This window comes from Acinetobacter stercoris (assembly GCF_900323515.1).
Lineage (GTDB): Bacteria > Pseudomonadota > Gammaproteobacteria > Pseudomonadales > Moraxellaceae > Acinetobacter > Acinetobacter stercoris.
This window is the reverse complement of the sequence record NZ_OOGT01000003.1, coordinates 1-49,798: the sequence shown is the minus strand read 5'-3', so window position 1 is coordinate 49,798 and position 49,798 is coordinate 1. Positions and strand designations below refer to the sequence as shown.

Genomic DNA, 49,798 nt, shown 5'->3' with positions numbered 1-49,798 from the left:
ATTTTATATAAGGTGCTATTTTAAAATAGCACCTTATACTTTATTTGCTTGTTTAATATATATTAAACAAAATATAAGCGATTTTTAGGGAAGACTGCTTTAAAGATTGAACCTTCACCTTCTTTAGATTCGACTTCCAGATATGCTCCATGTTGCATCAATACATGTTTTACGATAGCAAGCCCTAAACCAGTTCCTCCCGTTTGGCGGCTACGGGCACTGTCAACCCGATAAAAACGTTCAGTTAAGCGTGGTAAGTGCTTAGGGTCTATGCCTATGCCTGTGTCTTGGACGGTAAAATAACCATGTTCACCATCATCATGCCAGCCTATGGTGATCGTGCCACCTTTAGGGGTATATTTGATAGCATTGGTTATCAGGTTACTAAATGCACTTGCAAGCTCCATATCTGATCCGATGAGATCACAATGGCTATCAATATCCAGATTGAGGGTATGCCCATAGTCCACGTTATAGGCTTGAGCATCATCAAATAACTGGTTCATCAGACTAGGCATTTCAATGATCTGATTTTTGGCAATCTGTTTATTATTTTCCAAACGGGATAGAAGTAATAAATCATTAACCAAGGCATTCATGCGTTTGGTTTGTGCTTGCATTTGATCAAAAGCACGCTTCCACCTTGGATTAAGATCTTCCTGATCAGTGAATGTTTCAATATAACCGCTCAAGACAGTAAGAGGTGTGCGTAGTTCATGTGAAATGTTGTCTACAAAATCCTTACGCATCTGTTCCAGGTTATGCATGCGAGTCACATCATAAGCGACCAATAAGCGACTTTCACTACCAAATCGGGTCAGTTTGATTTGTACATAATGTTCTTCATAAATCGAGGATTTAATTTTAATTCCATCTGGCGATTTATCGATATTATTAAAATACTCAATAAAACTGGGTTGCCGGATAATGGTTAAAATATTACGCCCACGATCAAGAGGCTGAATACCTAAAAGTTTTTCAGCAGCAGGATTCCACCATTCGATCTGATGTAACTCATCTGTCAATACTACTGCTTCAGCCAAAGCCACGAGAGATGATTGGGCACGATCAATTAAACCTACCATTTCGGCCTGTACGATTCGTTCCTGACGTTGGGCACGGTAAACATTGAAAAGCAGAGCTCCCCAGATACCGTCAAGATTTGGTGGGGCATCATAAGGGCGATTTGAAATCCAGTCATTGACGAGATACAGTGATCTCAACTGTAAGGCAAAGAAAGTAGCAACTGCAAGTAAAATACATCCCCAGAAATACCCAATCCCCAAACCGATAAATCCACCAATGACTAATAGAAATGCCAAGAGGCGTAAATCTTGTTTAGCAAATGTCCACAAACTGCTGTAACGAAATTTCTTATGTTCACGTGCCAGATCAGGGACAGGGTAGGGTTCGTACATAAAATATTGTTTACCTGAGTAAAAGTTAACCTAAAGCGACATCTGCACGTGTAGAAAAGCGGTAGCCAGTACCACGAACGGTTTGCACATAACGATCTGCACCATATGGTTCCAAAACTTTTCGTAAACGGCGAATATGAACATCGATCGTTCTATCTTCAATATAAACATTTCCCCCCCAAACCTGATCCAAGAGTTGGGCACGCGTATAAGCACGCTCAGGGTGAGTCATGAAGAATGCAAGTAAACGATATTCAGTTGGTCCCATGTCTAATATGCTTTGACCAAAGCTAACACGCTGGCTAACTGGATCAAGTACCAATCCATTTGCATCAATGGTCTTTTCACCACTTAAGGCATTGGCACGGCGTAGAACGGCCTTGATACGTGAAACCAACTCTCGAGTAGAGAATGGTTTGGTCATGTAATCATCGGCACCTGCATCCAGACCTTGAACTTTGTGATCTTCTTCTCCACGTGCCGTGAGCATAATCACTGGAATTTCTGCAAGATTTTCATCACGTTTTAAGCGGCGACATAGATCAACACCACTTACGCCACCTGGCATCATCCAGTCCAAAAGAATAAGCGCCGGACGCTGATCCACGATCATTTGATGGGCTTGTTTTGCATCTTCGGCTTGTAAACATTGAAAGCCTGCCATATCCAAAGAGGTATGGATCATCTCACGAATTGGAAGTTCGTCATCGACGATTAATATATAGTCATCTTTCACAACGCAATATCCTAGTAATGAACGGTGAACCGTTTTTTATTTATGACAGGCTTATTACAAAGACTAATTATGACAGTATCATTGCAAAAAAGCCCATATAGGTCATGTTTGCAATAAAATGTGACAATTCTTTGTCATGTATTTTCTGTAAATATTTCAAAAATCAATATTAAGTTAAGTTAATTCAAGATATTGAATATATTTTTTGTGCATAAAAGAATTTTTTGACAATTTCATGACGATCAGACTTTTTTTGAAAAATTTTCTACTAAAGATAAAAAAACTGTTTCACAAGCGGTCAGAATATCATCCATAGAGTGTTTAAACCCGCCTGTTACCCAACGGATGGCAATTTGAGTGACATAACCATTTAAACCGGTTGCAACCAAAGATATTTCTTTTTCAGTACGATCTAAATGCGGTAACATTAACATGACAAAGGCATGAATCATACGATCAAAACGCCCCATAGTTTCGTGAATAGTTGCGTGATTATGCAACTCTTGAACCAGCATGGCATCAATGTAAATAATCCGTGCCATACGCGGATCATTCTGTAACATACTAAAAAGAGCTGTTAAGCCTTCATGAATCATGATCCTGGGATCGGGGGAGGCTTTCATAACCGCCTGCATTACATTTTGTTGTAAGGATTCAATGAGCTGTAGAAAGATAGTTTGAAAGAGTTCTTCACTCTTTTTAAAAGATTCATAAAAATATCGTTCAGTCAGTTTGGCTTCATTACAGATATCTTTGACTGTGACTGAAAAAAAACCGTGCGTTCCATATGCCTCTATACCTGCCTCAATCAGTTTTTCTCGACGAAGCTCCTTTCTCTCAGTTAAGGACATACCTTTGAACTGACGTTCTTTATTACTTTTTTTGGCTTTTTCAGCTTTTTCCGCAGATTCAGGTGTCATCATCAATATACATCAAAAATTTTAAGTTTATTTCAATGGTCAGTATCTTATTCGATCTCTCAATATATTCAAACGCATAAATCTATACATCTCCTGAAACGTAATGATATGGGTTGACCCTTTAGGATAATAAAACATCTTTTTGTTATATTGACAATAATAATTGTCAAATTTATAGTGATATTCGTGAGTTGCACATCAAGGTTATGTGTGCATAGAATTCAAACAAGGAAACACGATGAAAAATTTTAAAAATAAAGTTGCTGCGATTACTGGTGCAGGCTCAGGTATGGGTCAACAACTTGCTTATTTACTTGCAAAGCAAGGTTGTCATCTTTCTTTAAGTGATGTAAACGAAAAAGGTTTGGCTGAAACTGTTGAATTGGTCAAGCCTTATAATGTTCGGGTGACGTCTAAAAAAGTCAATGTTGCTAACCGTGACGAGATGAAAGTCTGGGCAGAGGAAACTGTTCAAAATCATGGTTCTGTAAATATGATTTTTAACAACGCTGGTGTTGCGCTGGGTGCCACAGTAGAGGGTGAAACGTACGAAGAGTTAGAATGGATTGTTGGAATTAACTTCTGGGGCGTAGTGTATGGAACAAAAGAGTTTTTACCGTACATAAAGAAAACTGGTGATGGGCATATCATCAATATTTCCAGTCTGTTTGGGTTAACTGCTCAACCGACACAATCGGCTTATAATGCAACCAAATTTGCTGTACGTGGTTTTACTGAGTCACTGCGTCAGGAACTTGATCTGGAAAATAGTGGTGTGAGTGCACTTTGTGTACATCCAGGCGGGATTCGTACCAACATTGCCAATAACGCACGTATGAATGATAGTTTACGTTCTCTGGGAATGAATCCGGATAAATCAGCTAGAGCATTTAATAAGCTTTTACGCAAACCTGCTGTGGAAGCATCTCAGGAAATTTTAGATGCGGTATTGAAAAACAAGCGTCGTTTATTGATCGGTAACGATGCAAAAACAATTGACATCATGCAACGTGTTTTACCAACGGGCTATCAAAGAGTCGTGGCTTTTGCGACCAGGTTAAGCAAGCGTCTGGAACCAAAAAACTAGATAAGATATAGATATAAAAAAGACCGCTCAATTCTGAGCGGTCTTTTTTTAAGGAGATTAGGATGCAGCAATAGCCTGTTTAGCCAATACATATTGGTTTTCTGGGCGCTTTAAACCCAAGTTTTCACGCAGGGTAGTACCTTCATATTCAGTGCGGAAAATTCCGCGACGTTGTAGTTCAGGTATAATAAATTCGACAAAGTCATTTAAACCTGCTGGGGTGGTGGGTGGTAAGATGTTAAACCCATCAGCAGCTTCATTTTCAAACCATAGTTGCAGTTGATCGACAACTTGTTCAGGTGTACCGATTAATGTCCAGTGACCGCGTGCACAAGCAATATATTCGTAGAGCTGACGGATCGTAAACTGATGTTTATGTGCGATTTCAATCATCATTTGCTGGCGACTGGAAAAGTTTATTTCAGTATCTTTGAGCTTAGGAAATGCTGCATCTAGATCATACTGGGATAAATTAATTCCACCTGACAAACCAGTCAGTAAACTCAAGCCAACTTCAGGGTGGATTAGGTCATTTAAGAGTTGGTATTTCTCTTTGGCTTCTTGTTCCGTTTTTGCCACAAATACTGAAACACCAGGCATGATTTTAAGATCGTCGGTATGTCGACCATATTTTTTTAATCGGGTTTTAAGGTCACGATAGAAAGACTGGGCATCTTCTAAACTCTGTTGCGCAGTAAAAATAACTTCAGCATATTGGGCTGCAAGTTCTCTGCCATCTTCAGATTGTCCTGCTTGCACAATAACAGGATAGCCCTGTGGTGGGCGAGAAACATTTAGGGCGCCTTGTATATGAAAATATTTTCCATGATGAAGTGGCTCGTGTATTTTTTCAGCATCAAAAAATTGTCCCGATATCTTATCGTATTTGAAGGCATCATCTTCCCATGAATCCCAGAGCTTTTTGGTGACCTCAATAAACTCACCTGCACGTTCATAACGTGTTTTTGCATCAGGATGTTTTTCAACATTAAAATTGCGTGCAGTATCTGCTGCAGAAGTTGTAACGACATTCCACCCCGCACGTCCTTTACTAATATGGTCTAAAGACGCAAACTTGCGTGCAAGTAAATATGGATCTTCGTATGTTGTTGATGCTGTTGCGATAAAACCGATATTTTTAGTGACTACGGAAAGTGCAGAAAATAGTGTGACAGGCTCAAAGCATACAGATTTGTCTGTAAGACCTGATGCTTTTTGAGCTTTTGATGTATTTTGTCCCCAATTTACCCAATTAGAAGAAAGACTATCCGCTAGAAAGTAAGCATCAAATAGCCCACGTTCTGCTGTTTTGACCAGTTCGATTGCATAATCGATATTGAGATGATCCTGAGGACGAGACTCTGGATGTCTCCATCCTGCAACATGCTGTGAAGTGGTTGGAATGAATGCCCCAAGTTTAAGTTGACGTTTAGTCATAATCATTGCCTTACTTGTTTGTTTTGCAATGGTTATAACAAGGAATGCAGAGGCTGAGAAATACGATTAAATTAAATCCATATAAAAATTATGGATTAAGTGTTTGCATTGAGATGAAGTATTTGATTTATTTGAATTTAAATCAATGCCTGGATCTTTTTCTTTTTCCATATGAACTGGAAATATAATCCCTGTAAAATACACAATGAGAAAAATGCAAGTGCATAACCATACCAGATACCTTGTAACCCCCAGATCTTGCTGAAACAATATGCAGCAGGAATTTCAATCAACAGAATTGAACCGATATTAATCATCATTGGAACATTTACTGTCCCGCTTGCCCGCATGATCGAGGCAAAAATGGCACTTGCACCAAAAAACAAGATTGACCAGAGTACGATAAATAATAACTGTTGTCCGAGTACCATGACATCTGCATCGGTAATAAACAGCGCCATTAAATACTTGGAAAATAAATAACCTAGACTGATCAGAATCCCTGTAATAATAATATTCATACCTAAAGCGGTTTTTGTCACTTTAGAAAGCAGTTCTGATTTTCCTGCACCAATGGCTTGGGCTGCAAATATTGAGGCTGCAATAGCAATAGATAAGGCAGGAAACTGAATGTAATTGAGTACCTGATTGACAGCACCATAAGCAGCAGTGGCATGTGCGCCATATTGATTGACCAAGCCAATGATCACCAGTCCAGCGATAGAGGTCGTAACCATCTGGATGGCTGTAGGAATGCTGAGACGTAGAATAATTTTAGTTAATGCCGAGTCATGTCGAATATGGCTAAGCAAATGACGATCAGGCTTTAAGGGATGATTTCGTTTGTTTAAGAAAACGTATAAAAAAATGAGAACAGCAGTATAACCCACGATTGTTGCGATAGCAGGTGCGATGATGCCCAGTTTAGGAAAACCGAAGTATCCACCGATCAACACAGGCGTGATAATAACGCCAATAATACTGGTCATTCCCAAGGCAATAAGTGGTGTCACACTGTCACCGACGCCACGTAAAATGGAGGTGTAAATGATATAGACAAACAGCAGTGGACTTCCAGCCAGCATCCATCGCACATAGGGCAATGATAGGTGCATCACTTTGGGATCTATACCTAAAAGCAGTAAAAGATCTCTGGAAAATATCACGCCCATCAGGGCGATAATACATCCGCCTATCAGAGTTAAAAATAAGGTTGAACCAACAACACTGCGGACTTTTTCAATATTTTTAGCCCCCCAGGCTTGTCCGACGAGTACGGTCGCTCCTGAAGATAAGCCAATGATGAAGGCTAATAAAAAAAACATGATAGGAAAAAATACAGAAATTGCTGCAATGGCATCAACTCCCATCATTTGCCCAACGAATACTGTATTAATGGTTCCTGAAAGGTTTTGCAAAATATTCGTGGCAATCAACGGCAAAAGAAAAATTAGAAAAGTTTTCCAGAAGTGCGGTTGATGGAGGAGTTGTTGCCGAGATGTCATATTATTTTAATGTAAGCCTGGAAAGTGTTATTTAAGATATTCACAATAGCATAGAAGATGATAAAAATACTTCGACTTTTCGGTAACTTCGGCATAGATTTATGGATGAATCATGTAGATCAGCATTGCCTTAAAATCTCGCACGCCTGAATCAGTGTGGTTTCTTTTTTCGCAAAGCAAAAACGCACCAGACGCTGTTTTTCTGGAGGTTGTTTATAAAATGCTGAAATAGGAATCGCAACGATTTTATGTTGTTCTGCAAGGTACTTACACATTTCTACATCATTAAGTTCTGGCTTGATCTGGCTATAATCCAGATTTTGAAAAAAAGTTCCTTTAGATGGCGTAAATGAGAAGCGGGAATCAGTTAAGCCATTTAAAAACAGATCCCGTTTATTTTGATAGAACTGGCTTAAATCTGTAATGTGTTCTGGATGTTGCTGCATGTAGTTTGCCAGGGCTATTTGGACAGGGGTAACACCACAGAAATTGGCAAACTGGTAAATCTGTCTAAATAGTTTCATCAGTTGTGCAGGGGCAACACAATAACCTGTTTTCCAGCCTGTAACATGAAAAGTTTTCCCAAAAGAACCAATCACATAACTTCTATCTCTGAGTTCCGGGAAGCTTAGTGCCGATATGTGTTTTTCCTCATCGTAGATCAGATGTTCATAGACCTCATCTGAAACAACAATAATATTTTTATCTTGTATTAACTGAATGAGTTGCTGCCAGTCTGTACGTGACCAGATCTTTCCAGAGGGATTATGTGGAGTGTTTACAATCACCAAGCGTGTTTTGGCGTTAATGGCATCTTTGACTTGGTTCCAGTCTACTGAGAAATCAGGTGATTGCAGTGGGATATGTACAGGTTTACCGCCGACAAGTTGCACGCTTGGCGCATAGCTGTCGTAACTTGGATCAAAGATGATGACTTCATCATCAGCATGTACGATTGCCTGAATAGCACAAAAAATAGCAATTGTTCCGCCAGGTGTGATGGTTATTTCATTGAGAGTATCGAGTGTTAGACCATCTCGGTTCAAGAAAACCTGAGCGAGTTGTTGTCGCAAAGCAAGTACACCATCACCTGGTGAGTATTGGTTATTTCCACCGAGTGTCGCTTTGCAAAGCGCTTCTAATAAAGCAGGAGGTGCCGGGAAATCAGGGAAACCTTGTGAAAGATTAAGTGCATTTAAGCGTTGAGCCAGAGCAGTCATGACACTGAAAATGGTTACACCCTGAGCTGGAAGTTTGGACTGGATTTCAATCATGGTTGAACCTGAAATATGACACTTTGATGATCTATAGAATGAAATCGATTATTGCACGGATCACGCCTAGGCTGAGCCCAATAAATGCCCCAACTACAACGCCGTTAACGCGGATCATATGCAAGTCACCACCAACTTCATTTTCGATTTTGCCAATCATTTCACGTGAATCCCATTCGTGAATACGCTCACTGATAAAAGTAATCACTTTTTCACTATATTGATCGCTTAGATTGATCGCAATTCCACTCATTTTTTCATTCAATAAGTTACGTACCGCCTCATTCTGGATAATACTTTGACCAACTTGTTGAATTGCGATGCGTAAATTATTAGCAATACCTGAATCAGCTTTGAGCAAGTCTTTTTTGATGGCATTACATAAGATAACAACAGCTCCTGTAATAAAATTTAGAACCTGATGACTATCTAACAATGCATTTTTTGTGTCATTAAGGCGTTGGCTGGCAATACTTTCACTGTCAGCAAGTTGTAGCATCAGTTGATTGGCAGCATCTTCGATTTTCTGACGCCAAGGGTGCTCAGGATCTGCCAGCATGGATTCAACTTTTTCCAGTAATGAATCAATTGTCCGCTGTTGTACATCTATGCCGATCCAGCTTGCACCTTTCGCCAGTTTCCAGACCCCGAGTTCTTTAAACATTTTTCGGGTCAGTTCCTGCGTTTCCTCAGGGTGATTCACCATCCAGTCATGGGCAACATCCAGACCACGTTGCAATACATCTTGATGGAAATCATTTTCCAGAACAGCTCGGATCATTTCACTGGCTAGAGTGTTAATACGGGTATTTTTAACCCATTCAACCGAGTTACTTTGTATAAAACGCCCAATTTGTTCCTGTCCGACAAAGTCAAAAATTTTGGGAACAGACTGTTGAATGACTTCAACTATTTGTATGTTGTTTTTAGGATTTGCCAACCATTGCCCAACAGCCAGACTGACATCGGTATTTTTTAAACTTTTTGCAACGATTTGAGGGGATAAGAAATTTTCCTGTACAAATCTGCCCATGGACTCTGCAATACGGGCTTTGTTGCGTGGAATGATTTCCGTATGATCTTTTAAAAATTTAGGGATGGGGATTTTCCCAAAAGGATTACGAAACAGTACGGTAATGGCATACCAGTCTGCAAGACCGCCAACGACACCAGCTTCAGCACCTAACATCAGAATCTGGATAAACCATGCATATTCGGGAAGCAGTTTTGCAACGAGCATTAAGGCAAACCATGCAACAACAGCGATCACCAAAGCTATTGTTGCAAAACGCTTACTACGATTTAAATTAGGTGATGTGACTGGTTCTACATTATCCATTCATGATCCCAAGTTTATTTTTTTGCAGGCGGCTGTGTAGACGGTGCAGTAACAGGTTGTGGTAAAAGCACTTGCCCTGTCGGCCCCACACCATATTTTGGACCTAAAGATTGTAAAATGAGCGTGGCATCAAAAGCCTCATTTGGCGCAGATTTTTTATCTTTATAGCACTCAATTGTGTAGGAAACCTGCACAGGATCAATATTGACAATTTCAGGCATATCATAGAATGGATCATTCCAGAATGGTCCGCCAAAACGCCTATAACCGTATGGTCCATAAGGATAAAATGTTGGAGTAGGGTAAACTATGGCCTGTCTAGGTGGTTGCTGGCTACGGTTACTTGGATCATCCTTAACTTGAAAATAGCGGAAGCCATTAAAAACTGTGGTTTGTGCGGCTTTAAGCAAGGTGATCTCTTCAGCCATTCCAAAACTCATATTCGGATTACCCTGAAAACTCACTCTAAAACTTTGGGCATTTAATGGGTAAGTGGCAAATTGTCCCAGCTGATCGAACGTTCTCGGTTTTGAGGGAGAAGTTGCACATCCAGAGAATATCAATACGGTGGCTAGTGTTAGCCCTAAAACTGATTTTTTCATCATTTCCCCCTTTGATGGTTAAATACCATACATTTATTTATGATCTCATCATAGCTTAAAAACTGCTATTCGGCTGTTTTAGAAATTCAATTTCTTCTGGGCTGGATTGTCTTCCTAAAATATGATTACGATGCGGATAGCGACCAAATCGATCAATAATCACTTTGTGCTTTTTTTCAAAATCGAGGTTGACGGGGTTTCCAAGCTTCTCAAACAGTTGTAAGGCAACTTCATGAATCAGTCCAGATTCACTATGCATGAATGGCATATATAAAAATGAACGCTGCTCTGGGCGAAGCTTGGTATCTAATCCAAGCTGAATTGTTTCTTGAGCAAGGGACAAAGCCAATGGATCTTGTGCAAATGATGCAGCTTGATCACGGTATAAATTTCTTGAAAATTGATCTAGAACAATAATCTCGGCCAAACGACCTTCGCCAGTTTCTCGCCAGTTATAAAGTTCACACTGTTTTGCCTGTTCTAGTGTCTGAGCAAATTGATCGCGAATTTTTTGATCAAAGTCATCACTTTTTGCAAACCACAAGGGTTGTGTTGCAGCGCTGAACCAAAAATCTAGGACAGTTTGATAATTCATAATAATTACAGTTTATTAGCTGATATTCTTTATGAAATCACAAATTTTGAGTGTCATGTAGAGTAACTTTGTGATAAAAATTTGCCGAAAGTTCATTATTGTTCTTTTAAAAACAAAATCGGGAATGGTTATCGTGCCAATAAATCACGGTATACTGGCGTAGACAATGATGTTGTTATGCACTTTAAGAATAAGCGAGTACGTGAATGAGTCAACCTGAATCGACCTCTCAATCTATTTTACCGAATTGGGTGGATTCTGCATTATTTAAGGGAATGTTACGTGGTATCGAACGTGAAAGTCTCCGAATGCAAAGCAATGGTTTTTTATCTCAGGCTTCTCATCCTCGTGCTTTAGGCTCTGCATTGACCCACCCGCATATCACAACCGACTATTCTGAAGCATTAATGGAGTTTATTACTCCTCCAAAAGAAACGATACCAGAGGCTTTGCAGTATCTGGCCGATATCCATGCCGTAGTTCATCGGCATCTGGAAAATGGTGAAAAACTCTGGCCATTATCCATGCCATGTATGCTCGATGATCAAGAAGAAAATATTCGTCTGGCACAATACGGAACATCAAATGTCGGTCGCTTCAAGACTTTGTATCGACGTGGTCTGGGGGTACGTTATGGTCGTCGTATGCAGACCATTTCCGGAGTGCATTATAATGTTTCGTTCCCCGATCAGGTGTTTGAAGCTCTACAGCAACATGAAACTGATGAAAAATTAAAAGCGTTAAGCCTTCAGGATTATCGTAGCCATCGTTATTTTGGTCTGATTCGAAATTTTATTCGCCTTACACCTTTGGTAATGTTTCTGGTTGGTGCTAGCCCTACGGTCTGCAAATGTTTCATGACAGGACGCGAGCATCATTTACTGCCTTTACTCAAAGGAACACTTTTTTTGCCTTATGCAACTGCTTTACGTATGGGACGGTTTGGTTATCAAAACTCAGCCCAGAAGCAGCTAGGAATTCACTATAACAACCTTTGCGGCTATCTGGATGGTTTACAAAAAGCGGTTCATACACCTTATGCACAGTTTAGTCATTTAGGTCTAAATGATGAAAATGGTGAGCCTATCCAGATCAATGACCATGTTTTACAAATTGAAAATGAATACTATAGTCTGGTTCGACCAAAACAGGTTCCAAAAGATGGAGAAACACCATCTGAAGCATTAGCCAATCGTGGGGTAGGCTATGTAGAGCTGAGAGCTGTTGATGTCAATCCTTATAGCCCTATCGGGATCAATGAGGATACTGCCGCTTTTCTCGAAGTTTTAGCTTTGTATTGTTTGTTGAAAGACAGTCCGGACTTACTTGATGATGAACAGGATATAGTTGAACGCAATCAGGCTGAAGTCGTCAACCGTGGTCGTGCACCTAATGCTGGTATTGTTGAGGAAGGTACAAAATATCCGATTGAAGAATGGGCACAGATTTATATCACAGCCATGCAACCTTTGGCTGCTTTACTTGACCAGACTTACTCAACTGATATTTATAGTAAAGCAATTCAGACTATGTCAGGTCGTATTGATGAAGTCGATGAGACGCTGTCAGCACATGTTGTAGCTGATACTTTAAAATACAGTGGAACTTGGAGTTTTGGTAGCTTTATGGCACATCAACATGCAACAAGTTACGAACAACATATTTTAAGTCCAGAAACTTTAGCGTATTTTGATCAATTAGCGGATACTTCATTAAAAGAGCAACAGGAACTTGAAAATGATACACAAATCAGTTTTGAGGACTATCTGGCTCGATTCAGATGATTAAATTTTAATAATATTTAGAGGCCTAACCATGCAGCGGGTCAGCTTTCGTTTAGTAAGTGGTTTTTTATTTTTGGCAAGTGTCATCGGGATGGCTTTTGCCCTGTTTTTAGAAAAAACAGCCAATTTAGATCCTTGTCCATTATGTATTTTTCAACGTGTGGGGTTGATGGGGTTAGGGCTATTTTCCTTAATAGCTTTTTTACACAATCCGAAAGCAGGTGGAGTTAAACGTTTCTACGCACTGCTTTCAACCCTCACAATAGGTTGGTCTGCTGGGGTTGCTGCACGTCAGGTATGGTTGCAACACCTACCAAAAGACCAAGTACCTAGTTGTGGACCTGGTCTGGATTATTTAGTCAGCGCATTACCTTTACAGACTGTATTCAAAGAAGTTCTTTCTGGCTCTGGTGAATGTGCTGTCGTGGACTGGACATTTTTAGGGCAGTCATTAGCCGTTTGGTCTTTGGTCTTTTTTAGTTTTCTTTTGATCATTTGCTTATGGCAATTGTTCCGTAAATATCCAGTACTCAAATAATCAATAGCCGAAGCTTCAAAATAAAAAAACCAGCAATGTTTAATGCTGGTTTTTTTTTGATTTAGGTTTCAGCAATGCCTTGCATACTTTCAAGTTTAATCAAGTATTTACGAATCTGTTCCTCTGCCAAATCTTCATGACGCGGATAAAACCATTTCACTATCTGATCTGCGACACTCAAGTGATACTGAATTTCAAAATGATTAAGACCATAAAAGATGGCTTTATGTGAATCAGGAACTTTGAGTTGAAATCGGGGATTTGGATGTTCACCTAAAGCACTTTTGATGCTAACCAGATAATCACCGATGACTTTCAGGGTACGATTTTTCTTGTTTTCAAATTCAAGTGTTCCTGCTACGAAGAATGTATTGATGTGGGATGGAAGAGGAGCAGGTTTGCGATTATCGTCCACCTGACCTATACGTGCATCATTATGTTCCCAGTCATCATCACGAACGCTACCATATCGCAAATCCAGGATGCCATTGCTTCGGATATTGACGATGTGGCTAATAATATTAAAAATCGGGAAACGCCCTACCTGATCCTGAAGTGCAAAACCAAAACGTTCAAGTACAGCACCATGATGTGGTGAACCCAGACAGACTAAATTTTCCACCATGTGAAACCATTGCTGCATATTCTGCTTACCATAAAATAAGGCACTTCGGGCAACAAGACCTCCCATACTATGTCCAATCAGATCAATACTTGTTATACGAGGATTGCGTTTGATCAGATTATCTAGGATATTTGACAGGCTTCGACCATTGGCAGAAATCCTCCGCCCAGTGTTGTAGTGAAGATACAACATGGTGTTGTTATCCCGTTGCGCCAATAATTTCTCGGGGATACCTGGGTTTTTGCTGTTTGACCAGTCAAGATGGGTCATACATAGACCATGTACAAAGATCACTATACGTCCAGCCAGATCTCCCTGTTGCAATTCGCCATAATGATCATAAAGTACAGGAGACAAAGCCAATGGATTTTGGTGGGCAAGCAAATAATCCCCCAATACACCGTTTAGTGCGCTAACCAGAAAGGTCATGCCTGGTGTCAGGGGTTTGTCATGCAGGTTTGGAAAACGCTCAATGATTTTACGAAAAGTGGGTGCAAGAAAATAATAACCATAGTTTTGCAAAGAGCTATATGCAAACTGGTATAGTTTTTCAATACTTGGAATTTTTTGATAATAACGACTCTTTTGTCGATTAACCCCAAAAATACTGAGTAAGATTTCCCTTTGAATCGCTTGAATAAGGTCATGAACCACGCCCCCCAGACGTGTACTCACCAATTGCGCAAGACCTTCTAAAACATCAGCTTGGCTTGGTGGAGAACGATCCCATTTACAATATGTTTCGTGTAGGGGTGTTAAACTTGGCATTATTTTTATCCTAAAATCAGCTCGAAGATGATTCGGCTCTTTCCTTTTGAACCTGATCAATGTATAAATTGCACTGAAATCATCTTATGTCATTCATCTCGAATATTTTTTAAGATACGATGATTTGACATAAGTTGTAGTTTTTTTGTCGGACAATTTTTGTTCTCGTACAAATTAAAACAATTTCGTGAAATTGATCACAGTAAAAATTAAAACAGTTGACATAAATTTGCAATCTATTCTAAATGAATATTATCTATCTTCACGGCTTCCAAAGCAGCGCTTTTTCGATAAAAGGTCAGCAACTTAAAGCGTATTGTCAGGCACATACGCAACATCAGGTACATTTGCCTGACTTGAATATGCCACCTTTGGAAGTTTTGAGGATGTTGTCAGTGCTTATTGAAGCGATGTCTGATGTTGCTTTGGTTGGGAGTAGCTTAGGGGGCTTTTATGCGACACAGCTGGTCGCAAAATATAAGATACCAGCTGTTTTAATTAACCCGGCTATGCAACCATGGTCATTGTTTCGTAATTTGTTTGGTTCTGAACTACTGCCACTGAAAGTGACAGATACATGGGTTTTAGATGATTCACAACTTGATCAATTGGAGCACCTTGCTGTTCCTTTTGTGCAAGATGCAGATAAAATTTTGCTTTTATTGCAACAAGGCGATGAAGTTTTGGATTATCGTGTAGCGCAAGGGTATTATAGTGCAGCACCACATGCCTCAGTCATGATTACAGACATGCAAGGTAACCATGCGATGGATGATTTTGCTGATAAAATACCTCTATTGTTAGAATTTTTATCGTATTCAATATCGAACTCCATAAAATAAAAGGAAATCGTACAACGTGTCTCAATATACGGCTCAATCACTTGAAGTTTTATCTGGTTTAGATCCTGTCCGCCGCCGTCCAGGAATGTATACAGATACCACTCGTCCAAACCATTTGGCTCAGGAAGTAATTGATAATGCTGTCGATGAGGCTTTGGCCGGGTTTGCCAGCAAGATCGTAGTCACGGTGTACAAGGATGGTTCTTTATCTGTTGAAGATAATGGGCGCGGGATGCCTGTTGATATTCATCCAGAATATGGGCAATGCGGTATTGAGATTATTTTAACTAAACTGCATGCAGGTGGTAAATTTAGTACAGATAATTACCAGTTTTCAGGTGGTTTGCATGGTGTAGGGATTTCGGTTGTTAATGCCCTGTCAACACGGGTGGATGTTGAGGTTCAACGTCAAGGCAATCTTTATAAAATGACCTTTGAACATGGTGAACCGACGGGTCCACTGGAAGTTTTACAAGGTAAAGCGCCTAAGCGAGCGACAGGAACGACTGTTCATTTTTGGCCTGAAGAAAAATATTTTGATAGCCCTAAATTTGCCATCAAGGCACTTAAACATAATTTAAAAGCCAAAGCTGTTTTGGCTGCTGGTTTACATATTACCTTTATTGATCAAATCAACAATGAAACTGTGGAATGGCAGTTTGAAAATGGTCTGGTTGATTATCTGATGGATGAGCTGGAAGATCGGGAGATCTTGCCTGAGCCTGCATTTGTCGCAACTGGTGAAGCTGAGCGTGCCAGTGCAGAATTTGCAATTTGCTGGAATGTGGAAGGGGGCGAGCAAATTCAGGAGAGTTATGTCAACCTGATTCCAACTGCTCAGGGAGGTACTCATGTCAATGGTTTACGTTCGGGTGTGACAGATGCAATTCGCGAGTTTTGTGAACTCCGTAATTTGTTACCGCGTAATTTAAAATTATCTGCTGAAGATGTCTGGGATGGTGTGAACTATATCCTTTCATTAAAATTTCAGGAACCACAATTTTCAGGGCAAACTAAAGAACGACTGTCTAGCCGTGAGGCTTCAGGTATCGTGTTGAATATTGCGAAAGACGCTTTTGCATTATGGTTAAACCAAAACTCTGAAATTGCAATGCAGCTTGCAGAAATGGCAATTTCTAAAGCAGGGCGACGTTTAAAAGCTGCGAAAAAAGTTGAACGGAAAAAGATTGTTGCTGGACCTGCATTACCAGGGAAACTGGCAGATTGTGTAGGACATACGCTTGAAGAATCTGAACTCTTTATTGTCGAAGGGGATTCCGCTGGTGGTTCAGCTAAACAGGCACGAGATAAAAACTTTCAGGCAATTATGCCGATTCGTGGAAAAATTTTAAATACATGGGAGGTTTCTTCAGATGAAGTTCTCGCCTCCCAAGAGGTTCATGATATTGCGATTGCTATAGGTGTAGATCCTGGTAGTGATGATCTCTCGGAGCTTCGTTACGGCAAAATTTGTATTCTAGCCGATGCGGATTCAGATGGATTGCATATTGCGACACTGCTTTGTGCCTTGTTTGTTAAACATTTTCCAGCAATGGTGGAAGAAGGCCATTTGTTTGTTGCAATGCCTCCATTATTCCGTATTGATGATGGTAAAGATGTACACTACGCGCTTGATGAAGATGAGTTAGAAGCTATCTTGAAGAAAGCCAAGACAAAAAATCCACAAATTACCCGATTTAAGGGGCTGGGTGAAATGAATGCCAGTCAGCTTCGGGAAACAACTATGGATCCAAATACACGTCGTTTAGTGCAGTTAGATCTGGATGATATCCAGTTTACTGCTGGGCTACTCGATAAATTACTTGCAAAAAAACGTTCTAGTGATCGTAAACATTGGTTAGAACAAAAGGGTAATCTAGCTGATTTGACAGCTTAATGTATAATCTAAAGTGATGTTTCGACATCACTTTTATTTTTAAATGATAAAACAGGTTTGGAGACTCAACTTCATTATATTTTAATAAATTTAGTGAAGTATCTTGTGAATCATTCATTTGACGAAGCCTAAGACAGACTCCGTCATGAATACAAAAATTTAGAATTTATATCCTAAAGTAAGTGTATACACCATTGGGTTGACATCACCATTTCCGACTGTAATACCATTGATTTTCAGATCAGAGTTGACATCGATATAGCGGGCTTCTGCTCCCAAGCTAAAATGCTTATTGATTTGATAATCCATACCGGCTGTTGCAGCGAAACCGAAAGAATTGGTAATGTCTAATTTATCTCCACTAAATAATTTTTCATTTAAGTAAATTGTATAATTTACCCCTGCACCAATATAAGGATTCCATTTCCCATCGGGATTGAAGTTATATTGCACACTCAATGTTGGTGGCAAATAGCGAGTATGACCAATTTTTGTGCCATTCCCGTAAATATCATGTTTGGGTGCAGTCCCTGCCAGCAAATCAATTGCAACATGGGGGGAGACAAAATACAGGGTTGAAATGGTCATGGCGTACCCATCAGAAATACTGGTCGAGGTGCCATCATATAAATTGCCTGGATGATCTTTCGGCTGAATAAAACTGGCCCCTAAACGTGTTTTGATTTTGCTTAAATCAAGCCCTGCATGTGATATTGGAATCAGGCTAAAACTAGCCAGTAAAAATACAATTTTTTTCATTATTTTCTCCATAATGATGATGAAAAAACAACAAACTCTTCCTTTTTGCTGTATGGAGAAATAATCAAATATTGTGCCAGTAATAAATATTTTTTATTATCAATATGTTAGTGTTTTTAAAGGTTTGAGAATGTTAATAAAATTAAGCAATTGCTTAAATAAAAAATAATATCAATTCATGATTTGCTGAAATCTAATCAAATCATTTATAAAATTGCAGCGTTTAATTTCTGCTTAGAAACGTCATAAAATATTTTACAAATCATTATAATCAGCACACAATTTTTAGTGTCCACTAGCGCTTATGGGGATTAAGATACAATCATAATAAGTAATTAGAGTAGAACAATGGATACAATTTTACTGAGTATAGAACCAAATGACTTAGAGACGATTTTAATTGATGCGGAAACGATCCAGGAGATCTACCGAGATCGTGATTTAAAAAATAAATTAAATTTAAAAGAATCTGCGAGTATTTTACATTTTTGCTTACTGGCAAAGAGTCAGGTGGTGAAGCTCCATTAAGTTTCACAATTTTTGGGGAATACCCTTTTGTCCATATTCAGACAGTTGTTGAGTCTGCGAAATATAACTCGGCTGTTATTGTCGCTGAGATTGCTGAGGCATTACATTTGTTGAGTACCGAAGAAATTAAAAGACGTTTTGAGCAGGAGGAGTTCAAACGTTCTCAGCTTTATCATCACTTAAATTCAAACAATTTGATCACCTTAGAACTTTTACTTGAAAATTTCATTAGATTAAAGTTTTTCTATGGTCATGCACATGAAAACAATCAGGCTGTGATTAGTTTGCAAGTTTCTGAATTTGGTGAATAACTTTTTATTAACTTTCTAAGTTGGGTTTGTTTTCCGAAAAACTGAGTTGCATCAAGACCAAATCTCGCCATTTTCCGAACTTTTGACCAACTTCAGGCATGTAACCTGTCTGTTTGAATCCAAATTTTTCATGTAGCCGGATAGATGCGATATTGTCATGATCAATTGCAGCGACCATGACATGGATATTGTTTTGTCTGGCGTGATTAATCAGGGTTTGTATGAGCTTTTTCCCTAAACCCTGCCTGCTAAAATCTGGATGGACAAATACGGAATGTTCAACTGTTTGAGCAAAACCAGCGATAGAACGGAAAGAAGAATAGTCTGCATAACCGGCAATTGATTGAGTTTCTATTTCAACAGCGACAAAAAGTGGAAAGCGTGCTTTTAATAGCTCTTCATACCATCTTGTATATCTTTCAAGAGAAAGAGCTTCATTGTTCCAGGTTGCTGTTCCATTTGAAATTTCGGCATTATAAATATCGAGAATTTGTTTTAAATCATCTTTTATTGCCAGGCGAATCTGAAAACTCATGAATTTTGCCAAAATAGAAACAGGTACAATTATCTTAACTGTTTTATTTTATTGAGCAATAAAAAAGCAGAACCTGGGCTCTGCTTTTTTATTAAAAATATTGCATTAGAAATGGTATTTGACTAAAGCACTGACATTGTTTTCGTCTTTGCCTTTGATGCCAAACTTATTGTTCCAAACCGAGTGTTCAATACCAAGATATAAGCGAGTATCAGGTGAAATATGTTTACCAACATTCCATTTCCACTGGGTTGTCCAGTTGAATTCGCTTGCATGATCTTTTTCAGCAGTAGACCAGTCAATGAAACCATCAACCAGAAACTCTTCTGAAGCAAGATTAAATGGAATACCATAAGTGAAGGTCATTTGATAATCATCGTGAGTTTTCTCGTTGTTAGCACGATAAAAGTTGACACTTGCATATTTGAAATAAGGAATATCAAGGTCAAATGCTATGCCATACAAGAAGTTATCGAAGTTATCAAAATCATCATTGTTTGCTTCCCATGTAGTGGAAATCAAAACATCTTTGATTGGACCTGCACTCAGTTTGGTTTTTGTCACTTCACCTAAACTCAAACGAGGAGATAATTCGAAATATGTCGATTTATGATCATCACCACCACGCATACGATCCATAAAGAAGAATACGTCAGCATATTTAACTTTTGCAGCATACTCTACAGTTAATGTTGTTTGTTGTTCATCCACCACTTCATAGTTTTCACCATAAAGTCCAGTCAAGCTGAAGTCCTGCCAAACTGGTTTTGCCTGAGTCAATGTCGTTACTGATGCAAGTGCAATGGATGTAATAAGGTAAGAAAGTTTCATTAAAAGTATGTTCCCCCAAAAGAGCGAGTAAAGGATACAGACTATTAAGCAAAAATAAAGCCAAAATTGATGAAAGATTCAGTTATTTTTAATTTTATCAATGCAGTTTTTGCAAAAAAAGGTTTGTGAAAAGTTAAAGTAATAGTAATAAGGAATTTAAGGTAAATAAAAGTGAAAACAATAGAAAGAAAAATAGAATAAATTGATTCGAAATTTTTGACCCTCAAAATATTAATATAAAAAATAAAATAAAACAATAATTTTTGTTTTATATCTGATAAAACGTAAAATCTTGTGATTTTATCTATTCTTTTCATAAAAATTTAAAAAATATACTTGCATATTTTCATTCTTGGCCTGATATTGAAGTCATAGGGACTTAAAAATATTTTATAGTCCTTAGTGATTGAGGAGGGTTTTCCCAAAATCAAATGAGCTAAAACTTTCAGCTGTTTATGACAGCCTACATTTGAAAGTGCCGACAAAATCAGGTTTTGCACTAGAAATTTTTTATAAGAATGAGGGTTTAATTTTATGAACATTGAAATCCGTACAGATAAAAACATTCAAAATAGTGATCGTTTAATTAGTTATGTACGTGCAGAACTAGCTCAAGAATTCCAACGGTATAGTGAACGTATAACACAATTTTCAGTGCATTTGAGTGATGAAAATAGTAAAGCGAAAGGTGGTGATGACGATATTCGCTGTATGGTTGAAGTAAAAGCTGCAGGTTTAAGTCCTGTAGTGGTTACACATAATGCTAAAAACATTGATACAGCATTACATGGTGCTATTGATCGGGTGAAACGTAGTTTAGAGCATGCTTTCGAGAAAAAAGAGAATCCACGTGGTGGGAAACTCGAACTTGCAGATGCTGATGAAGCATAAAGAAAAGCCCTTCGGGGCTTTTTTCTATAATGGCAAAAATAAAATAATAAAGATTATTCACGAAATTTAAGAAAAATTGATCAATCTTAGGCATAATATCAATTCTAAGAATTGAGAGTGATCGCATGCTAACTGCCAAGCAACAAAGCTTTATTCAGGCAATAGAAGAGTTAAACCTTAGTCAGGTTCAACATCTATTGGCAGAAGGACTCGACCCGAATTTCATTGAGCCAGAAAAAGGGCCAGCGGTATCAGTATGGTCTGACGGTTTGTTTAAATGGTGGGAGGACGTATGTGAAGCATATGAGGCTCAGCAACCATTAAGTGAACAGCAAAAACAACAAAGTTTAAAAGTCCACCTTGATATTTTGGAAGCATTGATTCAGGCTAAAGCCAATTTACATTTATGGGACGCAGAAGAGTGCTATGGTCCATTATGGGATGCTGCTAGTTCTGCTTGTGTTCCCGCGGTATCACGGTTATTGGATGAAAAAGTTGATCCAAATACCAAGGATGAAGAAGGGCAAACGATTTTATCTTCGATCAGTGAGTTATTTTTTGATTGTGATTTTGATGAAATTGATTGGTCACAGGCTTTATCAGAAGAGAAAGAAACTCTAGAGTTGCTCCGTAGCCACGGTGCGAAAATGTCAAAAGAATTGGTTTAACTTTGAGTAATCATATGAAAATACTACAAAAACTAGCATTGGTAGGTGCCTCTGTCATCAGCATGGGAAGTATGGCTGCCGATTTCTCATTTGATCGCCCAGGAGAGGGTTTTGGTACAAGTATTACCCCAGTAGGTCAGCTTGCATGGGAGCAGGCGCTTCCGAGTGCAACCTACAAAGAAGAAACGGTTGATGGCGCTAAGAAAAAAACAGTTACACTTGGCGGAGATATGCTTTTTCGTACAGGTTTAACAAAATCATTAGAGTTGCAACTGGGATGGGATGGTCCAATGTGGTCTCAGACCAAGTATAAAGGTCGTTCTCACGATGATGACGGTTTAGGTGATGTCAGTATTGGTTTAAAACATGCGATTGATTTGAAAGATGACAAGCTTTCAATGGCTGTTTTAGCACGTGCCAAGATTGCGACTGGTAATGATGGCTTTTCTGAACATGATGATATTTATACTTTAGGTTCATCTCTAAATTATAAATATAATGATTTGCTAAATACGGGTATGACCATGTATTACTCAATGCAAAATAGCAATGTTTCAGTAACAGCTATCCCTAATATTAGTTATAAAGTTGCTGGAAATTTATCTGGCTTTTCTGAGTTTGTATATCATAAAGAAGAAAGTCAGCGTAATGAATATGGTGTAAACACTGGTTTAATCTATGCTTTAAATAATCGCATTCAGCTGGATGGCAGTGTTGGTGTAGATTTTCAAAGCGAAGATAAAAATTATAGAGCAGGTCTAGGCGTTTCATTCTTGTTCTAGATAGCAAATGCTACGGTAGATCTAAAAGAGTGGTTATCGCCACTCTTTTTATTTTAAAGGAAAGAAAAATGTTAGAACTATTTATTGGAAATAAAAACTATTCAACATGGTCAATGCGTCCTTGGCTAGTTTTAAAGGCTTTTGACATACCTTTTCAAGAACATTTTATTGCATTTGATGATTTTCATCTGGATCGACCATTTAAACAAAGTATTTTAAAAATTAACCCTACGGGAAAGGTACCAGCTGTGGTTAACGGGGATCTGGTCGTGTGGGATTCCTTAGCGATTTGTGAGTATCTGGCTGAACTCTATCCAGATAAAACGTTATGGCCAAGTGATTTACAATTACGAGCTCAGGCAAGAAGTATCTCAGCAGAAATGCACAGTGGTTTCCAAATGCTTCGTCAATTATGTCCGATGAATATTGAGGCCGATTTGTCAACGGTTGGGATTAAACTGTGGGATGAACATCAAGGTTTACGTGATGATGTTGCCCGTATTGAGCAGATTTGGGCTAAGAGGCCATCAGGAGAAAGTTTTCTGTTTGGTGATTTTTCAATTGCAGATGCATTTTATATTCCTGTAGTCATGCGTTTTATCAGTTTTCAGCTCCCTGTCTCTGCTTCTGGTCAAGCATATATGGAGACTGTCCTAAAACTTGAGTCTGTACAGCAGTGGATAGAGCAGGCAAAACAGGAACATCAGTTTGTGCCAGTGGATGAACCATACCGTAAAGCGCCATAAAAACAAGCTATTGAGTATCTTTTTTATGAATTTTATAAGTGAGATAAGTTCAACAGCAGCTAGAGATTAGTATTAAAAATAGAACAGACTGTTTTAAAGTCAGGGATTATTCAACGTTAAACTTTGGATTAATCTATCCACATCGAAACATTAATTAGTTGATAGAACAACCATGAAGCTTTTACACATTGACTCTAGTATCCTTGGCGAAAATTCAGTTTCACGTAAATTAAGTGCTGCAATTGTAGAGCAACTTAAAAAGAAACACTCAAATTTAGAAGTTGATTATCTGGATTTGGGTACAAAAGATATCCCGCATTTAACTGGAGCAATTCTTTTAGGTCAGGATGTTGAACAATCGCGCCTTGGTGAAGAACTGGTAGATCAATATCTTGCTGCTGATATCGTTGTAATCGGCGCTGGTATGTATAACTTCAGCATTCCATCTAACTTAAAAGCATGGGTTGACCGTATTGCAGTTGCAGGTAAAACCTTTAAGTATACGGCTGAAGGTGCTGTTGGTTTAGCAACAAATATCCAAAAAGCTTACATTGCAAGTAGCCGTGGTGGCATTTATGGCGATAGCTCACCTGCAGACTTTCAGGAAGCTTTCTTAAAACAGATCTTTAACTTTACAGGTGTGACAAATATTGAAGTTTTCCATGCAGAAGGCGTAAATATTTCACCTGAGTTGAAAGAAAAAGCACTTCAGGAAACGCTAGAAAAAATTAGCCATATCTAAAAATATGCATTTTGAATAACAGTTCCCTCTGTTGGTCAGCTTTATCATCCAGTAAAGCTGACTTTTTTTATTTTTAACTAGATTTTCATCGTGACAATATTTCTTGTAAATCGCTTGAATAGTATAAAGCGTTATCACGAGGAAAAATTATTGACCTTAATTTTTATCCAGTTCATGTGCAAAATCGGCAATATCTGCAAGTGCTTTTTTAGCTTCTTCAAACCATGGACTAAACATTTGGAAGTTATGCCACATTCCTGTATAGAGTTTAAAACGTACATCTACATCGGCTGCTTTGGCCTTTTCCGTAAAACGTTTGGCATCATCGAGTAAAATTTCTTTAGAACCAATTTGCACAAGTGTTGGAGGTAGTCCTTCAAAATCACCAAAAATAGGTGAGATCAATGGGTCAGATTTATCTAAATTTTTAGGTACATAATAAGCAATACCAGCTTCTAATGCTTCTACGGATAATAAAGCATCAAGTTTTTGATTATAACGAAGTGATTCACTGGTCAGTGTTAGATCCAGGAAAGGGCATAACAGCATCAGGCCACTTGGCATTTCAAGCTGTTCTTGTTTTAATCGAAGGCAAAGTGCTAAAGCTAGATTAGCACCACATGAGTCTCCAGAAAGAATAATATCTTTCGGTTGTATTCCTTGATTTAATAAAGTGCTGTAAACATCGTATATTGCATCCAATGCATCGGGATAACGTGCCTCTGGTGACAATGGATAGTTGATATGTAAAACCTGCATTTGTGTACGTTCAGCGATCTCACTTAGAAATGCACGATGTGTTTTGATCGAGCCAACAAAAAAAGCACCTCCATGAATATGAAAAATCATCTGCGTGGATTTACTTTGCGGTTTAATTTCTTCCGCCTGGATTCCAGCTAACCGCAAAGAACGCAGTTGCACCTGACGTGGTTGAGGAAAAACCTTCGTCATCTGTTCAATGGCACTTCTCAAGAGCATCGGCGGAAGGTTAAATCGGCTCGGAGTACGAAAAGTGGCTTTAAGGAAGCTTTCAGTCAAATATTGTTTAATAGCAGGATCAATCTTCATATTTTGTCCACGATAGTTAGTTATTGCTGTTCTTTTTTGAGTATTTACCAACAGTCTTAACAAGGTTACACTAAACAGTCACATTCAGAAATTGCTAATTTGTTGTGACTTTTTAATACTAGGTACGTGTAGTACTTAAAACAGGGAATTAAAAAAATGAAAAAAATCGCACTCGCTCTAGGATTGTTAGGTGCAACAGTATTTGCAAATGCTGCTGATCCTCTCAATGGTACTGTGTGGAAAACAATTGATGATGAATCAAAGCAAGCCAAAGCCTTGGTCAAATTTACTGAGCAAAAAAATGGTACTTTGTCTGCATCTATTGTTCAGGTTTTGACGCCGGGTGAAGAAAATTCTTGTACGAAATGTGAAGGACCATACCATAACAAATCGTTAAAAGGTGTGACTATTGTGCATAACCTTAAAAACGTAGGTGGTAATAACTACGATAATGGCTCAATTCTTGATCCAAAAAATGGTAAAACTTATAAATTGAAAGGTACGCTTGCAGGCAGTAAGCTTAATCTTCGCGGATATATTGGTATTTCAGCACTCGGACGTAACCAAACCTGGATACGTGCTAACTAAGCAGATAAAACAATTAAAAAACCCAGCATATGCTGGGTTTTTTAATTGTTTTATTTCAAAGCGCGGATAGCGTCTTCATCAAAACCAACGACTTTAACCTGTTTATCTTCAATGACAGGGCGTTTGATCATACTGGTATGATTGACCAGAGTTTCGATTAGATTTTCTTCGCTGGCAAGCGCATGTGCCTGTTCTTCTTCAGACAGTTTTTTCCATGTAGTGCCCTTCTTATTTAAAATCAGGTCAGCACCTTTTTCATCTAGCCATTTTTTTACTGTTTTTGCATCAATTCCTTGTTTTTTATAGTCATGAAACTCATATTCCAGACCAAGTTCAGAGAGTAAATCAAAAGCTTTTTTCATCGAATTACAATTTTTTATGCCATACACTTTTAACATGAACTTTCCTAAAAATTTTAAAATTATGGGTACAAGGGTAATCAATAAAAACTAAAAGCTCTAGTCTTGAATATATAGAAATGAAAAAAACTTATTTTACCAACTGTGATACACGTCATAATATTGAAACATAGGAAAGGCAAAATAAAACCAGTTAAAAAAGATATAAAAACAGAGAACAACAATAAATAATAACAATTAAAATAATTATAAAATTAATGGGTGGTTTAATAAGAGAAAACCCGCATTTAATCATCCTGATCATGCGGGTCTCATAACAACGTCCATTGTCACATCCTTGAAAAATAAAAACTCCTGTTTTTATTTTCTTTACATCCTACGGCTTCCTATCCCTTTGCTGTCATCCTGACAAGTCCCTGTGCCGTGAAGCAATAATGCGCTTTTTGTCGTGTAATAAAAATACTTAAAACACGACAAAAACTGTAGGTTATTGACACTTATTCAGTAAACGAGTGTTCACTGAGTTTAAAGTCGGTAGTCAATAATGACGGGTGCGTGATCACTAAACCACTCTTCTTTATACACCCAGGCATTGACAGTACGGTCTTTCCAGTCAGGCGAGCAGGCATGGTAATCGATACGCCACCCAACATTTTTAGCACGTGCTTGCCCACGATTTGACCACCATGAATAAAGCTCAGCCTCTTTACGAACCTCACGGAAAGTATCGACATAACCTAGATCATCATAGATATGGTCTAACCATGCACGTTCATGGGGTAAACAACCTGATGATTTCTGGTTTCCTGACCAGTTTTTAATATCAATACGTTTATGGACAATGTTGTAATCACCACACACGATGATGGATTTATCTTCATCACGCCATTGTTTTAAAATATTTTCATATTGTTGTAAAAAATGATCTTTACGTGCCTGAGCTTCATCCCCTGAAGAACCAGAAGGTAAATATAATGAGCAAATATGTACAGGCTTATCTAAACCCAGATCAAATTCTGCAGTAATAAAGCGCCCTTGAGAGTCAGCAAGTTCAAAACCTAAACCATCTTTGACTGATGTAAACGGGATTCTGCTATAGATAGCAGTCCCTGCATAGCCAGAACGCTCTGCTGGAAAGAGGTGTGTAAACCAACCTTCCGGTTTGAATTTATCTGTCCATTGAGCATGCGTGATACGGCTTTCTTGCATACACACAACATCTGCATCAGACTTCTCTAACCACTCAAGTAAACCTTTGGTCACAGAAGAACGTAAGCCATTTACGTTAATTGATACGACTCTTAAAATTTTTTGATCACTTGGATAGCTACTCTTTGGTATCATGCGCAAGTCTTACCTCAATTTATGAAATTTGGAGCACCACATGTCAACGCCAGCTCAATTTAATCCTCAAGCTTTTATCGAACTCGCATTATCACGTGGCGTGCTTAAATTTGGTGAGTTTACTTTAAAATCAGGACGTGTGAGTCCTTATTTTTTTAATGCTGGATTACTCAATGATGGTGAAGCTTTATCTCTCTTGGCGCAAGGGTATGCAGATAAATTGACACAATGTAAAAATGTTGAAGTCATTTTTGGCCCTGCATATAAAGGAATTCCATTTGTTGCTGCGACAGCTGTTGCTTTATCCCAGACTCATGGTGTAAGTGTACCTTGGGGCTTTAACCGTAAGGAAGCCAAAGATCACGGCGAGGGTGGTGTATTGGTCGGTGCTTCTGTAGAAGGGAAAAAAGTCTGGATCATTGATGATGTGATTACTGCAGGAACTGCTATTCGTGAAGTTGTAACAATTTTAAAAAATGCAGGTGCTACGATTGCTGGTGTATTGGTGGCATTAGATCGTGAAGAAAAGGGGCAAGGCGATTTATCTGCAATTCAGGAAGTTCAAAAAGAATTGGAGATACCAGTACATGCATTGATTACCATGTCAGATTTGATGGTTTATTTAGATGCGAAAGGTGATCAGGATGCCTTGGCGAAAATGCAGGCATATCGTAAAAAATATGGTGTATAAAACCTTTAAATCTGAATAAGGAGCAAATGCTCCTTATTTTTGTCATTAAAATCGGGATTGGATTTTTGCTGTAATGCTATTTTTGATATTGATCATTGTGATTATTGTTTTGGGTTTTGTATTTGCTCAACGCATAGATCAACATCGCTGGAAACGCTATCAGATTGAACGGGATTTGTATTTTCGCCAACATCCTTATCGTTTGGAAAGTGATCAGCAATTTGCAATTATGGTGAGTGTCAGTAAAATGCAGCAGAAAAAAGTCATTAATGCACTGATGCTAAAATCTTCATCAAAGCAAGTTCTTAAAAAAGCGTATGTGCTACGTGATTTTGAGTCAAATCAGCAGGGTTATGCTTTAAAAGTGATGATTCAGGATATTCCTGTGACTTATTTGGATAGTAACTATTCAGCTTTATTTGCCCAAAGTTTAGAGCAGACCGATTTCGAGATTGGTAGACCCATTGAAACCTTGGCTGAGATTATGGTGTTTGGAGAGGGAGAAGATTTGAGGTGCAGAATCAAGCTGGATCTACCCAAAGATCCAGTCATGATCAAAAGCTGGCTTTTCAAAAAAACTAGTCGGTAGGACATAGACTTTTTATGCGATCAACTCTCTGATATTCAAACGTTGACGAAAATTGTGGGGTATGTAACTGTTCTAGAACGAGATGTTTTTGATCAAGTTTTTTAATTGCAAGTTTATGATTATCATCAATATCTTTGTAGAATAAATAAATTGTATTATTTTTGACTTCATATTTGGATATTTCAGGCTGTTCTGGTGAGCTAAAGGTTCTGCTCTTAAAATCACATAGAAAAGGATATAGTGTAGCATCACCATTTTCGCCAAAATATGCTACGTTTGCGATTCCATTATTGAGCGGTATCATTGCCCAATAGCCTTGAATTAATTTGTTTTTATCTGCCAAAGCTTGTGGTGGACTACATATGACAATACCAGCAAGTAGCGCAGTCACTGTAAGTTTAATATTTTTATTCATAAAATGTGATCTCAAAATGTTTTGTACATAAGTCATATTAATTTATCGGGTTAGAATTCATTGATGTTTCACACTTTAAACAGTTGAGCATTAAGCCAATTTTCTCTATCCGACCTTGTTCGGTCGTTACCCAGGGACGGTTCTGCCACGGGGGATTGTGGCGCACATGTTGAGTGTGACCACAGGCTAAGTCAGCAACCCAATGCTGTTCTTCATCAAGATGAAACCCAATAATTGCCTGTAGCATATTGATATTACTTCTTTCACAATATTTGATAAGAGTGTAGCAAAATTGAGAAAAAGAACAGCATAATCTCCGCTATACTGTTGGCAATTTAAAATTTTATAAGAGCTTGAATATGCGTGTTCTTGTTGTAATGGATCCCATTGAAAATATTAACTTAAAAAAAGATTCAACCATTGCCATGTTATGGGCGGCAAGTCGTCGTGGTCATGAGTTGGGTTATTCGTTGCAACAGGATTTGTATATTGATCAAGGTAAGGCTTTCGGTCTGATCGCACCTCTTAAAGTATTTGAAGATTATAATCATTATTATGAGTTGGGCGAAAAGAAAAAAGAGTCTATCGCGAGTTACGATGTGGTACTTATGCGTAAGGACCCGCCTTTTGACATGAATTTTGTCTACAGTACTTATATTTTAGAACAGGCTGAGCGCGAAGGTTCATGGATTATCAATAAGCCACAAAGTTTGCGAGATTGTAATGAGAAGCTTTTTGCGACTCAATTTCCTGAACTGCAAGTTCCAACTTTGGTGACTTCACAGCAGGGCCTGATTCGTGAATTTCTAAAAGAACATGGTGATGTTATCGTCAAACCGCTCGATGGTATGGGGGGGATGGGGATTTTCCGTTTATATCAGGATGGCGTAAATATTGGTTCTACTATTGAGATATTAACCAATAACGGGACTCAGCCAATCATGGCCCAGCGTTATATTCCAGAAATTGTAGATGGTGATAAACGTATTTTGATGATTAATGGTGAACCAGTACCTTACTGTTTAGCACGTATTCCTCAAAATGGTGAAGTGCGAGGAAATCTTGCTGCTGGTGGTTTAGGTGAAGCTCGTCCATTAACAGAAAATGATAAGGCGATTGCTAAGAAAGTTGGTCCATTCCTTAAAGAAAAAGGTTTGGTTTTTGTCGGGTTAGATGTGATTGGAAACTATGTCACAGAGATCAATGTTACTAGCCCAACCTGTGTTCGCGAAATTGATGCCCAATTTGGTACATCAATTGCTGATGATTTATTTGATGTGCTTGAAGCGGAGCATAACTAAGATATTTAATACCTTAAATAAAAAGCCAGTTATTTGAGAGAATAGCTGGCTTTTTAAATTGAAAAATTTATGCTTTCTGAAATGGATAGGCTTTAAACAAGCGCCAAACCAGCATACTGCCGACAATGGAAAGCACTGTAGTAACCCATGCAATATTGCTCCAGTTATGTGTATGAGATACAAGCATTGCACTTAATGGGGGGAGTAAAAACTGACCAAAAGCAGAGACTTGTAAAACCAGACCGACACTGGCTGCAATGGCATCAGCTTTGGGGGCATAATGTAAACTGATTGCAAAGACAGTAGTGGGAATAAGACCCCCGACAGCAGAAAAAAGAATAACACTTAGATATTGGATGTTAAAAGGCAATAGATCTGTCAGGAAAAACATGATCCAGCTCATCAACATCATGGTCACGAAACCGATACGTAAAAGCCGCTTGGGTGTAATCCCATGATGTAATAACCATCCAGATGCCAACGTCCCTAAAATGTTGGCTATAGAAACGAAAGCTGTTAAGACGCCTGCAATTTTCAAGTCGATATGATGACTGAGATAAATACTTGGTAAAAAACCGACTACCGTTAACCATTGACTGGTATAGCAGGTGAAGATAATGGCAAGAGCAACAATTGGAGGGTGGGTTAGCGTGAGTTTTAATGTGTCAAAAAATGAATGTGTATTAGAAGGATTTGCGTGGTGATGAGGAACGGTTAAAATTTTAGCAACAACAGCAGCGATCACAAGGCATAGACTACCTAAAATGAGCCAGATAATTTGCCACGTAAAAAACTGTAAAAGGATGGGAATGCTGAGCATTGCAAGACCGACACCTAACCCCATATATGATCCCCAAAGCCCCATTTTGACATTTAGGCTTTGTGGGTCGCAGATGCGTTTTAGAATAGCAGGGGCGGTGAGCGTGACCAATAAAAAGCCTATTCCTTCTAAAAAACGTAAGGCAAAAAGACAATAAATATCATTGATAAATACACCACAAATACTGGCACTTCCTAAAATACATAATCCCAGTAAAAAACATTTTTTTAATCCAAATCGTTCGCTAAATACGCCTAAAGCTAATGCAAACAACATCCCGGCAGCTTGAACTAGTGAAAGTGCTAAACCTGCCTGAGTAAGTGAAAGATCAAGTTCTTTTTGTAGAATTGGAATAATTGGAGATAATTTACCGACATGCATTGCAGCTAAATAGCCCGCAACAATGATCCAGAGATCATGTCGTGAATTTTGAACAGTCACTAGAAAATTTCATCCATGAAAATTTTTAACTTATTTTGAGTATACGGAGAATTATTGTACTTTTATAGGAAAATTTTCTAAAAAAAATTAACTTTTTCTCGATGAGAGAAAATGTCAGGATTTAAATGATTAACAGGTAATCATCTGATTATGCATTGTATAAATTGTACAAAAATAAGCACAATTTTATAGATTAATAACAAAACTAGTTTAAACTTTGAAATATGTAGAAAAAAACAATGAAACACGTGAGGAAATAAAGTAAATAAACTTTTCCATATCTGTGTTTCTGATTACAATTGGTTTTTTAAAGATTATCCATTCATTTATTTAGATTTGAAGAATTAGACAGTGACCAATTCCGAGCAAAGTAAACCTAAGCATGTCATGATGATGGCAGCGGGTACAGGTGGGCATGTTTTTCCTGCACTTGCCGTTGCAAAACAATTACAGCAACAAGGCGTTCAGGTTTCATGGTTGGCAACACCTACTGGTATGGAAAATCGACTATTAAAACAACATGATATCCCACTATATCAGATCGATATCCAGGGGGTGCGTGGTAACGGTGTTGTACGTAAACTCGTTGCTCCATTTAAAATTTTAAAAGCAACTTTAAGTGCCATGCGCTATATGAAGCAACTTAAAGTTGATGCTGTTGCCGGATTTGGTGGTTATGTTTGTGGTCCTGGTGGATTAGCAGCACGTATTTTGGGAATACCTGTTATCATCCACGAACAAAACGCAATTGCAGGATTTACCAATACCCAGTTATCACGTATTGCAAAGACAGTGTGTGAAGCATTTCCAGATACATTTCCTAAAAGTACTAAAGTAGTGACGACAGGTAACCCTGTGCGTAAAGAAATCACTGATATTCTTAGTCCTTCTTGGCGCTATGAAGAACGGGAGAAAGCTGGTGAACCGATCCACATTCTCATCGTAGGTGGTTCACTTGGTGCACAGGCATTGAATGAGCGCGTTCCTGAAGCATTAAAGCAACTCAGTGTTCCGGTTAAAGTTTTTCATCAATGTGGACAAAATCATTTACAGGCAACGCAGGCACGTTATGAAAATAAGCCTGAAAGTTTACATGTTGAAGTAAAACAGTTTATCGATGATATGGCAGATGCTTATTCAAATGCAGATCTGATCATTTGTCGGGCTGGAGCACTTACAGTGATTGAAGTTGCGACGGCAGGTGTTGCAGCGGTTTTTGTCCCGCTTCCAAGTGCGGTAGATGATCACCAAACTGCAAATGCAAAATTTTTGGCGAATATTGGTGCTGCGAAAATTTGTCCGCAGGTGACCATGACACCAGAATCATTAAAGGATTTATTAAACCCGTTGATGAACCGCCAGATACTCAAGGAAATGGCAGTCAAAGCACGTCAACAAGCACAGCCAGATGCTACACAACGCGTCATTGGTTTAATTCAAGATTTGTAAGTTAGAGTAAATTATGTCTCCAACAAGCCCAGCTGATAAAGCAAAAAACCTGATCAAAGTTCCTGAAATGCGTCGTATCAAACATATTCATTTTGTGGGTATTGGTGGTGCTGGGATGTGCGGTATTGCAGAAGTTTTGAAGAACCAGGGTTATAAAGTTTCAGGTTCGGATATTAAAGCTTCAAAGACCACTGCCCAATTGGAAGAAAATGGGATCAAGGTTCATATCGGTCATGCTGCCGAAAATATAAAAGGGGCAAATGTACTGGTTGTCTCTACGGCTATTGATCCTGAAAATCTTGAAGTGAAAGCAGCGATTGAAAACCGTATTCCAGTGGTTCGCCGTGCTGAAATGCTGGGTGAGTTGATGCGTTATCGTCATGGCATTGCTGTGGCAGGGACACATGGCAAAACGACCACTACAAGCCTCGTCACTTGCATGCTTGCTGAAGAAAATATGGATCCGACCTATGTTATCGGTGGGTTGCTGAACCGAACAGGTGTTAATGCTGCACTTGGTGCAAGTCGTTATATTGTTGCAGAAGCGGATGAGTCAGATGCTTCCTTTTTGTATTTGGAACCTATGGCAGCAATCGTGACCAATATTGATGCAGATCATATGGATACATATGGTGGTAGCTTTGATAACTTAAAAGACACTTTTGTTAAATTTCTACAAAAGCTTCCATTTTATGGTCTGGCTGTAGTGTGTGGTGATGATGTAAATATTCGTGAAATCATGCCACGTATTGGTCGCCCAGTTTTGACTTATGGTTTCAATGAAGATAATGACATTCGTGCTATCGATGTTGAACAACAGGGGATGCAGTCACACTTCACTGTGCTTCGTAAGGGACGTGAACCTTTACGTTTGACGATTAATTTACCTGGTTTGCATAACATTCTGAATGCACTTGCAGCAATCGGTATTGCAACCGATGAAGGTGTTTCGGATGAAGCGATTGCTCGTGCGCTTGAAAGTTTTAGTGGTGTCGGACGTCGTTTTCAGGTTCAGGGTGAATATGCACTCGGTGATGGAACTGTTAAATTGGTTGATGATTACGGTCACCATCCTAAAGAAGTTGAGGCAACGATTAAAGCTGCAAGAGCCAGTCACCCAGAACGTCGTTTAGTCATGATGTTCCAGCCACACCGTTTTAGCCGTACACGCGATTGTTTCGATGATTTTGTGGATGTACTTTCCCAGGTTGATCAATTACTTTTACTTGAGGTATATCCGGCAGGAGAAAAACCGATTGTTGGTGCTGACAGTCGTGCGTTAGCGCGTAGTATCCGTCTTCGAGGTGATGTAGAACCCATCTTGATTGACCCGATCGAAGGCAATTTGCAAAACGCGATACAAAAAGTGTTACAAGCGAATGACTTGTTATTAACACAAGGTGCAGGTAACGTGGGAACAATTTCTGTAGAATTGGCTCAAAATAACTTGTATTTAAAATAATTGCTTCTCAGTAATTTATTTTTATTGACAAAATCTTAAAAGTTTAAGGATATAAACGTGTCAAATGCTTCAAAATTCGGCAAAGTTGTCGTATTGCTCGGTGGTAAATCTGCAGAACGGCAGGTTTCTTTAGATAGTGGTAAAGCTGTGCTTGAGGCATTGATACGTTCAGGTGTTAATGCGGAAGGTTTTGACCCCCAAGAGAGATCAATTGCAGAATTGATTGGTTATGACCGTGCATTTATTGTTTTACATGGTCGTGGTGGTGAAGATGGTCAAATTCAGGGTGCACTTGAATGGCTGAAAATTCCATATACAGGAACAGGTGTCCAAGGTTCTGCGATTGGTATGGATAAAGTAAAAACCAAACAGATCTGGCAAGGTTCTGAGCTGCCGACAGCACCATACCGTATCGTGACTGCTGATTCGGATGTAGACGACATTGTTAATGCTTTGGGCCTGCCATTAATTATTAAACCTGTACATGAAGGCTCTAGTGTCGGCATGAGTAAGGTTGAAAAGGCAGAAGATCTAAAAGCGGCTATTGAAAAGGCAACAGAACATGATGCTGTCGTTATGGCTGAAAAATGGATTACGGGGCGCGAATTCACTATTTCCATTTTAAATGGTAAAGCTTTACCTGTTATCCGTTTACAGCCGCCAAAAGATGTTGCTTTTTATGATTATGAAGCAAAATATAATCGTGATGATGTTGAATATGGCATTCCATCTGGTTTAAGTGAAACTGAAGAGAAAAAACTTCAGGAATTGTGTTTACGTGCTTTTCAGGCAGTTGGTGCTTCTGGTTGGGGGCGTATAGATGCCATGCAGGATGAACAGGGTAATTTCTGGTTGCTAGAAGTAAATACTGTACCAGGTATGACCAGTCACTCATTGGTTCCAAAGGCAGCAAAAGCCATTGGTACTCATTTTGATGATTTGTGTGTTGAAATCTTGGAACAAACACTAACGGGTAACGCGCACTAACATATGGCTCAACTTCCTGCTTCAATGCGACGCAAGCGTGCGGCGATTACATCGATACATGATAAACCACCAACAAGAAAGGAGAAACTTTCGAATCTTGGTGGTTGGATCTTACTTATTGTCGCATGTATAGTACTTGTGCTGGGTATCTATGCTGTATATCGGGTTATGACAGATGCTCGTGTCGTAACGCTTGAAGTTGTGGGCACAAATACAAATCAAGAAAAACAGCAGTTGACGCAATATTTAGCGCCTGTTATCAAAAATAATTATTTTACTTCGGATCTGGAAGAGATCCGAGATCGGGCACTTGAAGTCTCTTGGGTGGATCGTGTGGTAGTATCCCGCGCTTGGCCTAATGGAATTCGTGTTCGAGCTATGCCGCATCATGCAATTGCCCGTTGGGGAACCGGGCGTTTGTTAAGTGATAGTGGGGACGTATATTCAGAGGCAACAATGCGATTACGTCCGGATTTGCCATTACTACATGGTCCACTGAGCCAATCTAAAGTCATGATGCGTCGTTATAATGAAATTAATCAACTATTTCATCCAGTTAACTTACGCTTAAAAGAGTTATATTTAACTGAAAGAATGACGTGGTTTATGCAGTTTGATTCCGGTTTACGTGTTATTGTGGATCAAGATCAAACCATGAGTAAATTGCAACGTTTAAGCCATTTGGCACAAACAGATTTAAAACCTGTGTGGGATAAGGTTGCGGCTATTGATTTGAGATATCGTAATGGTCTTTCAATTCAATGGAAAAGCGGATCACCACCATCAATAGTGAACGGTCAGTTTGTTGTAACCAATAATGACACAAATGTTGCGACTGGAACTAAGGTAAAGCCATAATACGTGGCTTTATAAAGAGGCATTAAGCCAATAACATAAACAATGAATGGTAGTGTGTAATGAGTGAAGCTGTTCCCTCAGTTGTAGCGATAGACATTGGGACACATAAAGTTTCAGTTCTAATAGGCAAAATACATGCCCCTGATAACATTCAGGTTATTGGGATGGCAACAGCGCGTAACAGAGGCATGAACAAAGGAAAGATTGTCAGCCTGGATAAAGTCATTGCTGCTATAAAAAATGCCGTTGGTGAAGCTGAAAAAATGGCTGAATGTCGGGTACATTCAGCATGGGTTTCTATTCCGAGTACAGAATTACAAAGTCACTATGCTTCTGGTCGAACACCTATTGTAAATCAGGATCAGATTATTACGACAACAGAGGTTGTGCGTGCCCTTGATCTAGCCAAAGCAAGTCATATGGCACCAGATCATTATCTGGTCAGTGCAGTCCCTTTAGGCTTTGAGCTGGATGACTCTGCAGAATGGGTTCAAAATCCTATTAACATGTCTGCACAGAGTATGACTGGACATTATCAATTGATGATGTTGCCGATTAGCACGATGCAAAATCTAGACCGGGCAATGAAAGGTGCCAATATTTTCGTTGAAAAAATGGTGGTATCCTCGCTTGCAACAGCTGAAGCAAGTTTACTCAAAGATGAAAAAGAATATGGAGTCTGTTTGCTTGATATCGGTGCTGGTACAACAAACATTGCAGTCTATCTGGATGGCCGTTTAGCTTTTGTGCACACTGTACAACGTGGTGGTGAAAACGTCACCCGTGACATTGCTGCGGTATTGCAAACAACAACAGATGAGGCAGAACGCATTAAGCTTCTTTACGGTTGTGTTGATTTGCATCAGGTTAAACCTGAGCATATGATTCAGTTCGAAGGAATAGATGGTCCACAGACCATTAGTCGTATCGAACTTGCTGAAATCATTATTGCACGATATGAAGAAATATTTATTAAAATCAGAGAAGAGTTAGAGAATCGTGGATTAATCCATGGACTATATCATGGTGTAGTATTGACAGGAGACTCTTGTCAGATTGAAGGAATGATCAATTTCGCACGTAAAATGTTAGGGGTATCTGCACATTTAGGTAATCCTCCACTGCAAGTTACAGCGGATGATCAGCATTTACCTTCACTACGTCGCTCCATGTATGCAACTGCGGCTGGATTACTTTTATTTAGTCAAAGTGAGATGCAAGAAGCAGTGGTTGAAACGGATGCTCCTAAAGCAAATCGTCCAATATTGGAACGAATAGCTAATGGATGGACAACGTTAAACAACAAACTGAAATCAATTTTTTAAGGTGTAGTTTTTTATTTGGAGTATTGTTTCGAAGTTGTAAGGTTGCAGACCTGCACTTGACAAGCTGAATAATGAACAGCATGCTAAAAACAATTTTTTATTTTGAAGATCAAGGCAGTATACGGGCTCAACTGACTGCCACAATTATTAGGAATCCTAAAGGTCATGGCCTCATTTGAATTTTTAGAAGATGAACAAACCGATAGTAACGGTCAAGCCCGTTTTACTGTGTTTGGTGTAGGTGGTGGTGGTGGTAACGCCGTTCAACACATGGTGCAATCTGACATTAAGGGTGTGAAATTTGTTTGTGCAAATACGGATAAACAAGCACTTGATCGTATGAATGCCCCATTTAAAATGCAATTGGGGGAGCAAAGTACTCGTGGTTTGGGTGCTGGTGCAAATCCAGAAGTGGGACAAATTGCAGCAGAAGAAAGTCGTGAACAAATTCGTCAGCATTTAGAAGGTGCGGACATGGTATTTGTTACTGCTGGTATGGGTGGCGGTACTGGTACTGGTGCAGCACCCGTTGTTGCAGAAATTGCCAAAGAAATGGGTATCTTGACTGTTGGGGTTGTGACGACACCATTTAACTTTGAAGGTCGTCGTCGCCAGCGTTCTGCTGAAAAAGGAATTGAAGCTTTAGAGCAACACGTTGACTCATTGATTATCATTCCAAATCAGCGTTTACTTAGTGTTTATGGTGATATTTCAATGCAGGACGCGTATCGTAAGGCAGACGATGTTCTGTTAAATGCGGTACGTAGTATCTTCGATCTTGTTGTTCGTCCAGGACATATCAACCTTGACTTTGCTGACTTGAAAACTGCAATGAGTACACGCGGTTATGCCATGATGGGTGAAGGTAAGAGTAGCGGACCAGATCGTGCTGAAGATGCTGCCCGTTTGGCAATCCGTAGTCCGTTACTTGATAATGTGAACATCATGAACGCTAAAGGCGTGTTGATTAACATTACAGGTGGTGCCGATGTAACGCTTCGCGAAACAGAGGTTATTACCGATGTTGTGAATCAGATTGTAGATTTGGATGAAGGTGAAGTATTCTTTGGTACGGTATTCGACCCAGATGCACGTGATGAAATCCGTGTGACGGTGATCGCAACAGGATTGACGCGAAATGCAGACAGTGCCGAAGTTAAGCGTAAAACTCAAGTGAATGTTGCTGCAAATTCACAGCAAGCTTCACAAAGCGCAACTGACGATGATGATGTGCCTGCAATTAGTAAACGTCAGAATGCTGAAAATGTATCTGCAACACCAAGTACCACTCCTCGCTCGTCACCAATGAGCATTCAGGATTATTTAAAAAATCAGCAGCGCAAATAACTGATTAAGCTTAAAATTTGCTTACAATTCTTAAAAGGTAGTGTTTTACACTACCTTTTTTGTTTTTTATCAATGATTAAATGTGCTAACTTATAGCGGATTTATGAGAAATAAGACGGATTTGTATGTTAAAACAACGTACCTTGAAGCGCGTAGTGAAAGCTAGTGGAATTGGTTTACATAGTGGTCAGAAGGTTATGATCAACTTTATTCCACATGTCGCTGATGGTGGCATTGTTTTTCGCCGTATTGATTTAAATCCCCCAGTTGATTTGCCTGCGGACGCTATGCTTATTCAGGAAGCATTTATGTGTTCCAATCTTGTGCAGGATAATGCAAAAGTTGGCACGATTGAACATGTCATGAGTGCGATTGCTGGTTTGGGGATTGATAATCTGATTGTTGAAGTGTCAGCATCAGAAGTCCCTATTATGGATGGAAGTGCGGGGCCTTTTATTTACCTGCTCATGCAGGGTGGCCTACAAGAATTGGACTCGCCTAAGAAATTTATTAAAATTTTAAAACCGATAGAAGCCCTTATTGACGATAAACGGGCTGCATTTTCACCTCATACAGGTTTTCAGATCAACTTTACAATTGATTTTGACCATCCAGCTTTTGCTAAGGAATATCAGTCTGCAACCATTGATTTTTCTACAGAAACATTTGTTTATGAGGTCAGCGAAGCACGGACATTTGGTTTTATGAAAGACCTGGATTATCTCAAATCACATAATTTGGCTTTAGGGGCGAGTTTAGATAATGCTGTTGGTCTGGATGATACGGGTGTAGTTAATGAAGAAGGATTACGCTTTGCTGATGAATTTGTGCGGCACAAGATTCTAGATGCTGTTGGTGATTTATATTTGCTCGGGCATCAGATTATTGCTCGTTTCGATGGTTATAAATCTGGTCACGCTTTAAACAATCAGTTGTTACGCAATGTTAAAAATGATCCTGGTAGTTATGAAATTGTAACATTTGATGACGAAAAACAATGTCCGATTTCTTACGTGAATGTTATATAAGTTGTTGTCTTTGTGTAGCTACGTTATAGTGTAACAATTAAAGTTGTGATTTTTATCACACTATAATTATTTTTAAAGTCGAAATATTCATAACCAAGTTACTTTTTTTTGCTTGCCAAACGTAATAGAGCTTGGCTAAGCTTAGGGTCGCTAACAAAGCTGGCTGCATGGGTTAACATATCTTGCGTCTGCTCTGAAAGTGGCTCTAAGTTTGCAGTATTTTTTTGTATAGCTTGAGATTTGTTTCTTAGATGAACTTGAATTTTTTGAAGATCTTTAAATTCATCAAGTTTGGATAATTGAGAAATATATTGTTTTTGAAGATAACCGAGTTGACTAATCATGGCTTGATTTTCACCAGTTACAATCAAAACACCGTATTGATAACATACAACTTGCCATTGCTCTGGTTGGGGTAATAAAGGTTGAATTAATTTTGTAAGTTTTTGCCATTGGGCAACTTGCGTTTTGAGAAACGATAAGTTTCCTGTTTTTATGTGTTTTCTTGTTTGCTGGAAAACGTTCTTTGGTTCAGACATGGCATACCTCTAAAAGCTATGTCTATCATAAGCACGCATTTCAGTAGATATCAAGGAAGAGATCGCACAAGAAACTGTTAGGAACAGTTAAAGAGGTTTTTTTATGCATTCGCGCCGTATTTTACTCGCATTTTCTCTGGCAGCATGTACTGCTTCAGTTGCTTTTGCGGATTTAGTTCAACTCAATGATTCAAATACTTCTGCCCCTGATAAATTAGAACAATTATCCAGAACGCTTTCTCAAGGCACATATACATCGCCAGATGATTTAACTTCCAATACAAAATTGAATGTAAAGCTTCGTAATCAATCAACAACGATTAATAATGACTCTTTGGCTAAAAAATATGGCACAACTTCTTCTGGTTATTCAGCAAATAGCCAGAATCCATGGCTAGTTACCCACCCATTACCAGATATGGTTCGTACCAGTTCTAATTTTGGTGGTCGTGAAATGGGTGGACGTGCTGAGCATCATGGCGGTTTAGATTTAGCGGCACCAAGTGGTACGCCTATTTATGCAACGGGTCCTGGTATTGTAACCAAGTCAGGTTGGGGACGTGGTTATGGTAACTATATTGAAATTGATCATGGGAATGGTGTTTTAACACGTTATGCACATGCATCTCGTTTAGTTGCACGTGTAGGTGAAAAAGTATCTGCCGGGGAACACATTGCAAATGTTGGATGTACGGGGCGTTGCACAGGACCACATTTACATTATGAAGTAGTTAAAAATGGCCAGCGTAAAAATCCTTCAACATATTTAGCGATGTTGCCTTAACTGCTAATATTTGGGGAGCGTAGATATCAAATATATCAATGATCTCCGTAATATCATTTATTAAAATAATGACTGTATGAATAACCGCCTTTATTGGCGGTTTTTTGTTAAATAATATGCAAAAAGGTCACAGAGTATTTAGATACTAAATAATAGTACCAATCCACATTCATCTGTAACGATAACTTAACACCCCTAAAACATGATACATATATCATATAGAAAAGAGATCAAGGGAGTAGTTGAATTATGGCGTATTACGGTGATTCTGACGCGCAAGAGACACAAGAGTGGCAAGACGCTTTTGACTCTGTTTTGCAACACATGGGGACTGAACGTGCCGCTTTTTTACTCGAAAAATTATACCAACAAGCGATTGCGAAACACGTACCCATTCAGCGACTAAATACTCCTTATTTAAATACCATTTCGGTAGAAGAGCAACCAGCAATGCCAGGCGACCAGGACATGGAGCGTCGTATTCGTGCATTAATCCGTTGGAATGCTCTTGCAATGGTATTGCGTGCAAACAAAACTGGTGATGACCTAGGTGGTCACTTGGCAAGTTTTGCATCTTCAGCAACATTATATGATGTCGGTTTTAACCATTTTTTCCGTGCAAATAATGAAAATTTTGGCGGTGACATGATTTATTATCAAGGTCACTGTGCCCCTGGTATTTACGCTCGTTCTTTCCTGGAAGGGCGTTTAACTGAAGATCAGTTAAATAATTTCCGCCGTGAAGTAAATGGTAATGGTTTATCCAGTTATCCTCACCCGTATCTGATGCCTGATTATTGGCAGTTCCCAACAGTATCTATGGGACTAGGTCCAATCATGTCAATCTATCAGGCACATATTCAAAAATATTTGATGAATCGTGGTTTGATCAAAGAAGAAGATCGTAAGGTCTGGGCTTATCTTGGCGATGGTGAAATGGATGAGCCAGAAAGCTTGGGTGCGATTTCTTTAGCTGGTCGCGAAAAGCTGGATAACCTGATCTGGGTAATTAACTGTAATTTACAACGTCTGGATGGTCCGGTGCGTGGTAATGGTAAAATTATTCAGGAACTTGAATCGCTATTCCGTGGTGCTGGATGGCGTGTAATCAAGGTAGTTTGGGGGCGTCATTGGGATCCATTATTAGATAAAGACTCATCTGGTGCATTAAAGGCACGTATGGATGAAGCGTTAGATGGTGACTATCAGCGTTATCAGGTAAAAGGTGGTGCTTATACGCGTGAGCATTTCTTTAATAAATATCCTGAAACGGAAGAAATGGTAAAACATTTAAGCGATGAAGACATTGAAAATCTAAATCGGGGTGGCCACGATCCATACAAAGTTTACGCAGCTTATGCGGCAGCAATGACCAGTAATGGTCAGCCAACGGTAATTTTGGCAAAAACTGTGAAAGGTTATGGTTTATCCGAAGAGATTGAAGGCGTAAACAAAACTCACCAAATCAAGAAAATGCATTTGGAGTCACTTAAGTATTTCCGTAACCGTTTTAATTTGCCATTTACTGATGAGCAATTGGAAGAACTTCCATTCTACCGTCCAGGTGAAAACTCACCTGAACTGAAATATATGAAAGCACGCCGTGAAGGTTTAGGTGGCTATTTGCCAGCACGTCGTAAAGAAAGTGTTGCTTTGGAAATTCCTGAGTTATCTGTATTTGATGGTGTACTTAAAGGTAGTGGCGGTAAAGAGCAATCAACCACTATGGTGATGGTACGTTTAATTGCTGCATTATTGAAAGAAAAAGCAATTAAAGACCGTGTAGTGCCGATTGTTCCAGATGAAGCACGTACTTTTGGTCTGGAAGGTATGTTCCGTCAGTTAGGAATTTATGCAGCGCACGGCCAAAACTATACGCCTGAAGACCAGGAACAATTGATGAACTATCGTGAAGCTAAAGATGGTCATATGCTTCAGGAAGGTATTAACGAAGCTGGTGCAATGAGTGCATGGTCTGCTTTGGGTACAAGTTATTCAACAAATAACTTGCCAATGATTCCAATGTATATGTATTACTCTATGTTTGGTTTCCAGCGTATTGGTGATATTGCTTGGGCTGCAGGTGATTCTCAAGCACAAGGTTTCTTATTTGGTGCTACTGCGGGTCGTACTACACTCAATGGTGAGGGCTTACAACACCAAGATGGCCACTCTCATGTTTTAGCAAGCACGATTCCTAACTGTGTTGCCTATGATCCATGTTTTGGTTACGAGCTTGCTGTCATTATTCATGATGGTTTGCAACGTATGTATGTCAATCAGGAACGTGTGTTCTATTACTTGACGTTGATGAATGAAAACTATGAACAACCAGCATTACCACAGGGTGCCGAAGAAGGCATTAAACGTGGTATGTATTTGTTCGAGAAAGATGAAAAAGCAACAGTCCAGTTATTAGGTTCTGGTGTCATTCTGCGTGAAGTGATTAAAGCTGCACAAATTTTACGTGATGAATATCAAATCCACTCAAATGTCTGGAGTGTTACGAGCTTCAATGAACTCGCTCGTGATGGTATGGCAGTAGATGAATACAATCGTTTACACCCACTTGCCGAACAAGCAAAAGAGTCTTGGGTATCTAAACAACTACGTGGTACTGATGGTATTGTGGTTTCTGCAACAGATCATATCCGTGCTTATAGTGAACAGATTCGTGCATATCTCCCTGATGGACGTCCATTTGTAACACTAGGTACTGATGGTTACGGTCGTTCTGATACACGTGGTAATTTACGTAGTTTCTTCGGTGTCGATGCTGCTCATATTGTGGTTGCAACATTGAAAAAACTTGCCGATGAAGGTGAAGTAGATGCACGTTTGGTTAAAGATGCAATTTCTTCATTTGAGCTGGATGTAGACCGCCCAGTTGCATGGTTACCTCAAGCGCATCCAGAAGTTCAAGAAGTGGCAGCATATGCTGAATCTAGTGAGGAGAAATAATAATGCAAATTAAGACTCCTGATATTGGTGTAGAAAAAGCCACTGTCGCAGAAATTCTGGTAAAGGTGGGTGATCATATTTCTGTTGATGACAGTATTGTCTTACTCGAATCTGATAAAGCATCTGTAGAAGTGCCTAGCACGACTACAGGTGTGGTTAAGAGTATTCTGATCAAAGAAGGTGATGAGGTTTCTGAGGGAACGGCTTTAGTTGAGATAGAGTCTGTTGATGCTGAAGAAGTATCAGTAAAGTCTGAAGAAAAGTCAGCCCAAACAGAGGTAAAAGTTGAAGAAGAGGCAGCAGTAACAGAAGAAAAAGTTGCTGCGCCGGCACCATCTAATTCCTCACAAACTGTTGAAGTTAAAGTTCCAGATATTGGTGTGGAAAAAGCACTGGTTGGTGAAATTTTAGTAAAAGTTGGTGATGAAATTGCTGTGGATGACAGCATTGTTGTGGTTGAGTCTGATAAAGCGACTGTTGAGGTTCCAAGTACGGTTGAGGGTACAGTTGAAAGCATTGCTGTAAAAGAAGGTGATAGTGTAAAAGAAGGTGTAGTCCTAATTAAAGTGAAGACATCTTCTGCTTCGACATCAGTTGCAAGTACACAAGCTAAAGCTGAGTCTGCTCCAGCAGTTGCACCAAATAAAACCGAAGCTCCAAAAGACGTTGCCCAAGCGGCTGGTCCGGTTGAAATTGCTGTTCCAGATTTGGGTGTGGATAAAGCTTCTGTATCTGAAATTTTGGTCAGTGTTGGTGATCGTGTTGAAAAAGATCAAAGTTTAGTTGTTGTTGAGTCTGATAAAGCATCAGTAGAAGTTCCAAGCACAGTTTCGGGTACGATCAAGGCGATTCATGTCAGTGCCAATCAGGAAGTTAAGCAAGGCATGCCTTTGGTGACAATTGATGGTGTAGCTGATGTTCAACCATCTGTTCAAGAAACCAAAGCACAACAATCGACTCAACCTGTAAAAGCTGAAACTAAAGCTGTATCAGGTTCTGAAAAAGTAGTTGAGCCACAAGCACATGTGAGCAATAGCTCAGACAAATTAAGCAAAGAGCAACAAGCAGAAAATGCCAAAGTCTATGCAGGACCAGCTGTTCGTAAACTTGCACGTGAACTAGGTGTCTTACTGGCACAAGTAGAGTCTTCAGGTCCTCATGAACGTGTTGTAAAGGAAGATGTATTTGCTTATGTTAAGCAACGTTTAACTGCACCACAAACCTCGTCTTCACAAGCGGTCGCTCAAGTTGCTTCAGGTCTTCCAGCATTACCTGATTTTAGTGCCTTTGGTGGTGGTGAAATTAAGGCAATGACACGTTTACAGCAAGTTTCTGTACCACAGTTGTCATTGAATAACTTTATCCCACAAGTTACTCAGTTTGATCTGGCAGATATTACTGAACTTGAAGCTTGGCGTGGTGAACTCAAGGCAGGCTTTAAACAACAAGGTATTAGCTTAACTATTCTGGCATTTATTGCTAAAGCCGTAGCCTTCTTGTTAAAAGAAGAACCTTATTTTGCAGGGCATTTGGCAGATGACCAAAAATCTGTATTGCTCCGTAATGAAATCCATATGGGTATTGCTGTTGCAACTCCAGATGGTTTAACGGTTCCTGTGCTTCGTAATCCTGATCAGAAATCAATCAAACAGATTGCGATTGAACTTGGCGAATTAAGTAAGAAAGCACGTGATAAGAAACTTTCTCCGAAAGACTTACAAGGTGCAAACTTTACGATCACAAGTTTAGGTAGTATAGGTGGTACAGCATTTACACCATTGGTGAACTGGCCACAAGTTGCGATTTTAGGGATTTCTCCTGCAACGATGCAACCAGTCTGGAATGGTCAAGACTTTGATCCGCGTTTGATGTTACCGTTATCATTGTCTTATGACCACCGTGTGATTAATGGTGCAGATGCAGCACGTTTTACTCATAAACTGACTAAACTTTTAGCAGATATTCGTAATATTTTGCTTTAAAGTTAGGCTGTAAAAAACCTCGCTTTAGCGGGGTTTTTTATTTTAAAGGGTTTTGTCAAATTGAAATAAAGTCATCTAGCCTGGCTGTTTGATCATAAAGGGTTAAAGCGGAATTTGGATTTATATTCCAGATCTTGGGTAAAGGGTAATCTGGATTAATTTCATGCCAAATTTGATGCCGCCTTTGTTCAAATCTCTGAAAATCTTTTAAAAATAATGTCCAGAATTTTTCATAGCTTTTAATATTGTTTTGTTGATCTTGAATATAGCCATGGCTTTGATTATTTTCAGATTTAAAATCAAAACCAATCAGTACAATATTTTTAGGTATAAACAAATGAGCTAAAGACACCGTTTGTAATCCACAATTGTTGCCATAAACATATGATGGAGATTTAAATAGTTGTTCTCTGGTATGAAACTGAATGGTATTGAGTTTGATAACTGAATCAGGATAAGTCAGATTACTGCCTAAACCACATCCGGTGATTATTTGGCCCTTAAAATCCATTTCAAGACGTTGATGATATTTTTGCCACCAACTATAGTCACTATGATGGGAAATCTTACTGTGTGGTAATAACTGAAAAGCCTGATTACAGGTAATAATAAAATAATCTGGGTGTTGAAGTTGTGTTAAGTCGTACGATTGAATCGAAGGGCCACCCCCAATAATAAAAATAGTTTCAGGATGCAGATTTTGTTGAATAAAATCAGGAAAAATATTTCTCATATAACATTAATTTAAAATTGAAAAAGATCTATAAAACATTGTAGACTATGCATACTTCATTGGGGAGTAGCCGCTATTCACAGCGTGAATAGGTGATGGTCAACATAATTGTTCAACAGAACATGGTCATCATAGCAAAACACCAATAAAGCTTTCACAAGCTTTCTTTTGTTGGCAAGACCTTTGATTTATCACTCTGCATTGGGTTATCACCCATTTTGGCTAGCAGGAGGGATAAGTCATCGGTAGAACTTGCTAGCCAGAGAAATACATCATGCATGCTTTTCTTATTTCCTTATTGATTGTTGCCCTGTCTGAAATGGGTGATAAAACACAATTACTCGCATTACTACTTGCCGCAAAATTTCGCAAACCTGTCCCGATTTTAACTGCGATTTTCCTGGCAACTGTTGTCAATCATGGTGTATCCGCAATTTTAGGTCAGTGGATTACCACTGTACTGAGCCCAACAGTGTTACTGTGGATTGTGGCATTAGGATTTATTGGTATGTCAGTCTGGATGCTTATTCCAGATGAATTGGATGATGAGTCTGGTAGTATCAACAAATGGCAAAAATATGGTGTGTTTGGTGCAACATTTGTGCTGTTTTTCCTTGCAGAAATTGGTGATAAGACACAGATTGCGACAGTAGCACTGGCTGCAAGATTTGATAGCATTGGTTTAGTTACTTTGGGTACTACACTCGGAATCATGCTGGTTAATGCACCAGCCGTTTTTATTGGTAATAAAATGGCTGAAAAATTACCAATCTCTTTAATTCATAAGATAGGTGCAGCAATATTCTTTATCATGGGTGTTAGTGCTTTAGTGCAACATTATTTTTTCTAACTGAATCTTTAATTTAATTCAATTTATCAAAAAGCTCGGTTACATGATCGGGCTTTTTTATTTATTAAATTAAAAGCAACAAAGTAAATAAAATCATTGTAACTTTAATGAATTCCTTATATTTTATATGGAATAAATATTTTAATTATTTTTTATTTAAAAATTTTTTTTGGGGTTTAAAAGAATGGCTGTAGATCGTACTACATCTCAGGTTTTATTTGATAATGGCACACATAAATGCATCAGTTTTACAAGTCTTGTAAAAGGTGAAGGTGTGCAGGCAAATCAATTTTTAATTATTGATCATGGTCGTGCAGCAGTTTTAGATCCCGGTGGTGATTTAACATACATTCCACTAACGATGGAATTGAATAAATATACCAAGCTTCAGAATCTGGATTATGTGATGGCTTCACATCAAGATCCTGACATCATTACTTCCATGCCACGCTGGCTGGTTTATACCAGTGCCAAAGTTGCTTCATCTAAACTCTGGGCAAGGTTTTTACCACATTTAAGTTCCTCTTTTATGAGTGAACGTATGATGGGTAACTGGGAAGAGCGCTTGATTGAGATTCCAGACTCAGGTCAATCTATTTCATTAGGTGAGTCGAAAATAATCGCTGTTCCTGCTCATTTTTTGCACTCTGTGGGTAATTTTCAGTTTTACGATCCAGTATCAAAAATATTATTTTCTGGAGATATGGGGGCTTCTATCGTTAGTGATGTCAATCAACCACTAGAAAATTTTGTCGATCATATTCCTTATATGAAAAGCTTTCATCAGCGCTATATGTGTTCAAATCGTGTGATTCGCTTATGGGTAAATATGGTGCGCAATATGGATATTGATATGATTGTTCCACAGCATGGTAAGCCATTTGTAGGTAAAAACATGGTGAATCAATTTTTAGACTGGATTGAAAACTTGCAGTGTGGCATTGATTTAATGGATGAATATACTTTCACTTGCCCTAAATAAAAAATCTTGAAATTTTTCAGAAAAATTTTAAAATTTTCTGGATAAAACTTTGTCCAGATAATGAGAATTTTAAGAAGATGTTATCTCAATTGATAATACAGGATCAGGATGCCTGTTTAAGCTGTGGTGCGTGCTGTGCATATTTTAGAGTTTCATTTTATTGGGCTGAAGGAGAGGCTTTACCTGAAAACTATGTAGAGCCATTAACTCCAGTTTACTCTTGCATGAAAGGTACCAATCAAAATAATCCGAGATGTATCGCTCTTGAGGGAGACGTTGGAAAACAGGTGAGTTGTAGTGTTTATGCAGAGCGAAGTTCAACGTGCAAAGAAGTTCAGGTTGGAGATGAGCAGTGCATGAAGGCACGTAAAGCTCATCATCTGATTCCTTTGATTGAAATTCCTCTACCTGATTCAGGTTCAAGCAACGATGATGATTATGATCAGGTTAGTTGATCTGAAGCTTTTTGATTGGTATAAATTTTATTTATCCTCTCTTAAAGGGATTATTGTTGGCAAATATCAGATAAGATCTTACTAAATATCTTTCAGAAAATATGGGACACTAGATAGCAACATTTTTAAAATGGGCAGATATTTATTATTTTTCAAAACAGGAATTACCATAGCATAATAAAAAATAAAATATCGTGATGTAAGGCACAGTTTGTTTGAAGCTATAGTATCTTTTATTAACTTGTATTTATGCATTTAAAGCTTAATATAAAAATTAATT

Annotated in this window: 50 protein-coding genes and 1 riboswitch; of the genes, 29 read left to right on the top strand and 21 right to left on the bottom strand. The window is 38.8% G+C overall.

Annotated features, from left to right (window positions below):
- Positions 1 to 62: 62 nt before the first annotated feature.
- The 3 genes from phoR to KPC_RS00665 all read right to left on the bottom strand — a co-directional run bounded on the left by phoR (position 63) and on the right by KPC_RS00665 (position 3,077).
- The gene (gene phoR / locus KPC_RS00675; RefSeq protein WP_121972531.1) at positions 63 to 1,418 is read right to left on the bottom strand and encodes a phosphate regulon sensor histidine kinase PhoR; all 1,356 of its coding nucleotides are present in this window, start codon (positions 1,416 to 1,418) and stop codon (positions 63 to 65) included.
- A gap of 25 nt (positions 1,419 to 1,443) precedes the next feature.
- Positions 1,444 to 2,154 carry a phosphate regulon transcriptional regulator PhoB gene (gene phoB / locus KPC_RS00670; RefSeq protein ID WP_121972530.1) on the bottom strand — a complete coding sequence of 237 codons (711 nt, stop codon included), beginning with the start codon at positions 2,152 to 2,154 and terminating at the stop codon, positions 1,444 to 1,446.
- A gap of 242 nt (positions 2,155 to 2,396) precedes the next feature.
- Positions 2,397 to 3,077 (bottom strand): TetR/AcrR family transcriptional regulator, encoded by a 681-nt coding sequence (locus tag KPC_RS00665; RefSeq protein WP_407641961.1) that lies wholly within the window; start codon positions 3,075 to 3,077, stop codon positions 2,397 to 2,399.
- Between the two features lie 235 nt (positions 3,078 to 3,312).
- Between KPC_RS00665 and KPC_RS00660 the strand changes: the two genes are divergently transcribed.
- Positions 3,313 to 4,161 (top strand): SDR family NAD(P)-dependent oxidoreductase, encoded by an 849-nt coding sequence (locus KPC_RS00660; RefSeq protein WP_121972529.1) that lies wholly within the window; start codon positions 3,313 to 3,315, stop codon positions 4,159 to 4,161.
- Between the two features lie 57 nt (positions 4,162 to 4,218).
- On the opposite strand, the gene KPC_RS00655 is transcribed toward KPC_RS00660, so the two are convergent.
- From KPC_RS00655 to KPC_RS00630, 6 genes are all read right to left on the bottom strand, one after another.
- The gene (locus tag KPC_RS00655; protein ID WP_121972528.1) at positions 4,219 to 5,598 is read right to left on the bottom strand and encodes an LLM class flavin-dependent oxidoreductase; all 1,380 of its coding nucleotides are present in this window, start codon (positions 5,596 to 5,598) and stop codon (positions 4,219 to 4,221) included.
- 137 nt (positions 5,599 to 5,735) lie between these two features.
- Positions 5,736 to 7,103: an MATE family efflux transporter gene (locus tag KPC_RS00650; protein WP_121972527.1), complete on the bottom strand. Its 1,368-nt coding sequence runs from the start codon at positions 7,101 to 7,103 to the stop codon at positions 5,736 to 5,738.
- Positions 7,104 to 7,222: 119 nt separating this feature from the next.
- Positions 7,223 to 8,377 (bottom strand): methionine aminotransferase, encoded by a 1,155-nt coding sequence (locus KPC_RS00645; protein ID WP_121972526.1) that lies wholly within the window; start codon positions 8,375 to 8,377, stop codon positions 7,223 to 7,225.
- Positions 8,378 to 8,408: 31 nt separating this feature from the next.
- The gene (locus KPC_RS00640) at positions 8,409 to 9,716 is read right to left on the bottom strand and encodes a DUF445 domain-containing protein (RefSeq protein ID WP_121972525.1); all 1,308 of its coding nucleotides are present in this window, start codon (positions 9,714 to 9,716) and stop codon (positions 8,409 to 8,411) included.
- A gap of 14 nt (positions 9,717 to 9,730) precedes the next feature.
- Positions 9,731 to 10,318 carry a CC0125/CC1285 family lipoprotein gene (locus KPC_RS00635; protein ID WP_121972524.1) on the bottom strand — a complete coding sequence of 196 codons (588 nt, stop codon included), beginning with the start codon at positions 10,316 to 10,318 and terminating at the stop codon, positions 9,731 to 9,733.
- Positions 10,319 to 10,373: 55 nt separating this feature from the next.
- Positions 10,374 to 10,913, bottom strand: a complete 540-nt coding sequence (locus tag KPC_RS00630; RefSeq protein WP_121972523.1) for a DUF924 family protein — start codon at positions 10,911 to 10,913, stop codon at positions 10,374 to 10,376.
- 206 nt (positions 10,914 to 11,119) lie between these two features.
- On the opposite strand from KPC_RS00630, the gene gshA reads away from it, so the two are divergent.
- Both gshA and KPC_RS00620 read left to right on the top strand, forming a co-directional pair.
- A complete protein-coding gene (gene gshA, locus KPC_RS00625) occupies positions 11,120 to 12,697 on the top strand; it encodes a glutamate--cysteine ligase (protein WP_121972522.1) in 1,578 nt (525 codons plus the stop codon).
- A gap of 31 nt (positions 12,698 to 12,728) precedes the next feature.
- Positions 12,729 to 13,235 carry a disulfide bond formation protein B gene (locus tag KPC_RS00620; protein ID WP_121972521.1) on the top strand — a complete coding sequence of 169 codons (507 nt, stop codon included), beginning with the start codon at positions 12,729 to 12,731 and terminating at the stop codon, positions 13,233 to 13,235.
- A gap of 61 nt (positions 13,236 to 13,296) precedes the next feature.
- Here KPC_RS00620 and KPC_RS00615 read toward each other — a convergent pair whose 3' ends face one another.
- On the bottom strand, positions 13,297 to 14,628 hold the full coding sequence (locus tag KPC_RS00615) for a PGAP1-like alpha/beta domain-containing protein (RefSeq protein WP_121972520.1): 1,332 nt from the start codon (positions 14,626 to 14,628) through the stop codon (positions 13,297 to 13,299).
- A 245-nt stretch (positions 14,629 to 14,873) separates the two neighbouring features.
- On the opposite strand from KPC_RS00615, the gene KPC_RS00610 reads away from it, so the two are divergent.
- Together KPC_RS00610 and parE are read left to right on the top strand one after the other, a co-directional pair.
- Positions 14,874 to 15,470 carry a YqiA/YcfP family alpha/beta fold hydrolase gene (locus tag KPC_RS00610; protein ID WP_121972519.1) on the top strand — a complete coding sequence of 199 codons (597 nt, stop codon included), beginning with the start codon at positions 14,874 to 14,876 and terminating at the stop codon, positions 15,468 to 15,470.
- Positions 15,471 to 15,486: 16 nt separating this feature from the next.
- Positions 15,487 to 17,367: a DNA topoisomerase IV subunit B gene (gene parE, locus KPC_RS00605; protein ID WP_121972518.1), complete on the top strand. Its 1,881-nt coding sequence runs from the start codon at positions 15,487 to 15,489 to the stop codon at positions 17,365 to 17,367.
- 159 nt (positions 17,368 to 17,526) lie between these two features.
- On the opposite strand, the gene KPC_RS00600 is transcribed toward parE, so the two are convergent.
- Positions 17,527 to 18,126: an OmpW/AlkL family protein gene (locus KPC_RS00600; RefSeq protein WP_121972517.1), complete on the bottom strand. Its 600-nt coding sequence runs from the start codon at positions 18,124 to 18,126 to the stop codon at positions 17,527 to 17,529.
- A 348-nt stretch (positions 18,127 to 18,474) separates the two neighbouring features.
- Between KPC_RS00600 and KPC_RS20285 the strand changes: the two genes are divergently transcribed.
- Both KPC_RS20285 and KPC_RS00595 read left to right on the top strand, forming a co-directional pair.
- Positions 18,475 to 18,654: a hypothetical protein gene (locus KPC_RS20285; RefSeq protein WP_171334389.1), complete on the top strand. Its 180-nt coding sequence runs from the start codon at positions 18,475 to 18,477 to the stop codon at positions 18,652 to 18,654.
- Positions 18,615 to 18,965: a DUF1877 family protein gene (locus KPC_RS00595; RefSeq protein ID WP_171334388.1), complete on the top strand. Its 351-nt coding sequence runs from the start codon at positions 18,615 to 18,617 to the stop codon at positions 18,963 to 18,965. The genes KPC_RS20285 and KPC_RS00595 overlap by 40 nt, the downstream gene beginning before the upstream one ends.
- A 7-nt stretch (positions 18,966 to 18,972) precedes the next feature.
- Here KPC_RS00595 and KPC_RS00590 read toward each other — a convergent pair whose 3' ends face one another.
- Together KPC_RS00590 and KPC_RS00585 are read right to left on the bottom strand one after the other, a co-directional pair.
- Positions 18,973 to 19,500: a GNAT family N-acetyltransferase gene (locus KPC_RS00590; protein WP_121972515.1), complete on the bottom strand. Its 528-nt coding sequence runs from the start codon at positions 19,498 to 19,500 to the stop codon at positions 18,973 to 18,975.
- A gap of 105 nt (positions 19,501 to 19,605) precedes the next feature.
- On the bottom strand, positions 19,606 to 20,331 hold the full coding sequence (locus KPC_RS00585) for an outer membrane protein OmpK (protein ID WP_121972514.1): 726 nt from the start codon (positions 20,329 to 20,331) through the stop codon (positions 19,606 to 19,608).
- A 534-nt stretch (positions 20,332 to 20,865) separates the two neighbouring features.
- Between KPC_RS00585 and KPC_RS00575 the strand changes: the two genes are divergently transcribed.
- The 5 genes from KPC_RS00575 to KPC_RS00555 all read left to right on the top strand — a co-directional run bounded on the left by KPC_RS00575 (position 20,866) and on the right by KPC_RS00555 (position 24,160).
- Positions 20,866 to 21,222: an HPF/RaiA family ribosome-associated protein gene (locus KPC_RS00575; protein ID WP_121972512.1), complete on the top strand. Its 357-nt coding sequence runs from the start codon at positions 20,866 to 20,868 to the stop codon at positions 21,220 to 21,222.
- A 125-nt stretch (positions 21,223 to 21,347) separates the two neighbouring features.
- Positions 21,348 to 21,890: an ankyrin repeat domain-containing protein gene (locus tag KPC_RS00570; protein WP_121972511.1), complete on the top strand. Its 543-nt coding sequence runs from the start codon at positions 21,348 to 21,350 to the stop codon at positions 21,888 to 21,890.
- A 14-nt stretch (positions 21,891 to 21,904) separates the two neighbouring features.
- The gene (locus KPC_RS00565; protein WP_121972510.1) at positions 21,905 to 22,672 is read left to right on the top strand and encodes a transporter; all 768 of its coding nucleotides are present in this window, start codon (positions 21,905 to 21,907) and stop codon (positions 22,670 to 22,672) included.
- A 68-nt stretch (positions 22,673 to 22,740) separates the two neighbouring features.
- Complete coding sequence (locus tag KPC_RS00560; protein WP_121972509.1) at positions 22,741 to 23,418, top strand: glutathione S-transferase family protein; 678 nt, start codon at positions 22,741 to 22,743, stop codon at positions 23,416 to 23,418.
- Between the two features lie 172 nt (positions 23,419 to 23,590).
- Positions 23,591 to 24,160: an FMN-dependent NADH-azoreductase gene (locus KPC_RS00555; RefSeq protein ID WP_121972508.1), complete on the top strand. Its 570-nt coding sequence runs from the start codon at positions 23,591 to 23,593 to the stop codon at positions 24,158 to 24,160.
- A 156-nt stretch (positions 24,161 to 24,316) separates the two neighbouring features.
- Here KPC_RS00555 and KPC_RS00550 read toward each other — a convergent pair whose 3' ends face one another.
- Positions 24,317 to 25,228 (bottom strand): alpha/beta hydrolase, encoded by a 912-nt coding sequence (locus KPC_RS00550; RefSeq protein ID WP_121972507.1) that lies wholly within the window; start codon positions 25,226 to 25,228, stop codon positions 24,317 to 24,319.
- A 156-nt stretch (positions 25,229 to 25,384) separates the two neighbouring features.
- Here KPC_RS00550 and KPC_RS00545 point away from each other — a divergent pair, with 156 nt between their 5' ends.
- Complete coding sequence (locus KPC_RS00545) at positions 25,385 to 25,816, top strand: DUF2147 domain-containing protein (RefSeq protein WP_121972506.1); 432 nt, start codon at positions 25,385 to 25,387, stop codon at positions 25,814 to 25,816.
- Between the two features lie 50 nt (positions 25,817 to 25,866).
- Here KPC_RS00545 and KPC_RS00540 read toward each other — a convergent pair whose 3' ends face one another.
- The gene (locus KPC_RS00540) at positions 25,867 to 26,214 is read right to left on the bottom strand and encodes a Spx/MgsR family RNA polymerase-binding regulatory protein (protein WP_121972505.1); all 348 of its coding nucleotides are present in this window, start codon (positions 26,212 to 26,214) and stop codon (positions 25,867 to 25,869) included.
- 486 nt (positions 26,215 to 26,700) lie between these two features.
- Positions 26,701 to 27,519 carry an exodeoxyribonuclease III gene (locus KPC_RS00535; protein ID WP_121972504.1) on the bottom strand — a complete coding sequence of 273 codons (819 nt, stop codon included), beginning with the start codon at positions 27,517 to 27,519 and terminating at the stop codon, positions 26,701 to 26,703.
- Positions 27,520 to 27,559: 40 nt separating this feature from the next.
- On the opposite strand from KPC_RS00535, the gene pyrE reads away from it, so the two are divergent.
- Positions 27,560 to 28,210 carry an orotate phosphoribosyltransferase gene (gene pyrE, locus KPC_RS00530; RefSeq protein ID WP_121972503.1) on the top strand — a complete coding sequence of 217 codons (651 nt, stop codon included), beginning with the start codon at positions 27,560 to 27,562 and terminating at the stop codon, positions 28,208 to 28,210.
- Between the two features lie 73 nt (positions 28,211 to 28,283).
- On the top strand, positions 28,284 to 28,799 hold the full coding sequence (locus tag KPC_RS00525) for a hypothetical protein (RefSeq protein ID WP_121972502.1): 516 nt from the start codon (positions 28,284 to 28,286) through the stop codon (positions 28,797 to 28,799).
- Here the strand turns inward: KPC_RS00525 and KPC_RS00520 are convergent.
- Both KPC_RS00520 and KPC_RS00515 read right to left on the bottom strand, forming a co-directional pair.
- A complete protein-coding gene (locus tag KPC_RS00520; RefSeq protein ID WP_121972501.1) occupies positions 28,789 to 29,214 on the bottom strand; it encodes a hypothetical protein in 426 nt (141 codons plus the stop codon). The genes KPC_RS00525 and KPC_RS00520 overlap by 11 nt on opposite strands.
- Before the next feature lie 37 nt (positions 29,215 to 29,251).
- The gene (locus KPC_RS00515; RefSeq protein WP_121972500.1) at positions 29,252 to 29,461 is read right to left on the bottom strand and encodes a DUF3565 domain-containing protein; all 210 of its coding nucleotides are present in this window, start codon (positions 29,459 to 29,461) and stop codon (positions 29,252 to 29,254) included.
- 112 nt (positions 29,462 to 29,573) lie between these two features.
- Between KPC_RS00515 and gshB the strand changes: the two genes are divergently transcribed.
- On the top strand, positions 29,574 to 30,515 hold the full coding sequence (gene gshB / locus KPC_RS00510) for a glutathione synthase (protein WP_121972499.1): 942 nt from the start codon (positions 29,574 to 29,576) through the stop codon (positions 30,513 to 30,515).
- Positions 30,516 to 30,582: 67 nt separating this feature from the next.
- Here gshB and KPC_RS00505 read toward each other — a convergent pair whose 3' ends face one another.
- Positions 30,583 to 31,776 (bottom strand): MFS transporter, encoded by a 1,194-nt coding sequence (locus KPC_RS00505; RefSeq protein WP_121972498.1) that lies wholly within the window; start codon positions 31,774 to 31,776, stop codon positions 30,583 to 30,585.
- Between the two features lie 351 nt (positions 31,777 to 32,127).
- On the opposite strand from KPC_RS00505, the gene murG reads away from it, so the two are divergent.
- The 7 genes from murG to lpxC all read left to right on the top strand — a co-directional run bounded on the left by murG (position 32,128) and on the right by lpxC (position 40,232).
- On the top strand, positions 32,128 to 33,225 hold the full coding sequence (gene murG / locus KPC_RS00500; RefSeq protein ID WP_121972497.1) for an undecaprenyldiphospho-muramoylpentapeptide beta-N-acetylglucosaminyltransferase: 1,098 nt from the start codon (positions 32,128 to 32,130) through the stop codon (positions 33,223 to 33,225).
- Positions 33,226 to 33,238: 13 nt separating this feature from the next.
- Complete coding sequence (gene murC, locus KPC_RS00495) at positions 33,239 to 34,687, top strand: UDP-N-acetylmuramate--L-alanine ligase (protein WP_121972496.1); 1,449 nt, start codon at positions 33,239 to 33,241, stop codon at positions 34,685 to 34,687.
- A gap of 57 nt (positions 34,688 to 34,744) precedes the next feature.
- Complete coding sequence (locus tag KPC_RS00490) at positions 34,745 to 35,674, top strand: D-alanine--D-alanine ligase (protein ID WP_121972495.1); 930 nt, start codon at positions 34,745 to 34,747, stop codon at positions 35,672 to 35,674.
- A 3-nt stretch (positions 35,675 to 35,677) separates the two neighbouring features.
- A complete protein-coding gene (locus KPC_RS00485; protein WP_121972494.1) occupies positions 35,678 to 36,532 on the top strand; it encodes a cell division protein FtsQ/DivIB in 855 nt (284 codons plus the stop codon).
- Between the two features lie 59 nt (positions 36,533 to 36,591).
- The gene (gene ftsA, locus KPC_RS00480) at positions 36,592 to 37,857 is read left to right on the top strand and encodes a cell division protein FtsA (RefSeq protein ID WP_121972493.1); all 1,266 of its coding nucleotides are present in this window, start codon (positions 36,592 to 36,594) and stop codon (positions 37,855 to 37,857) included.
- Between the two features lie 165 nt (positions 37,858 to 38,022).
- Positions 38,023 to 39,204 (top strand): cell division protein FtsZ, encoded by a 1,182-nt coding sequence (gene ftsZ, locus KPC_RS00475; protein ID WP_121972492.1) that lies wholly within the window; start codon positions 38,023 to 38,025, stop codon positions 39,202 to 39,204.
- A gap of 125 nt (positions 39,205 to 39,329) precedes the next feature.
- Entirely contained in the window at positions 39,330 to 40,232 is a 903-nt protein-coding gene (gene lpxC, locus KPC_RS00470; RefSeq protein ID WP_121972491.1) for a UDP-3-O-acyl-N-acetylglucosamine deacetylase, read from the top strand.
- 98 nt (positions 40,233 to 40,330) lie between these two features.
- On the opposite strand, the gene KPC_RS00465 is transcribed toward lpxC, so the two are convergent.
- On the bottom strand, positions 40,331 to 40,771 hold the full coding sequence (locus tag KPC_RS00465; protein WP_121972490.1) for a DUF721 domain-containing protein: 441 nt from the start codon (positions 40,769 to 40,771) through the stop codon (positions 40,331 to 40,333).
- A 103-nt stretch (positions 40,772 to 40,874) separates the two neighbouring features.
- Between KPC_RS00465 and KPC_RS00460 the strand changes: the two genes are divergently transcribed.
- The 3 genes from KPC_RS00460 to KPC_RS00450 all read left to right on the top strand — a co-directional run bounded on the left by KPC_RS00460 (position 40,875) and on the right by KPC_RS00450 (position 46,498).
- Positions 40,875 to 41,555, top strand: coding sequence for a M23 family metallopeptidase (locus tag KPC_RS00460; RefSeq protein WP_121972489.1), 681 nt, complete (start codon positions 40,875 to 40,877; stop codon positions 41,553 to 41,555).
- A 249-nt stretch (positions 41,556 to 41,804) separates the two neighbouring features.
- A complete protein-coding gene (aceE, locus tag KPC_RS00455; protein ID WP_121972488.1) occupies positions 41,805 to 44,516 on the top strand; it encodes a pyruvate dehydrogenase (acetyl-transferring), homodimeric type in 2,712 nt (903 codons plus the stop codon).
- 2 nt (positions 44,517 to 44,518) lie between these two features.
- Positions 44,519 to 46,498, top strand: coding sequence for a 2-oxo acid dehydrogenase subunit E2 (locus KPC_RS00450; RefSeq protein WP_171334387.1), 1,980 nt, complete (start codon positions 44,519 to 44,521; stop codon positions 46,496 to 46,498).
- Positions 46,499 to 46,553: 55 nt separating this feature from the next.
- Here the strand turns inward: KPC_RS00450 and KPC_RS00445 are convergent, their stop codons facing one another.
- The gene (locus KPC_RS00445; protein WP_121972486.1) at positions 46,554 to 47,231 is read right to left on the bottom strand and encodes a motility associated factor glycosyltransferase family protein; all 678 of its coding nucleotides are present in this window, start codon (positions 47,229 to 47,231) and stop codon (positions 46,554 to 46,556) included.
- 49 nt (positions 47,232 to 47,280) lie between these two features.
- A riboswitch (yybP-ykoY riboswitch) is annotated at positions 47,281 to 47,455 on the top strand.
- A gap of 50 nt (positions 47,456 to 47,505) precedes the next feature.
- On the opposite strand from KPC_RS00445, the gene KPC_RS00440 reads away from it, so the two are divergent.
- The 3 genes from KPC_RS00440 (at position 47,506) to KPC_RS00430 (ending at position 49,518) form a co-directional block, all read left to right on the top strand.
- Positions 47,506 to 48,081 (top strand): TMEM165/GDT1 family protein, encoded by a 576-nt coding sequence (locus tag KPC_RS00440; protein ID WP_121972485.1) that lies wholly within the window; start codon positions 47,506 to 47,508, stop codon positions 48,079 to 48,081.
- 184 nt (positions 48,082 to 48,265) lie between these two features.
- A complete protein-coding gene (locus KPC_RS00435; protein WP_121972484.1) occupies positions 48,266 to 49,063 on the top strand; it encodes an oxygen-binding di-iron domain-containing protein in 798 nt (265 codons plus the stop codon).
- Between the two features lie 77 nt (positions 49,064 to 49,140).
- Entirely contained in the window at positions 49,141 to 49,518 is a 378-nt protein-coding gene (locus tag KPC_RS00430; protein WP_121972483.1) for a YkgJ family cysteine cluster protein, read from the top strand.
- Positions 49,519 to 49,798: the final 280 nt, after the last annotated feature.

Bases quoted from the DNA above. Each gene is read 5' to 3' on its own strand.
- KPC_RS00430 (WP_121972483.1), top strand. From the start codon at position 49,141: ATGTTATCTCAATTGATAATACAGGATCAGGATGCCTGTTTAAGCTGT.
- KPC_RS00590 (WP_121972515.1), bottom strand. From the start codon at position 19,500: ATGAGTTTTCAGATTCGCCTGGCAATAAAAGATGATTTAAAACAAATT.
- KPC_RS00555 (WP_121972508.1), top strand. From the start codon at position 23,591: ATGAAGCTTTTACACATTGACTCTAGTATCCTTGGCGAAAATTCAGTT.
- KPC_RS00460 (WP_121972489.1), top strand. From the start codon at position 40,875: ATGCATTCGCGCCGTATTTTACTCGCATTTTCTCTGGCAGCATGTACT.
- KPC_RS00630 (WP_121972523.1), bottom strand. From the start codon at position 10,913: ATGAATTATCAAACTGTCCTAGATTTTTGGTTCAGCGCTGCAACACAA.
- KPC_RS00660 (WP_121972529.1), top strand. From the start codon at position 3,313: ATGAAAAATTTTAAAAATAAAGTTGCTGCGATTACTGGTGCAGGCTCA.
- KPC_RS00535 (WP_121972504.1), bottom strand. From the start codon at position 27,519: ATGATACCAAAGAGTAGCTATCCAAGTGATCAAAAAATTTTAAGAGTC.
- KPC_RS00655 (WP_121972528.1), bottom strand. From the start codon at position 5,598: ATGACTAAACGTCAACTTAAACTTGGGGCATTCATTCCAACCACTTCA.
- KPC_RS00545 (WP_121972506.1), top strand. From the start codon at position 25,385: ATGAAAAAAATCGCACTCGCTCTAGGATTGTTAGGTGCAACAGTATTT.
- KPC_RS00520 (WP_121972501.1), bottom strand. From the start codon at position 29,214: ATGAATAAAAATATTAAACTTACAGTGACTGCGCTACTTGCTGGTATT.
- KPC_RS00620 (WP_121972521.1), top strand. From the start codon at position 12,729: ATGCAGCGGGTCAGCTTTCGTTTAGTAAGTGGTTTTTTATTTTTGGCA.
- KPC_RS00585 (WP_121972514.1), bottom strand. From the start codon at position 20,331: ATGAAACTTTCTTACCTTATTACATCCATTGCACTTGCATCAGTAACG.
- pyrE (WP_121972503.1), top strand. From the start codon at position 27,560: ATGTCAACGCCAGCTCAATTTAATCCTCAAGCTTTTATCGAACTCGCA.
- KPC_RS00645 (WP_121972526.1), bottom strand. From the start codon at position 8,377: ATGATTGAAATCCAGTCCAAACTTCCAGCTCAGGGTGTAACCATTTTC.
- phoR (WP_121972531.1), bottom strand. From the start codon at position 1,418: ATGTACGAACCCTACCCTGTCCCTGATCTGGCACGTGAACATAAGAAA.
- KPC_RS00615 (WP_121972520.1), bottom strand. From the start codon at position 14,628: ATGCCAAGTTTAACACCCCTACACGAAACATATTGTAAATGGGATCGT.
- KPC_RS00635 (WP_121972524.1), bottom strand. From the start codon at position 10,318: ATGAAAAAATCAGTTTTAGGGCTAACACTAGCCACCGTATTGATATTC.
- KPC_RS00665 (WP_407641961.1), bottom strand. From the start codon at position 3,077: ATGATGACACCTGAATCTGCGGAAAAAGCTGAAAAAGCCAAAAAAAGT.
- ftsZ (WP_121972492.1), top strand. From the start codon at position 38,023: ATGGCCTCATTTGAATTTTTAGAAGATGAACAAACCGATAGTAACGGT.
- gshB (WP_121972499.1), top strand. From the start codon at position 29,574: ATGCGTGTTCTTGTTGTAATGGATCCCATTGAAAATATTAACTTAAAA.
- KPC_RS00640 (WP_121972525.1), bottom strand. From the start codon at position 9,716: ATGGATAATGTAGAACCAGTCACATCACCTAATTTAAATCGTAGTAAG.
- gshA (WP_121972522.1), top strand. From the start codon at position 11,120: ATGAGTCAACCTGAATCGACCTCTCAATCTATTTTACCGAATTGGGTG.
- aceE (WP_121972488.1), top strand. From the start codon at position 41,805: ATGGCGTATTACGGTGATTCTGACGCGCAAGAGACACAAGAGTGGCAA.
- KPC_RS00435 (WP_121972484.1), top strand. From the start codon at position 48,266: ATGGCTGTAGATCGTACTACATCTCAGGTTTTATTTGATAATGGCACA.
- KPC_RS00575 (WP_121972512.1), top strand. From the start codon at position 20,866: ATGAACATTGAAATCCGTACAGATAAAAACATTCAAAATAGTGATCGT.
- KPC_RS00570 (WP_121972511.1), top strand. From the start codon at position 21,348: ATGCTAACTGCCAAGCAACAAAGCTTTATTCAGGCAATAGAAGAGTTA.
- murC (WP_121972496.1), top strand. From the start codon at position 33,239: ATGTCTCCAACAAGCCCAGCTGATAAAGCAAAAAACCTGATCAAAGTT.
- KPC_RS00485 (WP_121972494.1), top strand. From the start codon at position 35,678: ATGGCTCAACTTCCTGCTTCAATGCGACGCAAGCGTGCGGCGATTACA.
- KPC_RS00610 (WP_121972519.1), top strand. From the start codon at position 14,874: ATGAATATTATCTATCTTCACGGCTTCCAAAGCAGCGCTTTTTCGATA.
- ftsA (WP_121972493.1), top strand. From the start codon at position 36,592: ATGAGTGAAGCTGTTCCCTCAGTTGTAGCGATAGACATTGGGACACAT.
- KPC_RS00440 (WP_121972485.1), top strand. From the start codon at position 47,506: ATGCATGCTTTTCTTATTTCCTTATTGATTGTTGCCCTGTCTGAAATG.
- KPC_RS00565 (WP_121972510.1), top strand. From the start codon at position 21,905: ATGAAAATACTACAAAAACTAGCATTGGTAGGTGCCTCTGTCATCAGC.
- KPC_RS00445 (WP_121972486.1), bottom strand. From the start codon at position 47,231: ATGAGAAATATTTTTCCTGATTTTATTCAACAAAATCTGCATCCTGAA.
- KPC_RS00450 (WP_171334387.1), top strand. From the start codon at position 44,519: ATGCAAATTAAGACTCCTGATATTGGTGTAGAAAAAGCCACTGTCGCA.
- KPC_RS00560 (WP_121972509.1), top strand. From the start codon at position 22,741: ATGTTAGAACTATTTATTGGAAATAAAAACTATTCAACATGGTCAATG.
- KPC_RS00550 (WP_121972507.1), bottom strand. From the start codon at position 25,228: ATGAAGATTGATCCTGCTATTAAACAATATTTGACTGAAAGCTTCCTT.
- KPC_RS00525 (WP_121972502.1), top strand. From the start codon at position 28,284: ATGCTATTTTTGATATTGATCATTGTGATTATTGTTTTGGGTTTTGTA.
- KPC_RS00465 (WP_121972490.1), bottom strand. From the start codon at position 40,771: ATGTCTGAACCAAAGAACGTTTTCCAGCAAACAAGAAAACACATAAAA.
- lpxC (WP_121972491.1), top strand. From the start codon at position 39,330: ATGTTAAAACAACGTACCTTGAAGCGCGTAGTGAAAGCTAGTGGAATT.
- KPC_RS20285 (WP_171334389.1), top strand. From the start codon at position 18,475: ATGGATACAATTTTACTGAGTATAGAACCAAATGACTTAGAGACGATT.
- KPC_RS00515 (WP_121972500.1), bottom strand. From the start codon at position 29,461: ATGCTACAGGCAATTATTGGGTTTCATCTTGATGAAGAACAGCATTGG.
- KPC_RS00540 (WP_121972505.1), bottom strand. From the start codon at position 26,214: ATGTTAAAAGTGTATGGCATAAAAAATTGTAATTCGATGAAAAAAGCT.
- KPC_RS00600 (WP_121972517.1), bottom strand. From the start codon at position 18,126: ATGAAAAAAATTGTATTTTTACTGGCTAGTTTTAGCCTGATTCCAATA.
- KPC_RS00650 (WP_121972527.1), bottom strand. From the start codon at position 7,103: ATGACATCTCGGCAACAACTCCTCCATCAACCGCACTTCTGGAAAACT.